At 70.1% G+C, this 57,671-nt stretch carries 33 protein-coding genes and 4 pseudogenes (1 of these 37 running past the window's edge); 9 read left to right on the top strand and 28 right to left on the bottom strand.

The window, feature by feature from the left end; all coding sequences use genetic code 11:
• Positions 1–269: 269 nt before the first annotated feature.
• Entirely contained in the window at positions 270–701 is a 432-nt protein-coding gene (locus D7V80_RS10300; protein ID WP_199738481.1) for a hypothetical protein, read from the top strand.
• 133 nt (positions 702–834) lie between these two features.
• On the opposite strand, the gene D7V80_RS10305 is transcribed toward D7V80_RS10300, so the two are convergent.
• Positions 835–2,739, bottom strand: coding sequence for a bifunctional UDP-sugar hydrolase/5'-nucleotidase (locus tag D7V80_RS10305; RefSeq protein ID WP_120587986.1), 1,905 nt, complete (start codon positions 2,737–2,739; stop codon positions 835–837).
• Between the two features lie 556 nt (positions 2,740–3,295).
• Between D7V80_RS10305 and D7V80_RS10310 the strand changes: the two genes are divergently transcribed.
• Complete coding sequence (locus D7V80_RS10310) at positions 3,296–6,211, top strand: cell wall anchor protein (RefSeq protein ID WP_120587987.1); 2,916 nt, start codon at positions 3,296–3,298, stop codon at positions 6,209–6,211.
• 804 nt (positions 6,212–7,015) lie between these two features.
• Here the strand turns inward: D7V80_RS10310 and D7V80_RS42660 are convergent.
• From D7V80_RS42660 to D7V80_RS10330, 3 genes and pseudogenes are all read right to left on the bottom strand, one after another.
• A pseudogene (locus tag D7V80_RS42660) lies at positions 7,016–7,126 on the bottom strand (IS5/IS1182 family transposase); the annotation flags it as partial.
• Between the two features lie 76 nt (positions 7,127–7,202).
• Positions 7,203–7,994 (bottom strand): SDR family oxidoreductase, encoded by a 792-nt coding sequence (locus D7V80_RS10325; RefSeq protein WP_233585247.1) that lies wholly within the window; start codon positions 7,992–7,994, stop codon positions 7,203–7,205.
• The gene (locus tag D7V80_RS10330; protein ID WP_199738483.1) at positions 7,991–8,296 is read right to left on the bottom strand and encodes a nuclear transport factor 2 family protein; all 306 of its coding nucleotides are present in this window, start codon (positions 8,294–8,296) and stop codon (positions 7,991–7,993) included. The genes D7V80_RS10325 and D7V80_RS10330 overlap by 4 nt, the downstream gene beginning before the upstream one ends.
• A gap of 86 nt (positions 8,297–8,382) precedes the next feature.
• Between D7V80_RS10330 and D7V80_RS10335 the strand changes: the two genes are divergently transcribed.
• Positions 8,383–9,285: a LysR family transcriptional regulator gene (locus D7V80_RS10335; protein ID WP_120587989.1), complete on the top strand. Its 903-nt coding sequence runs from the start codon at positions 8,383–8,385 to the stop codon at positions 9,283–9,285.
• A gap of 583 nt (positions 9,286–9,868) precedes the next feature.
• Here the strand turns inward: D7V80_RS10335 and D7V80_RS10340 are convergent.
• A complete protein-coding gene (locus D7V80_RS10340; protein WP_120587990.1) occupies positions 9,869–10,630 on the bottom strand; it encodes a hypothetical protein in 762 nt (253 codons plus the stop codon).
• A 289-nt stretch (positions 10,631–10,919) separates the two neighbouring features.
• Positions 10,920–11,780: pseudogene (locus D7V80_RS10345) on the bottom strand (hypothetical protein); the annotation flags it as partial.
• Between D7V80_RS10345 and D7V80_RS10350 the strand changes: the two are divergent.
• From D7V80_RS10350 to D7V80_RS10360, 3 genes and pseudogenes are all read left to right on the top strand, one after another.
• Positions 11,780–12,589, top strand: a pseudogene (locus tag D7V80_RS10350) (LysR substrate-binding domain-containing protein); the annotation flags it as partial. The pseudogenes D7V80_RS10345 and D7V80_RS10350 sit on opposite strands and share 1 nt — an antisense overlap.
• Before the next feature lie 48 nt (positions 12,590–12,637).
• Positions 12,638–13,636, top strand: a complete 999-nt coding sequence (locus D7V80_RS10355; RefSeq protein ID WP_120587992.1) for a hypothetical protein — start codon at positions 12,638–12,640, stop codon at positions 13,634–13,636.
• Positions 13,637–13,839: 203 nt separating this feature from the next.
• The gene (locus tag D7V80_RS10360; RefSeq protein ID WP_120587993.1) at positions 13,840–14,868 is read left to right on the top strand and encodes a toprim domain-containing protein; all 1,029 of its coding nucleotides are present in this window, start codon (positions 13,840–13,842) and stop codon (positions 14,866–14,868) included.
• Between the two features lie 9 nt (positions 14,869–14,877).
• Here D7V80_RS10360 and D7V80_RS10365 read toward each other — a convergent pair whose 3' ends face one another.
• The 22 genes from D7V80_RS10365 to D7V80_RS10465 form a co-directional block, all read right to left on the bottom strand.
• Complete coding sequence (locus tag D7V80_RS10365) at positions 14,878–16,740, bottom strand: DUF6519 domain-containing protein (protein ID WP_120587994.1); 1,863 nt, start codon at positions 16,738–16,740, stop codon at positions 14,878–14,880.
• 32 nt (positions 16,741–16,772) lie between these two features.
• A complete protein-coding gene (locus D7V80_RS10370) occupies positions 16,773–18,401 on the bottom strand; it encodes a phage tail protein (RefSeq protein ID WP_120587995.1) in 1,629 nt (542 codons plus the stop codon).
• Positions 18,398–21,292, bottom strand: coding sequence for a baseplate J/gp47 family protein (locus D7V80_RS10375; RefSeq protein WP_120587996.1), 2,895 nt, complete (start codon positions 21,290–21,292; stop codon positions 18,398–18,400). Before D7V80_RS10375 ends, D7V80_RS10370 begins: the two co-directional genes overlap by 4 nt.
• Positions 21,289–22,482 carry a hypothetical protein gene (locus D7V80_RS10380; RefSeq protein WP_120587997.1) on the bottom strand — a complete coding sequence of 398 codons (1,194 nt, stop codon included), beginning with the start codon at positions 22,480–22,482 and terminating at the stop codon, positions 21,289–21,291. Before D7V80_RS10380 ends, D7V80_RS10375 begins: the two co-directional genes overlap by 4 nt.
• The gene (locus D7V80_RS10385) at positions 22,475–22,885 is read right to left on the bottom strand and encodes a GPW/gp25 family protein (RefSeq protein ID WP_014394733.1); all 411 of its coding nucleotides are present in this window, start codon (positions 22,883–22,885) and stop codon (positions 22,475–22,477) included. Before D7V80_RS10385 ends, D7V80_RS10380 begins: the two co-directional genes overlap by 8 nt.
• 16 nt (positions 22,886–22,901) lie before the next feature.
• Positions 22,902–23,723, bottom strand: coding sequence for a phage baseplate assembly protein V (locus D7V80_RS10390; protein ID WP_120587998.1), 822 nt, complete (start codon positions 23,721–23,723; stop codon positions 22,902–22,904).
• Positions 23,720–24,850, bottom strand: a complete 1,131-nt coding sequence (locus D7V80_RS10395; RefSeq protein ID WP_120587999.1) for a phage late control D family protein — start codon at positions 24,848–24,850, stop codon at positions 23,720–23,722. The genes D7V80_RS10390 and D7V80_RS10395 overlap by 4 nt, the downstream gene beginning before the upstream one ends.
• A gap of 4 nt (positions 24,851–24,854) precedes the next feature.
• On the bottom strand, positions 24,855–25,145 hold the full coding sequence (locus D7V80_RS10400; RefSeq protein WP_014394730.1) for a LysM peptidoglycan-binding domain-containing protein: 291 nt from the start codon (positions 25,143–25,145) through the stop codon (positions 24,855–24,857).
• On the bottom strand, positions 25,145–25,792 hold the full coding sequence (locus D7V80_RS10405; RefSeq protein ID WP_014394729.1) for a hypothetical protein: 648 nt from the start codon (positions 25,790–25,792) through the stop codon (positions 25,145–25,147). The genes D7V80_RS10400 and D7V80_RS10405 overlap by 1 nt, the downstream gene beginning before the upstream one ends.
• The gene (locus tag D7V80_RS10410; protein ID WP_120588000.1) at positions 25,786–26,058 is read right to left on the bottom strand and encodes a hypothetical protein; all 273 of its coding nucleotides are present in this window, start codon (positions 26,056–26,058) and stop codon (positions 25,786–25,788) included. Before D7V80_RS10410 ends, D7V80_RS10405 begins: the two co-directional genes overlap by 7 nt.
• Positions 26,052–27,374 (bottom strand): ATP-binding protein, encoded by a 1,323-nt coding sequence (locus D7V80_RS10415; RefSeq protein ID WP_120588001.1) that lies wholly within the window; start codon positions 27,372–27,374, stop codon positions 26,052–26,054. Before D7V80_RS10415 ends, D7V80_RS10410 begins: the two co-directional genes overlap by 7 nt.
• Positions 27,371–28,405, bottom strand: coding sequence for a DUF4255 domain-containing protein (locus tag D7V80_RS43620; RefSeq protein WP_120588002.1), 1,035 nt, complete (start codon positions 28,403–28,405; stop codon positions 27,371–27,373). The genes D7V80_RS10415 and D7V80_RS43620 overlap by 4 nt, the downstream gene beginning before the upstream one ends.
• Position 28,406: 1 nt before the next feature.
• Positions 28,407–28,892 (bottom strand): hypothetical protein, encoded by a 486-nt coding sequence (locus tag D7V80_RS41330; RefSeq protein ID WP_147447034.1) that lies wholly within the window; start codon positions 28,890–28,892, stop codon positions 28,407–28,409.
• A gap of 595 nt (positions 28,893–29,487) precedes the next feature.
• Positions 29,488–30,288, bottom strand: coding sequence for a hypothetical protein (locus D7V80_RS10425; protein ID WP_120588003.1), 801 nt, complete (start codon positions 30,286–30,288; stop codon positions 29,488–29,490).
• Positions 30,288–30,797, bottom strand: coding sequence for a phage tail protein (locus D7V80_RS10430; protein WP_120588004.1), 510 nt, complete (start codon positions 30,795–30,797; stop codon positions 30,288–30,290). The genes D7V80_RS10425 and D7V80_RS10430 overlap by 1 nt, the downstream gene beginning before the upstream one ends.
• 24 nt (positions 30,798–30,821) lie before the next feature.
• A complete protein-coding gene (locus D7V80_RS10435) occupies positions 30,822–32,789 on the bottom strand; it encodes a phage tail sheath C-terminal domain-containing protein (RefSeq protein ID WP_120588005.1) in 1,968 nt (655 codons plus the stop codon).
• 311 nt (positions 32,790–33,100) lie between these two features.
• Positions 33,101–34,063 (bottom strand): hypothetical protein, encoded by a 963-nt coding sequence (locus D7V80_RS10440; protein WP_120588006.1) that lies wholly within the window; start codon positions 34,061–34,063, stop codon positions 33,101–33,103.
• 8 nt (positions 34,064–34,071) lie between these two features.
• Positions 34,072–39,159 carry a DUF4157 domain-containing protein gene (locus D7V80_RS10445; protein ID WP_158616588.1) on the bottom strand — a complete coding sequence of 1,696 codons (5,088 nt, stop codon included), beginning with the start codon at positions 39,157–39,159 and terminating at the stop codon, positions 34,072–34,074.
• 762 nt (positions 39,160–39,921) lie between these two features.
• A complete protein-coding gene (locus tag D7V80_RS10450; protein WP_120588008.1) occupies positions 39,922–41,529 on the bottom strand; it encodes a GMC oxidoreductase in 1,608 nt (535 codons plus the stop codon).
• Positions 41,530–41,557: 28 nt separating this feature from the next.
• Positions 41,558–44,707 (bottom strand): type I polyketide synthase, encoded by a 3,150-nt coding sequence (locus tag D7V80_RS10455; RefSeq protein WP_120588009.1) that lies wholly within the window; start codon positions 44,705–44,707, stop codon positions 41,558–41,560.
• Positions 44,708–44,737: 30 nt separating this feature from the next.
• Positions 44,738–49,249, bottom strand: a complete 4,512-nt coding sequence (locus tag D7V80_RS10460) for a type I polyketide synthase (protein WP_120588010.1) — start codon at positions 49,247–49,249, stop codon at positions 44,738–44,740.
• A gap of 12 nt (positions 49,250–49,261) precedes the next feature.
• Positions 49,262–55,720, bottom strand: a complete 6,459-nt coding sequence (locus tag D7V80_RS10465; protein WP_120588011.1) for a MupA/Atu3671 family FMN-dependent luciferase-like monooxygenase — start codon at positions 55,718–55,720, stop codon at positions 49,262–49,264.
• A 325-nt stretch (positions 55,721–56,045) separates the two neighbouring features.
• Here D7V80_RS10465 and D7V80_RS42675 point away from each other — a divergent pair.
• The 3 genes and pseudogenes from D7V80_RS42675 to D7V80_RS10475 form a co-directional block, all read left to right on the top strand.
• A pseudogene (locus D7V80_RS42675) lies at positions 56,046–56,180 on the top strand (glycosyltransferase); the annotation flags it as partial.
• Positions 56,181–56,670: 490 nt separating this feature from the next.
• A complete protein-coding gene (locus tag D7V80_RS42680) occupies positions 56,671–57,354 on the top strand; it encodes a glycosyltransferase (protein ID WP_233585248.1) in 684 nt (227 codons plus the stop codon).
• A gap of 27 nt (positions 57,355–57,381) precedes the next feature.
• On the top strand, positions 57,382–57,671 hold the beginning of the coding sequence (locus D7V80_RS10475) for a type I polyketide synthase (protein ID WP_120588012.1). The gene runs 4,330 nt beyond the window's last position; the window shows 290 of its 4,620 coding nt (coding positions 1–290); the start codon lies at positions 57,382–57,384; its stop codon lies beyond the right edge, outside the window.

The raw sequence follows: 57,671 nt of genomic DNA on the forward strand, positions 1-57,671 counted from the left end.
CCACGCCATGGCCTTGCCGATGGCCGCCACCGACAGGCTCGCCGCCTGCACCGCCCCCAGCGTCGCGTGCGACAGGGAGAGGATTCGTTTGACGTGCAGGTCCTCCTCGAACACTTCCGTCAGGAACGCCCGCACCTGCTCTTCGTCGATGGCCACCTTGCGCGTCATGGTGGCTGCCTCTTTGCGCGGATACCAGCGCCTTCGCACGCAGCCGCCGAGCGAGCGTGTGCTGTTCAACTCGCTAGATGAGGGGATCCTTCAGGGCGCGCATGCGTCTCAACCGGCACCTGGGCCTGTCGCGGTGGCTGCTGTTTCGCAAAAGCCTCGTGGACGGCAAGGTGGCCTTCTACGTCGCGCATGCCCGGCGCAATGCCTCGCTGGAGTCGATGGTGCACGCGGCGGGCAGTCGGTGGGCCGTGGAGGAGGACTTCGAATCCTCCAAGAACGAGGTGGGCCTCGCCGACTATGAGGTGCGCACCTGGACGGCCTGGCATCGACATATGACATTGTGCCAGGTGGCCCACGTCTTTCTCGCCGCCGCGCGTGCCGTGGCCAATCATCAACTCCAGGAGGGACTGCCCCCAAAAGCGCTCGGCCTGCCGAAGCGCAGAAACCCCATGCGCGCGTTTCTCGCCCGGCGCGGCCTTCACTGCCGGCCTTCGTCCGCTACTCCGTCCAGGAAGTGCGGGCGCTCCTGGTAGCGCTTCTGCGGCGCGTGGTGGCTCCGCTTGCGCATGTCCTGGCGTGGAGCCGCTGGCGACGCCACCACCAAGCCGTCGCCATGCAATGCCACTACCGGGCTCGAAAGGCCCGGTTCACACTGCAGCTGTAGGATTAGGGCAGCATGGTGATGCGATTGAGCGCGGGGGTGGGCAAGGGGCTCGCCTGGCTGCTGTGTGCCTTCAGGTATGCCTCCAGCGCGTCGCTGTCCACGGCACCACCCAGCCGGTTCGTCCCCTCGGCGAACACCGGGAAGCCATCACTCCCACTCGCGAGGTAGTTGTTCGCGGTGACGCGGTAGTTCGCCGCCGGGTCCACCGTCACGCCGTTGATCCGGATGGACGCCGGGTCGACGCGGCTTCCGACGGGCGCCGACGCGCTGAACGCATAGGTGAAGCCCGCCGACGGAAGCAGCATGAGGGTGGCTCCCGACGGCCGCCACTGCCGCTCCAGCAGTTGCTCGATTTGCGCGCCCGTCAGCGTCAGGGTGACCAGGCTGTTGCCGAACGGCTGCGTGGTGAAGGCCTCGCCGTAGGTGACCTCGCCCTGGGCGATGCCCGCGCGCATGCCGCCCGGGTTCATGAAGGCCACCTGCGCCCCACCCAGGTTCGCGGGCTTCGTCGCCTCCAGATGCGAGTCCGCGATGACGAAGCCCAGGGTGGACTGGCCCGCGGAGTCCGTCTGTGTCCTGAGCGTCTGCGACACCCATCCGATGACCCGGTTGGCCCTCGGCGTGACGAGCTCCTGGTACTTCGTCACCAGCTCCTTCACCGCGCCGACCTCCTGCACGTCGCGAGTGACGATGACGTTGTTCGCTCGCGCCTCCACGACGTCGCCCGTCGCCTTGCTCAACGTCAGGTCGATGTCCGTGACGAGCTGCCCCATCGACGAGGCGCTCGTGACGACCTTGCCATCGATGACGCAGTTGTAGGCCTGATGCGTGTGGCCGCTGACGATGACATCCACCGCGTCGTTGAGGCCCTTGGCCATGCCCACGATGGCACCTGAGATGAGGCCGTCCGCACCCGCGCCCTTGCATTCGTTCACCAGCGAGCCCGAGGTCGGAATTCCGCCCTGGTGCACCACCACGATGATGGCTTCGACGCCCTGCCGCCGCAGCTCCGGCACCAGCGCGTTCACCGTCTGCACTTCGTCCTTGAAGGTGAGCCCCGCCACGCCCGTGGGTATGACGCTTTCCGGCGTGTCCTCCAACGTCATGCCGATGAAGGCCACCTTCACGCCTTCGAACTCGCGCACGTCGTAGCGGGGGAACAGCGTGCGGTCCACGCCCGTGGCCACGTTGGCCGCCAGGAACTTGAACTTCGCGCCCGGGAAGCCATCCCCGTCCAGGCAGCCATCCACCGGGTGGCAGCCGCCCGACTGCATGCGCAACAGCTCCGTGCTGCCCTCGTCGAACTCGTGGTTGCCCACCGCGACTAGGTCCAGGCCAATCAGGTTCATCGCCTCGACGGTGGGCTCGTCGTGGAAGAGTCCCGACAGCAGCGGGGAGGCGCCGATGAGGTCTCCCGCCGCTACCACCACCGTGTTCGGATTGGTGGCCCGCAGGGCCGCGATGTGCCGGGCGAAGTACGTCACGCCGCCCGCGTTCACCCGCACTGGTCCACCGTCGGGGGCCACGCCCGTCAGAATCTGGCCCGCGGGCTCCTCGAGCTGCCCGTGGAAGTCATTGAACGCGAGCACCTGCACGCTCACCGTGGTGGGACCCGAGTCGGGAGTCCCCGCGTCGGGTCTCCCCGCGTCGGGCGTCCCCGCGTCCGTGCCGGAATCCGGGGGCGGCACCTGGACGGAATGCTGCTCACAGCGCTTGTCCTCGCAGACCCACTCCGTGTTCGAAGCCGGCGGTCCCTTGTCTTCACGGCAGTCGGCGGCGTCCTGGCACTCGTCACCTCCGCAGGCGCCAAGGGCGAAGAGGAACATGCCGGTGACGAACGCTCCGGCGAGCAGGAAGACGCTGGGACGCGCGTCCAGAAGTGACGAGCGCGGTGTGGCTTGTGGCATCGACGGAACTCCACCGAACAGGGAGGGAGAACCTACTTTGGTTCGTGGACGATGGCGCGACTTCATGGCGGCACGGTGAAGCTCGCGCCCCGACTTCGTCTCGACACGGGTCTGCGGCTGCCGCCCGTACTCATGGCGCGGATGGCGGCGCTTCGTTGCCACACAGCAGCAACTCCCTCGTGCCCCACGAGGCTCGACGAAGCCCACAGTTCCAGGCACGCCCCAGATCACAGGATGTCAGCACCGTTCTGCCGACGTCACGAGCCGGTCACAGCCACGGTCACGAGGCTTGCCTGGAGGCCCACCCCTCGGGGTGCCGGCCACCCATCGGCCCTTGCACCGTGCGCAGATATCCTTGGGCTTCGCGTTCTCCAAGGACTCCGCGTGACCGCATGGACAGGACTGCCACCTTCTTTCGATGACACCCGACAATCCCGACCATTTCACGGCAGCTTTCCCGTGTCATGACAGTCGATTGCGCTTCGCACTTCGGGGTTCTTCACATGGCCGATTCCCGGACCTCCAGTCCGGTGAGTCGACACCCGATCGAAACCCCATGACCCCATTCCGAAGTCTGTGGCTCGCGGCCGCCCTACTGATGGCCGCCTGTGGAACGACTGAGCTCGCGCAGCCCGACGACGTACAGGATGCGACGGCGGCCCAGGGCCTCTCCACGCTCTCCGTGCGAGGAACCACCAGCGCGAGCGGCCTGGCCACCACCACCCTCTCCATCCCCACCCCCGTCGGTACGGCCGCCGGAGATGTGCTGGTGATGCAGCTGAGCAATCGCGAGGCCGTCACCGCCGTCGCCACCCCACCCGCTGGCTGGACGCTGCTGCGCTCCGAGCAGAGCGCCTCGGCCATCAAGTCCTGGCTCTTCCTCCGCGTGGCCAGCGCGGCCGAGCCGAGCAGTCACACCTTCACCCTCGACCTCGCCAGCTCCATGGCGGCCACCCTGGTCGCTGTGTCAGGCGCGGATCCGCTCCAGCCGGTCGACGTGCACGTGGGCCAGAAGAATGGCAACAGCGCGAGCCTCGCGCTGCCCGTCGCCACCACGTCATCCGCGAACGGCCTTGCAGTGTGGTTCTCGGCCCAGGTCTGGGGAGGCGCCGCGTGCCCCGCGGTCCACACCCCTCCGGCGGGCTTCACCGAGCAGCTCGACACCTGCCTCGTCTCGTCGTCGCTCGGCGTGCTGCACAGCGCCGCCACCTCGGAGCTCGGGGCCGCGGGTGCCCAGCCCGCCTTCACCGGCAGCTCCACGCTCCCCAACACCAACATCACGCACGCGGTGGTGCTGCGTCCCCTCCAGCCGCCGGCCACCGGGGAGATCACCCTCGTCGGCACCACGCACGCGAGCGGCAAGACGGTCACCAGCCTGACCCTCTCGACCCCTACGGGCGTCGCCGCCGGTAACGTGCTGCTGGCGCACCTTGCGAACCGGAACCAGATCGGCGCCGAGCTCACCCCGCCTGCGGGTTGGACGCTGGTGCGCACCGACATGAGCACCTGGAGCATCCGCGGCTGGGTCTTCGTCCGCGTCGCCACCGCCAGCGAGCCCGCGAGCCACACGTTCCAGAGTTCCATCGCGAGCAACCTCGTCGGCAACCTCGTGGCGTATGCCGGCGTCAATCCGGCCAACCCGATCGACACGCACGCCGGCAAGAGCAACAGCGGCTCGACGGCCTTCACGACGCCGCAGCTGAGCACCACGACCGCGGGCGGGGCTGCCGTCTGGTTCGGCGCGCAGGCGTGGACCGGCGCCGCGTGTCCGACCCCGGCGATCGAGCCTCCCGTGGGCTTCGCCGAGACCTACGACACCTGCTTGGTGTCCTCGTCCCAGGGCCTCGTCTTCAACGCCGCCTTCATGCCCCTCGCCGGTGCCGGCATCCAGGGACCGTTCAACGGGAGCTCGACGTTCGCCGAGACCAACGTCGCGCAGGTCGTCGCCCTTCGCCGCGCCGAGGTCGCACCGTCCTCGGGGGTCGCGTTGCGTGGGAGCTCGCGCCACAGCGGCCTGTCGATCGCTTCGCTGTCGATCCCCAAGCCGTCGGGGACCGCGGCCAACGACGCGCTCATCGCGCGGGTGACCGTGCGCAACAACATCTCCGCGACCGTCACGCCGCCCGCCGGCTGGACGTTCCTGCGCTCGGAGCAGAGCGCCTGGGCCATCCGCACCTGGATCTTCTACCGCGTCGCGGGCGCCTCCGAGCCCGCGAGCTACGCGTTCGGACTGGACGCGACCACCCACATGGTGGGGAGCGTGGAGGCCTTCAGTGGCGTCGATCCGATCCAGCCAATCGACGTGCACGCAGGCCAGAAGAACGGCGACTCCGCGTCGTTCACCGTGCCCGACGTGGTGACCGGCAGCGTGGGTGGCCTCGCCGTCTGGTACGGCTCACAGGTCTGGCCGGACGCCACCTGCCCTGCCACCGGCATCGAGCCGCCGCTCGGCTTCACCGAGGCCTTCGACGCGTGCCTGGGTCACACCAATGGACTGCTCTTCAATGCGGCCTACCGGTCGCTCACCGCGCCGGGCCTCCAGACGGGCCTCTCCGGCAGCTCCGCGTTCGTGCAGACCAACACCGCGCACGTGATCGTCCTGCGCGCCGCCAACGCCCCCAGTTGCATGGTCGGCGACACGTACGCGAGCACCTTCACGCTCCAGGGCACCGTGACCGCGCCGGAAATCGTGGAGCCCTCGGGCCTGGCCGCGAGCCGCGTGGTCGGCAACGCGCTCTACGTGCACAACGAGGACACCACCGCGATCGTCGCGATCAACACCCTCAACGCGAGCACGATCGGCACGTTCAACGTGACCAACGTGACGCCGGCCGACTGGGAGGACCTCGCAACCGGGCCCTGCCCGAGCGGCTCCTGCATCTTCATCGGTGACATTGGGAAGTGGAGCGCCAACTTCCCTTCGGGTGGCAGCCCCACGTCATTCACGATCTACCGCGTGCCCGAGCCGGATCTCGCCAACGGCCAGACCTCGGGAGGGCTCGTCGCCGAGGCCTTCCCGTTCGTCTATCCGGACGGCGCGAAGGACGCGGAGTCGCTGATGGTGCACCCCACCACCGGGGACATCTACGTCGTCACCAAGAACGGGGGCACGGGACAGAGCGGCGTGTACAAGTTCCCCCAGCCGCTGACGCCGGGCGTGCAGGCCACGCTGATCCACGTCCACACGATCCAGCTGCCGCTGAACGGAGACGCCAACTTCTCGGCCGCGACCGCGGCGGCGATCCACCCATGCGCGGATCGCTTCCTCCTTCGCACCTACCGCACTGTCTACGAGTTCCGTGCGACGCCGGGACTTGGCTTCGAGTCGGCCGTCTTCGCGACGCCCGTCACGCTGACCGACACCTCCGAGGGCCAGGGTGAGGCGATCGAGTACGAGGCCAACGGCGCGAGCTACTTCACGATGAGCGAGAGCCCCTCGCCCTTCAGGCTCAAGCGCGTGCCCCTGCGGTAGGACCGCGTCGACACGCCGAGGAGCAAGGCCGGTCGTGGGGCACGTCCCCATGGCCGGCCTTGCTGTTCCGAGCTGGGAGCTCGCGCTCCGCGCCGCCGTTCACGAGGTCGTACACACGGCGTCCCGCCTGATGCCTCTCCTCGGAAGCGACGTGCGGCACGGAGGTCTCCGCGTCAGACTCCTTGCGAACCTGCGGGGCAGCTGCGCCCGCTGCGAGGGAGTCCACGCGGACGAGAGCGGCTTCGGAGAGGACGGCGGGTACGCGTCCGATTGGGTCGGCGCGCGCTCCGAGACCATGCGCCCCTCACCCACTTCCACGCTTGCAAGGGGGGCTGACAGCGGCCGTTCGCGATGACATCCGGGCACCCACCCAATGAAGTTCGCGGAGATTCAATCGGCCCCGATTGATGGGCGCCAGCCGTCCCCTCCTTGAAACCACTGAATATTACTCGCCTCTCCACCCATCAAAGAGTTTGTGCACCCTGAGAGAAGAGCCGAGAACGGGTTCGCGCAGGGCTTCATTCGGGGAGCAAAAAAGAAGGCCCTGCCCCAACCCGGCAGGGCCTTTTTGCTTTTCCACGGGCTTCGCGCTGAACACCGCGAGGCCTTCGTGCTCAAGCCGCTGAATCCCCAGGGATTTTCCTCGCGGTGCTGAAGAGCGCGCGCTGGCATGGCGCAGCCCATATGGCGGGGGCCCGGCCGTCGATTCGGCTGGCCCGGCGCACGTCCCGCGTTTGGGCCACGTGCGGAGGCATCCGTCGCTCCCGTACAGCTTCCACGAAGCACTGCACGTCGTACCCGGCATCCTCTGCGCGCCAGCCTCGACTCCGGGTCGGTCGTTGACGCGTGCGCGGCGCTGCTTCTCTTCTCGCCGTGGAGGTCGACGGTGGGGCTGCCCTTGTCGTCCGGAGGCTCCTGGCTCACCAGGTCATGAGGAGCCCCTGCTCCGGTGCGGGAGGTCGTCCCCGCACCGGAGTTTTTCAGCAGCCTGCTAGCTCACGGGCACCGTCCCGCCGTCGATCACGTACTCCGCCCCGGTGATCGCGCTCGCTCGGTCCGAGACGAGAAACCCGATCAACTCGGCGACCTCGGCCGGACGCGCGGGGCGCCCGAGAGGAATTCCGCCGAGCGCGCGCATCACGAGCTCCTTCGCGCCCGCCTCGTCGGTGCCGTTCTTCGCCGCGATCTCGCTCATGAATCCGACGGAGGCCTCGGTTTCGACCCAGCCCGGTGACACGCGATTCACGCGCACGCCCTGCGGCGCGACCTCCTTCGAGAGGGCCTTGCTGTAGTTCGAGAGTGCTGCCTTGGCCGAGGCGTACGCGGTCGTCGCCTCATGAAGCGGCATCTGCCGCTGGATCGACGTCACGTGCACTACCGCGCCGGTCCGGCGCTCGCGCATTCCGGGGACCAGTGCCCGGTCGAGACGCACCGCCGCCATCAGGTTCAGGTCGATCGTCTTCTGCCACGCGTCGTCGTCGAGGACGGAGAAGCCGCCCGCCGGCGCCGACGTTCCCCCCACGACGTGGACCAGGATGTCCACTGCTCCGGCGGCCTTCACGACGCGCGCGCAGCCCTCGGCCGTGGCGACATCGGCGGCGATGAAGCCCACGCCCGTTCCCTCCCGCGCGGTCGTCAGCACCGTCGCGCCGGCCGCGCGCAGCCATGCGACCACCGCCTTGCCGATGCCCTTCGTTCCGCCCGTCACGAGCGCGCGCCTACCCTCTAGCTCTCTCATCACGTCATCTCCTTCCGCAGGGTTGAAATAGGCATCGCGATTCACGCGCCGATGCTCAAAGCCGCGATCCGGTCGCCCTTCATCCGGAACGCAAACGTGAGCGTGATGGGACTGCCGGGAAACTGGCCCGTCACTTTCGCGCGAACCTCGCAGGCATCGTCCTTCGCGTTCACCTCGATCGGCTGCGCGACGGCCTGATACTTCACCTGGGAGTCACGCCACCATTCGTCGATGGCCGCATGCCCGACATGCCGATGTCCCTCATCCTCGACAACGGCATCGGGCGCGAAGGCGTGGAGCGGCGTGGCACTGTCCGCGTCGAAATAGGCTCGAACTGATGGGTGCATTGTCATGACCCAAGACGTAAGCCCGCGCGATTGCCCGCTCAACAGGGACAAAGTAGGATGTGACATCCCGACATACAGGACTATCGATGTATCAACCCGGACTGAATGATCTCGATGCCGTCCTCGCCGTCGCGCGCAGGAGTTCGTTTCGCGGCGCTGCCCTCGAGCTCGGGATGTCGACGACGGCGATGAGCAGCACGGTCGCGAAGCTCGAAGCACATCTTGGTGTCCGCCTCTTCAACCGCACGACGCGCAGCGTCTCGCTGACCGACGCCGGCAGAGCGTTCGTCGAACAGGTGGCTCCGGGACTCGAGGACATCCGCGGCGCGATGGACGCGGCTCGCGCCCAGCAGGCAAAGCCGTCCGGTATGCTGCGCATCAACACATTTGCGACAGCGGCGCGCGAGATCCTCGCGCCACTGGTGCTGGAGTACCTCCGCCGCCATCCGGACGTGCATGTCGACGTCGTGACCGAAGGCCGGCTGGTCGACGTCGTCGCCGAGGGGTTCGACTTCGGCGTGCGGATGGCGAACCTCGTGCCCACCGACATGATTGCAATTCCGCTGGGAGAGCCCCAACGCCATGCCATCGTCGCTTCGCCGGCGTACCTGAAGAAGCACGGTCGGCCGCGCGTCCCATCGGACCTCTTCCGTCATCGGTGTATCCGGGTGCGCCTGCCGAACGGCAGCCTCTTCCGGTGGGAGTTCCGTAAGCGGGGGCAGACGGCCCTGATCGATGTGACGGGGCCCATCACGCTGGACGAGGCCAGCCTCTCGCGGATCGCAGTCCTGGAGGGCATCGGACTCGGCTTCTTCATGGAGCCGGACGTGCGAGGCGACATCGAAGCGGGACGCCTCGTTCGCGTGCTCGAGGACTGGACACCGGAGCTCGCTCGGCTCTGCCTCTACTACCCTGGCCGGCGCAATTCCTCGGCCGCTCACACGGCGTTCGTCGCACTGGCCCGCGAAGTCGCGGTAGCTCGCCAATGAGGCTCGCAGAATGAAAAGTCATGAGCATCCTGCGGGAAATCCCGCTTTGCGACGAAGTGGGATTCTACGAAGAGCGCTCTCAGCGCACAGCAGCCCGAGCCATCCAGAGCAAACCCGAGAACGAGTTCGCACAAGGCTTCATTCGGGGAGCAAAAATGAAGGCCCCGCCCCAACCCGGCAGGGCCTTTTTGCTTTTGGGCCTCCGCGCTTGAGCCCCTGAATCCCAAGGGATTCTGGCTCGCGGTGCTGAAAAGGGCCCTCTCGGCTCTCAACCCCGCAGAGCGAGATGCCCCTTCTCCTCCGACGCCCCACCTGTTAACCGCAAGAGCGAAACGCGGCTGGCAGTTACTGGGTACTCGCGATTTCGTCGCGCGGCCCAGACTCTCCCAGACGGCCCCCAGACTGTCTCGACCGGCGTAGAGCCCTCTGCCCCCGCCTCACTCCTCTTCTCCACGAGGGCGCGTACGCCCGAACGAGGCTTCTGGGCCAGAACGACAGCCCAGAGCCCGCCCGCACGCGCCCCCTCCCAACGTAGTCATCCAGGGGGCTTGCGACGTGCCGGACCGAGCCTGAGCCCTCGATGTCAACGGGACGGAGAAACGAGCGTCCCCTCCTCCGCGGAGGCATACAGCGCTTCCACATCGAGCACCTCGTCCAGAGGAATGCTCACATCATCGTCCTCCTCCTCCAGGTCGATGTCATGGAATACCGCTGCCGGGAGCAACGCCCTCAACCTCAAGACCTGTGACGGCGTGACTTCATCCTCCACCACGAGTCCGTCCGTGACCTTCACGTCGAGAGAGCGCCCGAGCTGAAGGAGCGTCAACGGCGCCCGCAGACCTTCTCTCGCCACGAGGGGCTCAGGGTCATTGTTCGCGAAGACAAGCTGGGCCGCATCGAGCACTCCGCCCACGCGGAGCACGCCCTGGACATTGGCGAGCCGGCAACGGAGCGACCCGGCGACGACCGCCGCACTGCCAACGTCGCCGTCACCAAACTCGCCCCCTACCTCCACGTCCCCCGCCACGACGAGGATGCCGCGGTTCAACACGCCGTTCGCTACCTGGAGCCCGCTCGGAATCAGGCGCACTTCGCCCTCCGCCACGTCGAGCGCGTCGACCCGCGCCACTGAGACAGGCGCGCGGAGCGTCCTCGCCCACAGCCACGCCAGCGCCTCCAGCAACGTGCCCTCGGTTCGGTTCGCGCGAGAGAAGAGCGACTCCAGTGAAGCCCCCTCTGATTCAGCGAGGAGGTCTTGGAGGTGCGGCGCCATGTCCGCGAGGAACATCGGCATGGCGTTGATATCGCGGCGAAAGGCGGACCACAGTTCGTCCAGAGTCGACATGGCGGCGGGCAGCCTACCACCCTCGTCCCGCCTGGGGCCGCATGCGCGAATACGGCTGTGCCCACCCAAAATTCGGTCGTTGCGCCATGGGTGCGCAGTAGCCCCCGCGGCATTGCGTCAATGCGAGTGAGCGAGGCGCTGGTGCGAGCATCACTACCCGCCTGCGGGGCAAGACTCGGGACGCAGACTGGCCGAATCAGTGATGAGAGGCGCTTCCCGGCGCTTTTGTCTCACTACGCGCTGCGCGCCAGCCGACACCGCCTGGCGCGCAACTGGCGGCAGCTCCAGGTCAGGACTGCTGCCGCTCCGCCTCCTTGAAGAACTGGGTGAGCGAGTAATCCAACAGCGACTCGCGCGACTGCATGTACCGGCGCGCACGGAGGAAGGGCAGCCAGACGCGCTTCCCAAGGCGCACCTGGGAATCTTCCATCTTCGCGCGCAGCATCCGCATCCCTCCTAACCGCCGCACAAGCACGTCCCCCAGATATGCGCCTAACGCCGGTATCGTGTGTCCGTCGAGGACGTCGCGCGTGTAGCGCTCGGGAAAGTGTGTCTTCCAGAAGTGGAAGTCGAGGTCCGTCAAAGACTCAGGCGTCTCCTTCATGATCGAGGGCACATCCGTGTGAAGCACAGCCACGAGACCTTCGGACAAGTCTCCGTAGGATTCGAGGACGCGCTCCGGATTCGCCACGTCCGAGGGATGGGCGACAGGAAGCCACTCTTCCGGCACAGGAGGCCGGAAGGCGTTGAGCTCGGCAATCTTCCGTTGCCGCTCGCTGATTGCGAACTCGTCCGGCAGCCGCGAGAGGAACGGCGCCACACCATGGGCGCGGGCCTGCGCCACGCGTGCCTCATCGCTGGCGAACTCGGCTGCCGTGGGCCATAGCACCAGAAGGACAGAGCCGTTGGGAAGCTCCTCCACGAGGTGCGCTGGCGTCGAGAGCATCCGTTCTCTTCCCACCGATTCGACCAGCTTGGGGCTGAAGACGTTGAGCCAGAACAACTCATAGACCTTGTCGAACCCGTCCCGCTTCCATGTCGCATCGTCGCGACCGAAGGCGGGAGAATCCGCAAGTTCCAGGTCGGCCAGGCTGTGCGCTGCGGCGTACTCCGAGGGGTACCGGGAAGCCCAAGCACGGGCCGCTGCCACTGCGGGTGGTACTCGTTCAGCGCACGACGCGGAGTGTCTCTCTTACGGACGCTGGACGCCGCCTCGTCGACCGTGTCGGCCCCGTTTTCGCCCAGACCGCCGCCGCGCTCGCGGAGGTCTCCGCGAAGCCCGGTGAGGTCGTCGGGCGACTCCGGCTCTCCGTGCCGCATGCGGCGGTGTCGCTCATCCTTGAACCCGTGCTGCCAACGTTTCGCAAGAGAAACCCTCGTGTCGAGATCGAGCTCGTTCTCGACGAGCGCTTCGTGGACATCGTCGCAGGCGGCTACGACGCCGGCGTTCGCCTCAGCGAGAGCATTGAGCGTGACATGGTGCAAGTGCGCCTCACGGAGCCTTTCCGCTTCGTCGTGGTCGGCACACCCGACTACCTGGCCAGGCACGGCCGTCCGCAGCGCCCCGAGGACCTGCTCGAGCACGAGTGCATCACGTTCCGGTCGCCGACAAATGGCGCTCTGTACGCGTGGGAGCTGGAGCGGGGTCGCAAGTCCTGGCGCGTTCCGGTGCGCGGCGGCATTGTCACCAACGACGGACTCCTGTGCTCGACGCTTGCGAAGCGAGGGCTCGGCCTCGCGTACTCGCCGGAAGCCTGGATTCGCGATGAGTTGCGTCGGGGAGAGCTCGAGGTCGTGCTCGAGGCGTATGCCCCTGTTGTGCCGGGGTACTTTCTCTACTTCCCAAGCCGCAACCAGCAATCGGCGCCCCTGCGCCTCTTCGTGGAAACCGCGAAGGCACTCTCGAATGTGCGTGGGAGCACGGGTTGCCCGAGGTGTGAACCAGTGCCGCCAGATTGAATGGCAACTCCGTGTCAGTTCCAATAGCGCCCCAGCGAGAGGCGGACCATGACGAAAATCATAAGCAAGGACATCCACTGTGCGCTCTGCGGGGCGCCGCACGCGCAGCGCCTGATTGCCAGCACCTCCACGTTCGGCAATCCGGACCTGGACGGCAGGCCAGCTGGGATGGCGCGCTCGACCCTGTCGCACTGGGTGCAAGAGTGTCCGAACTGCGGCTACTGCGCCGCCGAGCTCTCTAAAGCCCACCCATCCGCGCGCGCCCTGGTGCAGTCCGATTCGTATCGCGCCCTTTGTTCGGACAGGTCCGCGCCCGCTCTCGCCACCCGCTTTCTACGCGCCGCCCTGGTGAGGGAAGCCGCGGGGGACCTGTCGGGAGCGGGCCATGCGCGTCTGCACGCCGCGTGGGCCGCGGACGATGCCGGCGCTGAGCAGCTCGCGAGTCAGTGGAGATCCGATGCGGCGGACGCCCTGTTGGCCTCGCCCGGGTCCACGCGGGAGGCCGGCGATTGGAGAGGCTGGCAGGCTGCGTGCGTGGTCGACATTCTGCGCCGCGCCGGGCGGGCCGTGCAGGCCCGCCAGCACGCGGAGCGCATCCTCGACGGCGGGGCATCCCCCCTTGTCACGCAGGTGCTGCGCTTCCAACTTGCCGCGCTGGCAAGCGGCGACATGTTGCGCCACACCGTGGACCAGGCGTTGGGACGACCCGAACCAGCGCCCGGTAGGCGGACGCTGGGTGACCCGCTCCTGGAGTACCTCCAGCAGAACCATGGACAGCTGTTGACGCAAGCCGAGCGCAAGGCAATGTGGATGGATACCGTGCAGACGCAGGAGGGGCCACGATGGCTGACGGACGACCCTGCTGTACTTTCGCTCCTCACTGAAGGCAAAGCGGGCTTGGGCCGAGCGATTGAACAGCGGCTGCGCGCGGAACTCGCTGGCGAGCTGGTCATCAACCGATGTCCCAAGTGCGGTGCGCTGGCGCGAACGTCGAAGGCGCGCCAGTGTCGCCAATGCCCACACACCTGGCGTGACTCACCAGTTTGAGGGGCACCGGTAAGCTGCGTCCGAGCATTCTGGGCATAGCGGCCGGGGAAAACCGCCAGGCTTTGGAGTCCCATCCGCAGTACCGTGCATGCAATAGCGCGTTCGCTGACGCAGCACTGGGCGCGGATTTCCGGCTGCGTCAGTCCCACGCATTCGCGCGAGTCACAGAGCGTGAGCGCCATTCCCGCGCTATCCTGTCATTCATGAGCAAGACCGAGGCGCGCGGAGAGGAGAACGCTTTCCAGCAGGCAGCCCGACTGGAACGCGAGGAACTCCATCGGTGTATCACCCTCGCTGCAACCCACTTCCAATCGCGTCTCTGGGACGATGAGGAGGGACAGGCCGCGAGGGATTACATCGCCTCGCGCGGAGTCACGCGGGAGAGTGCCCGGGCCTTCGGTCTCGGCTACGCCTCTGCCTCGGGGACGGCGCTGGCGGAGGCGCTCGCACGCGAGGAACTCCTCGACGCGGGTGACCGTGTGGGCGTGTTGCGCCGTCCGAGGGCGGGCGACCGCTACATCGACTACTTCCAGCAGCGCGTCATGCTCCCGTTCTGCTCCCCGGAAGGACAACCCCTCTCATTCATCGGACGGGACCTCCCTCCCCATCAACGACTCAAGTACCTGGAGGCCCGGAACACCTCCATCTTCATCCGCGACACGACGCTCTTCGGGCTGACCCACGCCCGCGACGCCATCCGCGGCGAGGGCTCCGCCATCATCGTCGAGGGAGGCTTCGACTGCATGATGCTGCACCAGGCCGGCTTCCCCCACAGCGTCAGCCTCATCTCCACCACCCTGAGCACGCCCCGGATCGACCTGCTGCTCGCCGCGGGGGCCCGCGAGCTGGTGGTCATGTTGGATCCAGACCTCGGAGGCTGGCGAGGCATCCAGCAGGCCAGCGACCTGTTGTTGCTCTACGTCCCGAGGACCCGCGTGGTGCAGCTCCCCGACAAGGAGGACCCGGACGAGTTCATCCTCCGCGCCGGAGCCGGGGCCATGCGCCGCCTGATCGCCGAGGCGCGCCCCCTCACCGACCATCTCCTCACCACCGCCCTGCCCCAGGGGCGCGGCGCCTCCGCCTCCGAGCGGAAGAAGGCCGTCGACGAGCTCTCCCCCATCTTCCTCCGCCTGCAGGAGGGCCCGGTGCGCACGGCCCTCCTGGAGGCGATGGCTTCGCACTCCGGGCTCTCATGCCCGGAGCTGGAGTCGTTGCTGCGCGCCCAGGGATGACCCCGGGGCCTACCGCACGTCGAACAGGCGAAGCTGCACGTCAACGTATTCGTCGGAGGTGTTCCTCACGATGAGCTGCTGGGAGCTGCTCGTCGCGAAATAGAGCTCCACCTTGATTTGCGAGTGGACCGGCCCGTTGAAGACGAAGAAGTGGTCATCCTCGTCTCCCTGAGGGACCACAACCCTCAGTCCCAACGCGACGAGCGGCGGCTGGGTGAAGAGGGGCAACACCATCGTCCATGTCCCGCCGCTGTCCAGGCTGAACGCCCACTGGTAGAGAATCGAGGGGTACCGCGCATCGTGGTGGTGGCTCGCGGAAGCGAATGCCGTGTTCGCTTCCGTTCGCGGGTAGTAGCGCGTGTCGTGGTCCGTGGAGTTCGACGCCACGTGGGTGTTGAGGTGGGTGACGAGCTGGGTGAGCTGGCCCCGGACCGTGCCCGCCGGCAGGCTCTTCGGCGTGCCGGTGATGGCCGCGCTGCCAATCAGGTTCGAACCGTTCGTCGCGGAGTTCGCCTTGTTCAACACGGGGAGGAGCGCGCTGAGCTGTGACTGCACCGTGGTGCCCGTCACGTCCGCGTGCGCCTCCGTTCCGACGTAGTTCGCCCCCGAGTCCCCCACGGACGGCGACATCAGCCGAGTCAACGAGGGGAACCCCAGCGTCCGCTCCGACGTGAAGACACCCGGCCCGACGACGCCCAGCTTCACGTAGCGATGGAGGAGCCCCACGGGCTGCGCGCCGCTCAGGATCTGGTCCCCCGCGGCATCCTGTTCGCGCACGGGCGCCAGCCAGTAATCCCCGGCGACGAAGGTGCGGCTGGTGGTGCCCCCTCCCGTCAGGGTGAGCGCGAGCGCCAGGTCCTGGAGCTCCAGGTGCAGCACGCCGTTATCGATGCGCACATGGCCATGCACGCCCTGCGCATTGGCCGTGGACAGCGGCGCGCCGCGATCCCTCCCGCCGCTGACGAAGGTCCAGACTCCCGTCGTGGTGTTGCGGGTCAGCGTGCACCAGCCGTCCCACCTGCGGACGAACGGGTACATGGCCGCGTCGGGCACGGAGACCGGGTAGCCCTCCCTCAACAGACCGCGCGAGGGGAACCCCGCCGGCGGCGTGCCGAGGTGCACGCCCAGGTGGCGCTCCGTCGCGGCGTTGTAGAACTCGTAGAGCCAGTCGTTGCCCTGGTAGTCCTGGGGCACGCCAGGCCCGTTCGCGTAGGCCTCGGCCGCGTTCTCGCTCGACCACTTCAGCGTGAGTTCGCTGGGGGCCGTGGGCGAGCCCTTCACGTCGTGCACCTCCAGCCGGAAGAGGTAGTTGCCCGTGAACTGGGCGGCGGGCCCCGTTCCCCCCACGCGCTGGGACAAGGTGAGCGGCGCGTTGCCCCGCCCCGGGTTGACGAGCGGATCCGTGGGTTGCTGGCCTGCGGGGCAGCGCTTGATCTGCAGCATCACCTGCGTGCGGGTGCACGTGTCCGCGCCGTGCAGCCCGGGGTCCTGGAGGTTCGGGTCCTCCAGGAACAGCACCGGCCGCTCCCAGACGTCCGCGTAGAAGCTCTCGCCCACCGCGGGTGCCCCCGGAGCCAACGGGAAGTCCGGCTGGGTGGCGTAGGTGAAGGGCGTCGTGCCGGGCAGCGTGGCCATCAGCCCGTCCGCGTAGACGCTGCCGGGCGTCATCTGCAGCGTGTTGGAGATGAGCAGCTTGCCGGTGGCAGGGCCGCCGCTGCCCACCACGTCCCGCAGCGCGCTGGTGACGCGGTCGTTGATGATGGACACCAACTCGTTCCAGTCCGCGTCGGTGAGCATCCGTCCCTGCTGCTGGTAGACGCCGGAGTAGCGCTTGGAGGAGTCGTGGGAGTCGCGTGAAATCTGGGTCTTCATGATGAGGAACTCCGCTGGAGTCGAAGCCGGAATCAGGTGGAAGGAGGCGTGACGACGGGCAGGGCCAGGCCGAGCCGCTCGTCGGGAACCAGGATGGCGCTCATGCCCGCGGGCAGGGATTCACGGAGCCGGGCGAGCACCGCCTCGTCGCGCAACGCATAGCGACGGTGGCGGTAGGCCCCCAGCTCCCCTCCATCCTCCGCGCCATCAAGCAGCCTCGCGCCGCTGTCGCTCGCGAGCACGCCAGTGCCGGGTACGCCGAAGAAAGGGGCGAGGAAAGGGGCGCGGAAACGGGGCACCTCGCTCGTACACGCGTACGCCTCCGCGGGCTGCCCCGCCACGGTGTACGCCGCCAGCGCGGCCTCTGGCAGCCGGCAGTAGCGGAAGCAGTTGCCCTCCCCAGGGCGGGGAATGACGGAGCCCGCGAAGATCGAGTCGTTGGCGAAGCACCGCTCCACGTTCATCGTTTCGAGCACCGTCACGCTCAGCAACGTGACCAACGCCGTGCTCACGAGTGAACCCAGGAGGCTGTCCTCCACCGTCGCGCCGACCACGTCCAACGTGCCCGCCTCCAGCAGGAGGTCGCCGATGGCGGAGCGGCGGACAACGAGCTCGTTCCCCAGGTTCTTCGTCACCATCCCCGTGACGATGGAGTCCTCGATGACGTGCGCGGTATCGGAAGCGTCGATGTACACGTTGCCCTGGACGACGCAGTTGCGCATCACCAGCGGCCGATTGCCGACGATGACGTCCACACCCTCTGGAAGGACGAGGTTCTCGAGGACGTAGTCGCCCGACTCCGGCTCGGGCGTCAGGGGCCCCTGACGGCGCCGGGGCAGCACGCGCGACGGCTCCGGGGGCACGGGCAGCGGACGCGTGTCTCCGAACTCCCAGCCCGGAGGGAAGAACCCCACCCTGGGCAGCGTGAAGACCGCGACGCGCTTGGGGTGGACCTGTCCCTGCCGCGCGGAGGGCCGGCGCAGGTCCGGCGTCCGCCGGGAGACGTCGTCGAAGTGGCCGGGCGCCGCGGGGATGCCGTGCACGTTCTCCTGCAACGGCGGCCGAGACGAACCATCCCCCCGCGGCGGCAGCGCCACCTTGCGCGACAGGTACCGCAGGTCCACCGTCGCCGCGGGCAGCGCCGGGTGCCGTCGCGCTGGCGCCCCCGCCGGAAGTGGCAGGGCCCCGAGCGACTCCGGCGGCAGCAACGGCTGTCCCACGCGCGGCGTCACCGCCACCCGCCTCCAACCCTCCTGGAGGTAGACAGGCTCGGAGGGCTCGTTGCGCGGGTCCTCCGTGTCCCACGCATACTGGCCGACGTCCTGGGCGACCTCGGCCACCGACCCGGGCGTGCCCTTGCGCTGGCGCAGCGACACGGCCTGGGACAGCTCACGCCGCTGCTCCGGCTCCGCGGGCGACAGCAGCTTCACGTCCAGGAGCTCCGCCAGGTACGGCAGCGTCCAGCCCTGGGCGTCCGGATGGTCCGGGAACGCATCCGCCAACCGCTGGGCCATCACCCCGCGGACCAGGTCCAGCACCTCGCCACAAGACCCCAGGTAGTCGCGCAAATCGCCGTTGTCGCGCGTGCGGTACACCTCCGGCAGCAGCCCGTAGAGCTGCGCGCCGAGCCCGCTCCCCGTCCCCTCGCTTCCCGAGCTCACAGTGAGTACTCCTTGAAGCGCACGGACAGGTCCTGCCCCTCCGGCGCCAGGTAGACGACGTGCGCGCCGGACGGCGCGTCCTTGCGCTGCAGTCCCGGCACACCGGCCATCACACAGATGGAACTCTCCACACCCGTCACGGCCTCCACCACCTTGTAGACGTCACTGAGGTACAGCGCCTGTCCCAGCCCCCGGTGCCGCAGCGACAGCGCGTCCAGCAGCGCCGCCCGCACCGCCTGCACCACCGCGTCCGGGTTGAAGGCCCGCGTGTCCACCTCCACCTCCACGTCGAGCGTCACCGGCTCGCTGAGGTAGCGGGAGAGCGACACCTCCACGCCCGGCAGCGCGTGGGCGCGCAGGAAGTCCGCCAGGGACTGCTTCAGGGGCCCCAGCTCTCCGCCGTCCGCGGGCACCACCACCACCTCCACCAGCTCCATGCGGGAGCCAGGATTGCGCTTGAGCAGCGCGCGCGCCTGCCAGACGCTGCTGTGCCCCATGGCGAGGCTGGCGAAGTCCTCCGTCGACACGGCGCGCTCCAGCGTCAGCACCGTGGCGGGCGCGGTGCGGCGCAGCGCCTCCACGTCCTCCATGTCGTTGCCCCCCGAAGCGGGCAGCGGCTGCTCCACCGCCTCCACCAGCGCATGAGGCCGGCTCGGCTTCGCGAGGCTGCCCGCGGGCAGGTTGCCTCGCAGCCCCGAGCCCGCGCGGAAGCCCACCCGCACGTTGTTCGCGCCCGTCGGCAGCCGCCGGCCGTTGCGCCCATCACCGAAGACGACCGCCAGCTCCCCGTCGCGCACCAGACGCACGGTGTAGTGCGGGTCCGTGGGGCCCGACTCGCGCAGGCTCTCCACCGCCTGCCAGCGGCGGCCCGCCACCTTCACCTCCAGGTCCGCGCGCACGCCCGACGCGCGCGTGGAGTCCGCGACGAACGAGAGGCCGCGCTCTTTCAGCACGAACGCCTGCCCGGTCTGGGTGGCGTCTCCGCTGCCCAGCACCTCCTCGGGCTTGCGCTCTCCGTGCCCCACCAGGACGACGTTCGCGTGGAGGACCAGGTTGTCCACCGTGCTGCCGGAAGGCAGCGGGTCCACCAGCGCGACGAAGCCCTCGCCGGTGCCCTGCACGCGCGTGAGCAGCGGCGGCGCCGTGCCGCCCTCCTGCCGCACCACCACGGCGCGTCCGAACGTCAGGCCCCGTGGCACCGTGTCCAGCGGCACCTGCGTGCCGGACAGCGGCGTGACGTTCTCGTCCCACCCCACCAGCCGCGCCACCTCCTGGAAGCGGCCGTACACGCGCGTCTCCGCCCGGGGAAACTCTCCCCCGCCCCGGCCCTGCCAGCCGTCCACGGGGACGAGCTCCGTGCGCCCCAGCTCGGCGTTGTTCGCCACCGAGGCCAGCCGCCCCCACGAGGCCTGCACGCCCGTCACCACCACCGCGAAGTCCCCCGCCGAAAGCCCCTTGGGCTTGTCCGCCCACAGGGTCCGCGGCAGCAACGACGCCGAGTCGTCCGCCATCAGGAAGGTGTCCACCTCCCAGCCCCCCGCGGACGCGGGCGGCGGCGCCAGGAAGGACTGCGGGTTGAGCAGCGACTCCTCCTCCGTCTCTCCCGCACCGCGCCGCTGGGTGAGCTTGAGCAGGGTGTAGCCTCGATTCGCCTCCTCGGAGGTCTCCACCGGGACCTCGGCGGCGGACACCACGTGTACCTCGTACTCCCGCACCGGGTCCTCGAAGGCGCGCGGGTCCCCCAGCGTCTCCCCGTTCAAGCGCTGCCAGGCACCGGGGACCTGGACGAAATACGCCACCGAGGGCGGCTCGCTCGAGGTGAGGATCCGCTTCCCCATCTGCCGCGCCACCGGCACCACCACCGGCCGGGCCAGCACCGCCTGCGACAGGGCCAGCTCGCCGACGCCCCGGTCCAACCCCACCTTCTTCCCGTCCACGGCGGTGACGCGCCGGTAGTAGCGCCGCTGCCCGTCCGACACGGTGACGATGTCCCCCGCGAGCAGGCCCCGCGGCTCCACCGCCAGCCGCAGCGTCAACCCCACCGCGCCTCCCGTCCGCAGCGGCCCCTGGACCGGCAACCGCTCCTTGGGGCGGACGTGCACGCGCGTGCGCCCGAGCGTGAAGACGTTGCTCGGGAGCGTGGGGGTCACCCGCAGGGTCGTGGTCCCCGCCTCCTGGAGGACGCTGTCCACCACGAAGGCCACGCACCGCCCATCCACCTCGCTCTCGAGGACGACGGGCTCCCCCGTGTTGATGCCGGAGAGGCTCCCCTCCAACACCAGCTTCTTCGTGGAGTGTCCCAGCGCGTCCGGATTCACCCCATGCCCCGCGGGCCGGAGCAGGTTGAGCTCCGCGTCCACGTCCAGGTCGTCGAGCGACTCGAACGTGACGGGCGCGCCCCCGTCCGGCGGCGAGTGCCGCACCGCGAAGCCGCGCCCCAGCCGTCCCCGCGTCCCCGCCTTCGCGTGCACCACCAGCGGCGTGAAGGCCGACGCGGGAGGCGACGGGTGGTAGTCGATCATCTCCACCAGCCGGCGCAGGCTCTCCCACTGGGTCGCCGTCCCCAGGTAGCCCTCGTTGGCATAGGCATCCACGTGCTCGGTGAGGACGTGCGTCGCACGCGCCAGGGCGCGGGCAATCTCCCAACCCCAATCCGGCACGGAGGCACGCGGGGCCTCGTACTGGGCCACGAGCCGCGCCTGCCGCTCGGACTCGCTCTCCGAAACCGGAGCCTGCATCCCGGGCCAGCGGACGGACGCCTCCGGCCGGTTGAAGCGCTCGTCCAATCGCGCACGGAGCTCCTCGAGCAGCGTGGCCGCGTTGGCGTCCACGTAGCGGATGCGCCGCAACCCCGCCCGGTTCCACCGGGTGATGTCCGATGACTTGCTCACCCTCGCCTCCCGCCCTGCAGGTTCAACGTGTACGAGCCCCGCTCCGGATGGGCCGGGTCGTTGTCACACGTGGCCAGCTCGATGCCCTTGAGCAGGATGCGGCCGGTGGCGACCTGGTCCAGGTAGCGCGCGCCGAAACGCTTGAGCTGATCCAACTGCACCGTCTCCACGCCCTCCAGCGCGGTGAGCGTCTGGATGAGGTCGCTGGCGTTGACGTCCTCGCCGAAGCGCAGCCGGCCCGGCTCGAAGAACCCTCCCGGGCCGCGCCCGAGGGCCTGCTCCACCGCGGAGCGGACCTCGGACTGGAAGTAGTCCGGCCCCACCTGGACGGTGAACGCCAGCTGGATGCCCACCGGCACCGCGTCCTGGAGCTGCACCTCCTGGCCAATCATCCGGTACGTCTCCACGTAGCCGCCCAGCAACGTGCGCAGGGTGGTGTCCGGCCAGTGCGGCGCATCCAGCCCCCGCTCGATGTGGAAGCGCTCCACGCGCTTGCGCAGGTCTGCGGGCGTGGTGGCCGCGGCGCTCGTGCCCTCCACGGCATCCAGCACCCGGTCATTCCCCCCGATGATGGCCACCCGCACGACGGTCCACGAGCCGCCCCACTCCAGCGAGGCCTGCGCGTGGCGGACCAGCGGGTGCTCCTCCAGCATCCCGCCGTAGTCCTCCACCGTCACCATGCGCCGCTGGACGTGCAGCTCGCGAGGCCCCGCGCGCCGCGCCGCCTCCATCAGGAAGGGGTTCGCCGCCCAGGCCTGCTCCAGCTCCGTCCTCGCCCCCGCCCCATCCGCCGCCGGGTTGGTGCGGATGTCTCCCGCGGCGAAGGCCATGCGCTCCGCGTCGTAGCCGATGAGCCGCAACAGCCGCCGCACGGACTCCGGCCGGCGCGCGGTCTCCAGGAAGGACTCGGCGGCGACCCGGTCCGCCATGTCCGACAGCTGGTCGAGCACCGCCGACAGCACCTCCACCAGGACGACCTCGATGTCCGCCGCCGTCCAGCGCTGGCGCTCCGGGAAGCGCGCCGCCAGCTCCTCCATCATGAAGCGGCGGAAGCCGTCGAAGTCGCGCACCTGCCAGTCGAAGTCGTTGCCCACGTCGGGGAGCGGCCGGGGCAGTCCCCGCACCACGCGGCGGCCACACCCCGGCAGCCCGGGCTCGAAGATGATTTCAGGGACGGGCGTGTCAGCCACCGACGCCTCCCACCGCGAAGAGCTGCTGCTGGGGAACCCCCAGCGTGGTGAGCCGGTAGCGCACGACGAGCTGGAGCTTCTCGTCCTCGCCCGTCACCTCCAGCTCCAGGCTGCCCGGGTCCACCTCTCCGCGCAGCGCGTCCGCCAGCGCCGCCTGCATGCGCCGCCGCGTCACGTCCCACAGCGGCGTGCCGTTGGGCTCGAACACCAGCATCTTCGCCCCACCTCCGAAGTCCGGGCGGAACACCCGCTCCCCGGGCGTGGTGAAGAGGACCTGCTCGATCTGCTCCCGCACGTGCTGGCCGCGCCGGCTGATGGCCGGCCCCTGCGCCTCCACGCGGAACGGGAAGGCGAGGCACGGTGGGTCCCCCAGGCGCTGACGCTGATCGAATGGCTCGCTCATCCCTCGTCCCTTTCCCTCACTTCGTCATCACCGACGTCGACAGCGTGCTCATCTCGCCCTGGGGGATGGGCGGCGACGTGGGGCCCCCCGGCGCCGACGAGGTGTGCACGTGCGTGGCGAACAGGGTGAGGAAGCTCTGACCCTTGATGACGGGCTCCCCGCCACTGCCGCCCAGCAGCACCTGCGTCCCCTCCACCACCACCTGCTGCCCCTTCACCTTCACCCCCGAGGACGCGGTCTCGATGGTGTTGCCGTGCGAGTCCTCCACCCGCACGCCGCTGGAGGACAGGACGAGCGAGTTGCCGTGGCTGTCCTCGACGCGCAGCTCCTCGCCCTCCGCGTCCAGCACCACCGTGGCGCCCTTGGCGTCCGTCAGCGCCACCGTCCCCTTCGGGTCGATGCTCAGCTGCGCCCCCTTCGGGTGGAGGAGCAGCACCGCCTCCTCGTCCTTCGCGTCGTCGAACCGCAACACGTGGCCCGCGGGCGTGCGGAGCAGGCGCGTGGTGGGAGGCGTCTTCGCCGCGTCCTCCGGCACGTCCTCCTTCTTCTGCCAGAACGTCCCCGTCCAGATGGGCCTGCGCAGGTCTCCCTCCTCGAACTCCACCCACACCTGGGCATCCACCTCCGGAATGGCGAACCAGCCATGTCCCGCGGCGCCACCGAAGGGCACGCAGGGCAGCGCCCAGGGCGAGGGCTCGGAGCCCAGCACCGACGGCACCCGCAGCTTGAGGCGCCCCAATCCCTCCGGGTCCTGGTTGTCCACGACGAAGCCCCGGTACTTGCCGAAGTACTTGTCGCGCGCATGCCGGACGAGCTCCGTGAGCAGCTCTGACGTCACAGGAGACCTCCCAGCACGTTGAGCGCCCCGCCCCCGAGGTTGTCCCCATAGGCATTGCGCAAGAGGCGCAGCCCCTGCCGGTAACCCTCGTGAGAGAAGACATGCGTGACGGCGTCCACGTAGTAGATGCCGCCCAGCCACTCACCGACGCCGTCCACGCCCACGGGCTGGCCCACCTTGAGGACATGACCGTAGGCCGTGCCGTCCAGCTCCCCTTCCGCGCGCACGCGCAGGGAGAAGTCGTTCACCTTGCGCCGGGCCCGGGCGAGCAGCTCCTCCTCGTCCACGGCCCCCTCGCGGGTGAGCAGCCACGTGAAGTCGCGCCCCTCATGTCCACCGTGCGCCTGTCGGGTCCCGAGCGGCGGGAGGTCCGGCGTCACCTCCTGCCGGCGTGGCTCCGCGCCCGACAAGGGGGCCAGGTCCACCGCCACCGTGTTCGGGCGATGCCCGTCCGTGGTGATGCTCAACGCGCGGCAGTGCGTGTCCAGGCCCGCGTAGACGCGGATGGTCGGTTGGGGCTCGGCGTCCAGCCGCATGGGGCCGAAGTAGATGACGCCCCCCCGGACCAGCAGCTCGTACCCGTTGGCCTCGGCCCGGGCGCGCAGGAACCGGATGTCGGTGGAGTCCTGCGGCACCACCAAGCCGCTCAGGCCGGCGCCGCTGGTGGGGTCCACCGCCAGCCCGTGGCGCGCGGCGATCTCCGCCAGCAGCACGCCGTCCGACGTCGGGACCTCCGCGCCCCACACGCGCCGCACGTGCTCGCGGTCCATCGACAGCGATTCGTCCTGGCAGGACACCGTGACGCGGGCGGTGCCCATGTCCTCGGGGTAGTCCGCGCGCACCTCGCGCACGAAGCCCCGCAGCACCTCCTCGGTGCGCTGACCGAAGCGGGCCTCGATGAGGATGGGCTCCCAGGGGGCCAGGACCTCCGCGTCCTGCACCGTCCAGCGCCCGCTCTCGTCGCGGCGCGTGTCGAAGACGAGCGTCGCCACGCCGACCCGGTCGCGGCTCACCTCCACGCGGGCTTCGCGCAGGAACGGATAGAGCGAGGTGATGGGACGGCCTCGCACCTCGATGGCGCACTCCACGGGTGCCCGGAAGCGCTCGCTGAACAGGTCGGCCAGCATGGCGCTATTCCGTGGCCCGGGGGATGAGGATGACCTGGCCCACGAAGCCGTCGAGCGTCAGGTCGCCGCCGAAGAGGAAGCCCGGGTTGGCGTCCAGGATGCGCCACCACAGCCTCGCGTCGTTGTAGTAGTGGCGCGCCAGCAGATCCAGGCGCTCACCGGAGCGGACCACGTGCTCCAACACGCCGGTGGCCGGGCCGATGGCGCGAGGCCTCACGCCGCGGAACACCTCCCCCAACACCGGGTCCTCGTCGAAGGCACGGGCCTTCGCATACCGCGAGTCACGCGGGAACATCACAGCACCCCCTTGAGCAGGTCCGCGGTGAGCCGGCCGCTGTTGACCGCCGCGCCCACGAGCTGACGGGCCTTCTCCCGCAGGTAGAACGGGTTGTTGCCCTCGATGACCTGCAACGTGAGCGACACCGTCGCCCGGTAGGCCACCAGCGAGGGCAGGAAGTTCGTCTCCTCCACCCGGACGGACGTCAGGAACACGGGCAGCACCTGTCCACCCCAGACGAACAGCAGCACCGACGCGAACTGCTCGCGCTGGAAGGCCCGCTCCGACCCGAGCCCCAGGCTGGCCAGCAGCTGGAGCCCTCCCGGCCCCTGCGACTTCGGCTCGACCAGCGTGCGCAGCGTGTCCAGCTCCGGCTGGATGCCCAGCGTGGCGGCCACCGCGTCGCCTTCGTGCATGCGGTCGGTGGCGTCCAGGAGGATCTCCAGCGTGAACGACTCCGGCTCGACCGACACGCCCTGTGCCACGCGGGGCGTCTCCGTGGGCAGCGCGAAGTCGTAGGCCCCGCGCAGCCCTGGCGTCCCCGGCGTGCGCAAGGTGAGCGTGCGCGTGCGCGAAAGCGTGCGCGGATTGAAGTCGAACACCAGCGCCAGGGGAGGCACGGACAGGCCGTACTCCACCAGCGCGCCCCTGCTCACCCTCACCATCCGCGGCCTCCTTCCTCTTCGGCCCGGCCAGTCTCCACCGCGCCCCTGACATGGGTGACGAGCGCGTGGGCGATGCGCGAGGCCACCTCCCCATCCGGCAGCGACAGGTCCACGTGCAGCGACAGGTGCGCGGAAGGCACGTGGTGCGTCCCCTCATCCACCACGTGCACGCGGGACAGCTCGCGCGCGACGAGCCGGACGAGCGTGTCCGCGCGGCGCTCGAAGCCCGCTGGCAGCCGCAGGTGCAACGCGTCGATGGTCAGCATGGCCCGAGCTCCTTTGGCAGGTGCTTGCGCAAGGGCCCCAGCTCCGAGGCGGACACGTCGCGCCCCTCCTTGCCCAGCTCGCGCCACACCGCGAGCGCGAGCTCCCGCATGCCGATGGGGGTCCCCGCGCCCGCGGCGAGATAGGCCGCGTGCAGCGCGGCGTTGCGGATGCCGCCACCGGACAGGCTCACCGCCGAACCCAGCACCTCCGGGTCCACCTCCGGCGACAGCGGCGCGCGCGGCGGCAAGAGCCCCCGCCACAACCGCGCCTGCGCGCGGGCGTCCGGCCGGGGGAACTCCACCACCACCTGGAAGCGGCGGGCGAACGCCGGGTCCAGGTTGCCCTTGAGGTTGGTGGTGAGGATGCACGGCCCCGTGTGTTGCTCGATTCGCGCCAGCAGGTGGCTCACCTCCTGGTTGGCGTACCGGTCGCGGGCCTCGCGCACCTCGCCACGGCGGCCGAAGAGGCTGTCCGCCTCGTCGAAGAGGAGGATGACGTCGCGCCCGTGGGCCGCGTCGAAGAGCTTGCTGACGTTCTTCTCCGTCTCGCCGATGTACTTGCTGACGAGCGCGCCCAGGTCCACGCGGTGCAGCTCCCAGCCCATCGTCGTGGCGAGCACCGAGGCGGCGAACGTCTTCCCCGTCCCGGACGGGCCGGAGAACAGCGCCACGGGACCCCCCATCGCGCGGCCGCCCCACTGCTCCACCACCGTCTCGCGGTGCTGGAGCCACAGCAGGAACTCCCGCAGGAGCGCCAGCTTCGCCTCCGGCAGCACCAGCTCCTCCCAGCGCGCCGTGCCCGGCACCCGCAACGCGCCCGGGAGCGACAGGGGCGGCTCCGGGGCTCCGAGCAGGCGCGGCGTGAGCCCCCGGCTCGGCCGGATGGGCGAGTACGGGCCTCCCTCGTCGCGCTCCAGCAACCCCAGGCGCCGCAGGGGCGCGTCCTCGGACAACACCGACGACAACCTCGCGCCGTCCGCGGGCTGCAATGCGAGCAGCTCCTGGATGAGCGCCGCCGTGGGGTACACCGGCTGCGCCGCGCCGGGCTGGAGCTGCTGGAAGAGCCAGCCGACGCGAGGCTCCATCTCGGGCGCCACCGCGCAGGCCAGCACGTCGTACTCGACGGGAGCGAGCGGGCTCGCGCGGAGCCGGCGCCACGCCGAGCCATCCTCCCGGGCCCCCCGCACCCGCGCCTGGGCCTCGCGCAGCCGCTCCAGCACCGCGTCCTCCAACGACGCGCCCTGCCGCAGCCGCGACAGGCACTGCCCCAGCAACTCCACCCGCTCCACCTCCGCCCGCAGGGGGTCCGTGCTCATGCGCCACCTCCATGCAGGGTGACGAAGACGGGGTTGCCCCGCGCCTCGAGCTCCACGCCCTCCGGCCCGTCCGCGGCGCGCCGGTAGCGGCGCACGGCGTAGAGCACGGCCTGTCCCGCATGGTCCGAGAAGGGCAGCGGCACCGGCACACGCGACGTGGCGGGCGGCTGCTCCGGGTCCACCTCCAGCACGGCCGGCGTCATGTCGACCGCCGTGTCCACCGTGCGCCACCCCAGGGCCTGGTCCCAGACGTCCCACCGGAAGTGCACGCTCGCCCCGGCCGCTCCGGCCACCACGACCTCTGGCGTGAAGCCCGCCAGCTCCGGGCTGCCCACCTCGAACACGAGGCTCTGCGTGCAGGTCCCCGCGCGCACGAAGCCAACCTGCGGCGCCCAGTCCTCCAACCGGGGGTCCACCTTCAGCCGCGCCAGGGGCGGCGTCCAGGCCGGCACCGCCGGCACCGGCCCGCGTTGGGTCCCCGGCTGCACGTGTGACCCCACGGACACCACGCGAGGCGCCTCGCGCGTGCGCGTGCGCGGCACCACCGGCACGAGCGCCACCTCGTAGGCCACGGACGGCCGGTAGACGACGTCCTTCTGCGTGGACCAGAGGCGGTTGATGTCATCCAGGCTCAGCGGCTGGAAGATGAGCTGCAGGCGGACCAACTCGCCGGAGGCGTCCAGCGCGTCCATGACGGGCTTCTCGTGGAAGAAGCGGATGACCTCGCCCAGCAGGCGCAGGTCGTTCTCCCCCGCGCTCACCGTGTCCTCCGCGGCGGCGAACGCCGTCACCAGGCAGTGCACGCGCAGGAACCAGGACTGACCGGGCAGCACGTCCGCGCCCATGGGCGGTGGCTCGAAGCGGTGGAAGAACAGGTTGACCCGGTGGTCCGTGTCACCTGTGGCGGGCGCGGCGGCGGCGGGCGTGCCAATGGGCACGCGGACCGTCTGCCCCTGCAGGCGGAAGCTCTCTCGAACGAAGTCCGCCAGCGAGCGGCAGGCCACGGAGACCGAGGATTCAGGCAGGGCCATCTCAGGCGTTCCGGAGGTAGTGACGGTTGAGCAAGTCCGAGCCCTGGCCCGGAATCGCGGAGGAAGACGCGGGCGCGGGCGCCGGCGCGGTGATGACCACGTGCACCTCGCCGATGTGCACACGGGGCTCCTGGAGCTCGCGCCGCGGCGGCAACGTTGGAGCGGCCCCTCGCGCGGACTCCCCTGGCGGCAACGTTGGAGCGGCCCCTCGCGCGGACTCCCCTGGCGGCGGAGCCTGTCGCGCGACGTCCCGGGGAATCGCCCGCGCCTCCCGCTCGGCGGCGGGCGCGCCCGGCACCGGGTGCTGGGCACGAGAGGGAGTCTCGGACGCGGCGGACTCGGACGCGGCGGACTCGGACGCGGCGGACTCGGACGAAGCGGACCCGGGCACGGCCCGCCCCTTCGGCGCTGGCGCTTCTTGAACGGAGGCCCCCGGTGCCTCCGGCCCCGAGGACCGGCTGGACGCGGCCTCCTGGGACGCGGGCATCAATGGCCTCCGAGCCTCCGAAATACGCGGAGGCACGGACGGCGCGAAGGCGGGAGGGGTGGCGGACCCCTGTGGCTTTCTCCTGAGCAGACCCGTTGCAGCCAGAGGCGGAACGGAGGAGCGCTCGGTGTCCTGGGACCTGCCTTCTTCCAACTTCGCTCCACGGGGAAGCGACGTCAGTCCGGGCACGCCTTCGGACACCTCGAACCCACCCGCCCCACGTGACTTCACGAAGGTCGGTTCGGGTAGAGAATCAAGGCTGTCGGGGTCCTCGCCGGTCTCCCGGTCCGGTTCCCCACCAGCCTCCACTGGAACTCGGACGGCACCTGCCAGGATGCCGCCCTGCCCCTGAGGGACCACTGCGCTAGCCACCTTTTCCAGACCTCGACTTCCGTTTCCGGAGTCAGGCCTGGCCTCCCAGTCATGGTCCGCGGACCGGGGGGCGGGCTCGCCGCCCCGCGCCGGTGGTGCTTCCCCGACGACCTCGGACACAGGTGTGTCCTCCCGCTCTTCCAGCGGTGCCTCGGGCACCCGGTGCGGGAGCGCATCGGCAAGGATGTCAGCCAGAAACCCCATCGCGGACTCCAAAGTCGTTTCACGTCGTCACACCCGCGCCCCGTTCCACGAGACGCAGGTACCGCCGCCGCCGGTGCCTCGGGAGCGCGAGGATGTCCCGCTCGCTCCAGTGGTACGTCGACGCCAGCGTGTGGACCTCCTCCAGCAACGCCTCCGGGTCCATGGACAGGCACCCATACGGGTCCACCTCCACCTCCCGCACGTCCCCGCATGCAGCACAGGGCGCCTGGACCCGCGTCACCACCGCTGGAGACACCGCCTCCAATGCCTCGTCGATGCGCTGCACGTCCGCGGCATCCAGCCGCGTCACGTCCCACGTGGAGGCGTCCAACGGCTCCGCGCAGCGCGCCAGCAGCGCGTGCGCGTCCATCCGCCCTTCCTCCACGACGGCCTCCTGGTCCGCGCCCGCGGGCACGCGGACCCGGACCCGCCCCTGCCCCGTCTCCACCTGCGCGAAGGGGAAGCCCTCCCCCGCCTGCTTCACCGGCAGGCGCGACACCGGCAGCTCGAAGTCGAACCGCTCGCCGCACGCGCCGCACACCACCGTGTGCCACGACCGCTCCAGGCCGAGCAGCCGCTCCAGTCCCCGCATCAGGAACTGTCGATCCGCGACACACAGCTCGCCCGCGAGCACCCCGTCCACCGGAGCACCGCCCACGTGCTCCAGCGCCGCCGCCAACACCCGAGAAACCTTGCGCGGCAGCGACCCGCGCCCCCGCGCCAGCTCCGCGAGCTCCAGTTCGAGGACTCCGTCCGGTTCGCGGAAGGAGAACTGTCGCCGGAGCGCGCCGGCGCGGAGGAGTCCACCTGGCAGCAGCATCAGGTCTCCGCGGGCTCGGGCACGCTCGTGTCACGCTGCCAGCCCTCGTGCTGGAGCGTGAGCGTCTGGATGCCCACCGTGTTCATCGCCTGCGAGTCCAGGTCCGGCAGCGCCTGGTACTCCGACACCCAGGCCCGGAGGATCTTGTAGGAGATGGCCACCTGCCCCTGCAGGTTGAGGACGTTGATCACCAGGTCCTTGCGGAAGTTCTTCAAGGACATCGCCGCGTCACCCTCGACGTTGTTCACCAGGGCGGCCCAGGCCTCGAACACGGGGTCATGCGTCAGCCCCTGCTCCAGGGTGATGGGGTCGTAGCTGGTGCCTCCCGGCAGGATGCGCTCGTGCGACGGGTCTCCCCCCGTGCGCCACTTGATGGCCTCCGTCTTCTTCTTCAGGGCGCCCATCTTCTTGAGCCCGGCCACCGGACGGCCGTCGATGAGCAGTTGGAACTTGAAGGTCCGGTACGGATCGTGTCGGTGCGTGTTCACCGTGAACATCGGTGCGGCCATGTCTCATCACCTCGGTCGGTGGACCTACTGCTGGAGCTTCTGCTGGATGCGGACGATGACGAACTCAGCGGCCTTGAGCGGCGCGAACCCGACGACGACGATGACCTGCCCCCGGTCGATGTCCCCCTGGGTCATGGTGTCGCCCAGACCGCAGCGGACGAAGTACGCGTCGGAGGCCTTCTCACCCTGGAAGGCACCGGCCCGGAACAGGCCGTCCATGAACGAGCCGATGTTGGTGCGCAGCGCCGCGTGCAACCGGTGGTCATTGGGCTCGAACACCGCCCACTGGATGCCGTTGTAGACGCTCTGCTCGATGAGGATGGCCGTGCGGCGCACGGACACGTAGCGCCACTCCGGGTCCGCCTTGGTGGCCAGCGTGCGCGCTCCCCAGATGACCGAGCCGAAGTTCGGCAGCGCGCGCAGCGCGTTGACGCCCAGCGGGTTGAGCTGATCCTGCACGCCGTCATCCACCCCGAACTCCAGGCCCGCCACGCCCGTCAGCCCCGTCTCCACGCCCGCGGGCGCCTTCCACACGCCCCGGCGCGCGTCGACGCGCGACCACATGCCCGCCGCGAACGCCGAGGGCGCCACCTTCACCGTGGGGCTCTTCGTGCCCGGCGCCTCCGCCTTGTAGAAGGGGTTGGCCACCTTCACCCAGGGGTAGTAGGCGACGGCATAGGTGGACGTCGGCAGCTTGAGCTGGTCCACGCGCGAGGCCGACGTCAGCTCGAAGCCAGGCTCCGGGTCGACGATGAGCACCCGGTTGCGCATCTCCTCGCAGTGCGCGAGCGCCGCGGCGACGGCGCCGTTGCCCGCGCCAGTGCTCGGCAGCGCGTTGCCCGGCAGCACCACCGTGGTGATGTCGCGGATCTTCCTCAGCGCGCCACCGAAGACGGCCTGGAAGTCCTCCGGGCGGGGCGCGTTGGCCGCCCCGCCAGTGAGCTTCGCCGTCGAGCTGGCCTCCACCGACGCGGGCGTCAGCATCACCGCGCCGTGTGCCGCGGTGGGGTTGGAGGCCGGGTCCAGCCTCATCACCTTCGCGAGCGTGGGGCCCGAGCCCGTGTCGTAGACCTCCACGGAGGCATACGACGACTTCGGCGACGAGAGCACGAACTGGCGCGTGGCCGTTTCGTAGGTGCAGGTGAAGTCCTTGAAGGGCGCGTCCGTGCCGGAGATGCCCCGCACCGCCAGCTGGATGGCGGCGGCCACCTTCGCCGCGTCCGCGTCCGCGTCCGTCCCCCCGAGCGCCAGGGGCGTCTTGAGGACGGTGAAGTTGCGCGTGCCCAGCGCGTCCAGGTTGATGCTGAACGACAGCTCCTCCGGGAGGCCGAAGGTGGTGAAGTAGTTGGCGGGAACCGCCGTCGCGTGGAGCGCCGCGCCCGTCAGCTTGCCGAAGTCGGCCAGGTCCTTCACGGAGGCGTTGGCGAACTCGAGCCGCACCGGCGAGGAGTCGCCGTTGACCACCGACAGCGCGTAGCTCGGTGAGCGCTCGTTCATGGACAGGTTCGGGAAGGACAGGTCCGCCTTGAAGCGTTGCAGCCCGTCCACCAGCTCCATGTGGCCCACTTCGAGCGTGAAGGTCGGCGCCGCAGTGGAGGCCGAGCGCACCACGCGATGGTGGAGGCCGTTGCCCCAGGCTCCGGGGCTGGTGGCGCTCAACTTGAGCACCGGGTCCGGCGACACATCCGCGTTGTTCAGCGTCGCGGTGGCCGCCACGGCCCCCGTGGGGTCCGCCACGCGGGCGATATACGCGTCCTTGCCGCCATTCTGGTAGTAGGCCAGCACCGCGAAACCCATCACATCCTGCTCACTGCTGATGGCCCCGAAGGTGCGCTCGTACTCCTCCAGACTGTGCACCAGCACCGGAGTGCCCAGAGGCCCCCGCGTCGCCGCGCCCACGAAGGCAGCCAGCGACGTGGCGACTCCTTCAATAGGCTTTGCACCGCTCGGAATCTCCTCCAGGTAGACACCTGGATGCAGATAGGTCGCCATGCCACCTCTCCTTGAAATGAATATCAGACGCCCGACCCATCAGGTCATGACGCAATCCAAGCCATACAGCCACCGGCCATCATCAAGACAATTCTGTCCCACGATCAGACACGGCGGCGCGACTGGCGCCGGGTCCGTGTCCCTGTGTCGATGAGGCTTATATCCAGGGGGTCTGACATCTATTTATCATTTCCCCCGCCAATCCATCAACTATACGCGCCAGCCTTTATGCCTTGGTTTTATCGCGGCGTTTTTTCAAGCCTCATCGGGTCTGTCTTTCGACCTGGCCCATGGCTTGAATCAAGCCGGGGTCATCTGGGGATTTCGTGCCACCCGCCTGAGCCACGACCGAACACCAGCCCGGGCCCCTCCCCCAGGAAGAAGACGGCGCGGCCGAGCGCGTTGAAGAAATCCATGCCGGTCGCGCCCACGCCCGAGGACTCCAGGTCCCCCTGGTTCGCCTCGACCCACCGGAAGGGCGAGCCGCCCGACACCAACTCAATGGCCGAGACGGGACATGCGAGGGCCTTGGAGATGGCGACGACGCGTGCTTCGTCGAAAACGCCCGGGTGGCGCAGCTCGACGAAGGAATTCTTCGTGTTCGGTGTCCGTCTCGCGCGCCACCGTCCACCCGGAGCGAGCCGTCCGGCCACGGCGCTCCAGTCCGACGCCTCGACCTTCGACAACACCAGGAGGCTCTCGGTTGGCAGGGTCTCCAGCACATAGTCCGTGACGGGAGGCGCCACCTCCCAGTGTCCCTCTTCGAGGACTTCTCCCCAGCGTAAGTGGGAGGACACGGAGTTGCAGAAGTTACCGAAGCGCTCCTCGTACACGCTTTCCAGGGAGGCGCCACCGAGGAGCAGGTGGGGCGGAGGAGCGCCCAGCGCGATGCGCGGGATGCCGACGTCCTCAAGGGACACCTCCATCGTGCGCCCGGAGAAGAAGCTGGCGAGCCCCCGGCGAGACAGGGAGTCATACAGGTCCATGCCCACCACCACGCCATCCACCACCGAGGACAGCGCCCGGAAGAAGTCGAGGTCCCAGCTCTCGGCGGGTCCGTCCTGGAGGGTCAACGCCGTGCCGCCTACCGCGGTGGCGCGGATCACCCGCCAGGAAAACCGCCAGGGGCCGCTCGAGGGGGAAGGCCCGGTCCCGTGGCGCCACTGCCGTGAGTGGATGGCCCTGCCAGTCTTCGCCAGGGCCTCCGCGAGCCGGTCCGCGGCCTCGGCGGTCCCCACGCCCGGCGCAAAAGCTTTGATGAAGAGTCCCGCCATCACTTCTCCTAGAAGGTGTGCGTAATCTTGAAGACGTACGTTCCGTTCACGTACTCGACCCGCATCACCCCATTGGAACATTGGATTTCGATGAGCTTGATGATCTGATTCTCGAAGACGTCCCCCACCTGCCGGGGCGGCCCACCACCATCCGAGCTCAAGGGGCCGCCCCAGCCGGCCTGAACGGCCTCCATGCTCTTGCCATCCGGCTTGATGTAGACCTCCACATCGTTGAATCCGGCATTGCGCGCCTTTTCCAGGGCGGCCATGGCCGCGCTTCGCGCGGAGGCATCGGGGGCGTCGGGGGCAGCGGAGGTCGGTTTGATATACTTGAGCTGTATGGCGCGTGGCGGTGAGCCGATGGTGCCGTCGATGCCCGGATATGACACCCCTGCGGCGTTGTTGTCGAAGAGGACGACCGTCTCCTTGGAGCGATTCTGGATTTCGGAGGCTTGCTGGATCTCGTGCTCTCCCATCCTGGCCTCCGCAGTCCCCGAAATAATTCGGACGCCCTTATCAGTAGTGCGTACATGCGGCAGGTCGGGACGGAGAGGATCTCCCAACAAGTTGGCGACATGGCGGTGGGCCTGATCCCACTCGGCCACCCTGTTCGCTGCGGGAGCGATGGCGGCCCTCACGTCGGGTTCCTTCATTCCCTTCCCTCTACTGGTGTCCAGGGCCTTCTCGAGATCGATGCCGCGGCTCACCTGAATATCCGCCCAGAGGTCGAACGCCGCCACGCTGTCTCCCGAGAACCACTCACGCGCGGCCTTCTCGCGGTCCCCAATCTGCCTGCGGGCCTTTCCGCCGCCAGCCGTCACGGCGGTCGTGAACGGTGCCGTGCTCCCCGAGGCCGGCGGAACCAGGGTCACGAGATCCGCGGGCGACAACGACGCCTTTCTCACGGCCTCGGAGAGTTCGCCCAGGCGCTGCTTCAGCAACTGGGGCGTCGTGCCAGGTGTCGCGGACTCCTGGACCCAGGCCTCGATCCCCGTCATCCGGCCCTGGTGCTGGAGGAGCGCCGCCTGGTCGATGAGCTTCGTGGCGATCGTCAGATCCTGCTCAATGAGCACGGTCCGGAAGGTCGCCAGCTCCGCCTTCACCGTGGAGAGCGCGATCTCGGTCGCCGGATGGTAATTCGCGGCCACATAGCCACGCCCGGCCTCCAGTGAGTCGACGAGTCGCTCGTAGTGTTCGAGCTGGATCTCCAGCTCCGCGATGTCCCGCTGGACGGACTCCTTCTCACGGGCCAGCGCCGAGCCCTCCTTGTCTCCGACCTTCTGGATGCGTTCGTCGATGCCCGCGTGGAGGGACTCCAGCTCGCTGATGATGCGGTTCAGCTTGCGCACCTCCAGCCGGGACTCGAAGCCGAGCGTGCCGTAGGCGGGGATGACGTCGCCGGCGATGCGCGTGACGGCCTGGACGAGCCGGCTCAGCAGCCGACGGATGTGGCCGATGGGCCCCTCGTAGCGGCGCAGGAGCCGCGCCGTCTCCACGTGCGTGCGGATCTGGTGAGGCCCCGCCTCGGGTCCCACTTCGATCTGGACCCGGCCCTTCCGGTAGCGCACCCGCGTGGAGCGCCCCTTCAACTCCGGGGGCCCCACCTCCACCACGGCCACCTTGCCCTGGAGGTCGCCCAGCTCGAGCTCCAGCGCCGTGACGCGTTCGCTCTTCGCGGGCGGACGCGCCGTCGGCCCCGCGGCATCCACGGGCAGCGGCCCCTCGTCGCCGGGCACACGGGCCTCAGGTGCCTCACGTGAGACCGGCTCCAGGACCTCGTCCGGCGTGGAGACCCGAGGCTCCCCCTCCGCAGGTCGCGTGGAGAGGCCGTCCTCGGAGTCCGCGGCATGAGGCGAGCCGCCCGCGTCGGGCGGGTGGAGCATCTGCACCGCCGAGCCCGCCGTCATCAACCCCGAACGGACCGCGCCGAGGATGGCCTCCGCCCGCCGCGCCGCCAGCTGGCCCGGACTGAGCTGCCCCTTCAACTTCTCCAGCTCCGCCAACTCCATCTCGAGTTGGTACGGAATGACGATGACCGTCGAGCCGAGCTGGGTGACGCCGTAGATGTGGAGGATTCCCTGCAGCCGCTCCACGCGCTTCGCCCAGCGGGGCGCGTTGCGCAGTGCCGACAGCGCGGGAGCCGCCACCGCCGCCACGCCGCCGACGATGGCCGAGACGTCCATGATGGTCTGGAAGTCCCACTGGAGCGCGCCCGCCGAGTGCCGCCGGGACAGGCTGTCCACCGCGACGACGGCCCCCGCCAGGCCACCGGCCAGTCCGACCGCCAGGCCCGCGGGGCCGGTGAGGAACAGGCCCGCGATCTCCGCCACGGTGGCCAGGTCCGTCAGGCGCTGCATCACCCGGCCGCGCGTGCCCGGGGCGCTGCGCATGCGAGGCTCCAGCCCCAAGGGGCCGCCCGCCGCGTCCTCCAGCGCCTCCGGCAACCGGAGGGCCAGCGTGCCGCGCCCGTAGCCGTTGTTCTCCCGGAAGTCGACGAACGCCTTGCGCACCGCCTCCGCATGGCCCTTGGTCCCCGCCTGACCGCTGCGCCCCTCGAAGAGGTAGCGGTCCTTCGGAGAGGGCGCCGTGACGTCCGCCAGCAGGTAGTGACGCGCGCCCTCGCGCGAGCCCTCCGCCTCGCCCAGCATCATGACGAGCTCGTGGACCTGACCGTTCTCCTCGGAGACCAGCGTCACGGCCGGCCGGAAGTTGGCCCCCGGGATGCGCGCGCCCACCTTGCCGATGAGCTGGAGCCGCTGGCCCAGCTGCTCCTTCTGCTGGGCGAGCTGCTGCTGGTACTCCTCCAGCGGGATGCCCTGCAGCTCCAGCTGCGCGTCCAGCAGTCGCGACGCCGGTGTCCGCGAGTCCCTGGCGACGCTCCCCTTGCGATCCGCGGCGAGCTGGTTCGCCACCGCGATGCGCTCCTCGACCGCCGTGCGCGCATCGCCGCCCAGCTCCGCCACGCTGGCGGTCTCCACCCGTCGCAGGGCCGCGATCTGGGCGTCGAGCCCGTCGCGCTCCTCCCCCGTGGCCTGGTCGCGCAGCGCCTCCAGTCGCCGGAGCTTCGCGAGGTTCTGGTCGTTCACCTGCGTCGCGCGCCGGTTCACGTCCATCACCTTGACGACGACCGCGTCCACGCTGGAGGCGCGACGGACGGGCGAGTCGTCGTCGAACTGGGGCGAAGCGACGCAGCGGACGAGGAACTCGCCCTCGTGGTCCCACCCCACGCCCTGCTCGCTCCGAGGCGTGGTCACCAGGTCGATGTAGCTGCTGATGCTCGCCTTCCCGAAGCGCACCACGTTGCTCAGCCCCACCACCCCCAACCACGCGGAGCGCGCGGGCCAGGTGGCCACCACGGACAGCGCCGAACCGGACGTGGCGTCGTCCACGTCCGCCGCCGTGTCCTCCGCGATGTCCTCCATCTTCCGCTCGAAGTCGCGAGCGATGCCATCCCTGCGCGAGAGCTGGTTGTCGGAGCTCAGGGCCGCGTTGCGCATGTCGCCCCGGCTCTCGGGCTGCATGTCCGTGACGTCGAAGATGTCCCAGAAGTACGTGATGGGCTGCATCCGCGCGCCCACCTGGTCCAGGGTCGTCGAGCCCGCGGACGTGTAATCCAGCATCATCTCGAAGCGGCTGCTCGAGCCGGTGACGGTGATCTCCGGGCCGTGATTGGCGATCTTCGCGGGGTACGGCAGCGTGTTGGCGACATTCCGGGCGTCCGCCAGCCGAGGCACGTCCGCGGGCAATGCGCCCCCCACGAACTGGCCGTCCTTGCCCGTGAATCCCGTCTGCTTCGCCCCCTTCGCGACCTTCGTGCTGTTGGCCGCGTCGCGGGACTCGCGCAGCTCCTCGGTGGCCTCTTCCACGCGCGACTGGAGCGCCTCCTCCGTCTCGCCGTCCGACAGGGGCAGGACCTTGCAGACCCCGTCCGCCCAGACGTTGACGAAGGGGCCACGCTCGTCGGACCACACCACCAGCCGATCCGGAACGCCCTTCCCCTCTCCGCCAGGAGTGGAAGTCCCCCCGTCCCCCTCCTTCGCGGCGACGCTCCGGGCGATGCGCTCACGAACCTTCGCGACGAGCCGCTCGGCGTTCGCGGCATCCCCCGCGCTGGAGTCGTCCTCGGGCTTCGTCTCGGGAATGCCCACCAGCGCCACCAACGACCCCACCGAGGCGACCTCCGCCTGGAAGCGCTTCGCCTCCGCCGGTTGGAGCCAGTTGAGCAGGAGGCCCGTCTTGGCATTCTCGAAGGACCATGGCGCCCACCAACGCTCGTGCTTCTGCTCGACCAGGCGCACCAGCTCCGACTCCATGGCCAGGTAGTACCCCGTCGCCCAGATGACCGCGTCCGGTCGCATGGCGAACGTGCCCTTGCGCTTCCCGTTCGCATCGAACCAGAGGACGTTCTGTCCGGAGACAATGAGGTGCGTCAGGTCCGCCACGAGATGGCGCTGCATCGGGTCCAGCGCATTGGCGACGGCCTCCCGCCCCTCCAGCACCATCTGCCGGTTCGTGCGCGCCGTGGGCCGCACGGGCACGACGTCCGCTTCCGGCCCGGCGTCCAGGTTCATGCTCACGTCGCGCATCACCGCGCCGGCGCTGGGCGTGAGCCGGGGAACCGGCAGGCCGTTCACCGCGAGCGAGGCAGCCCGCTCCGCCTCCACCTCGGCTGGGTGCGAGGGCGTGGACACGGACTCTGGAAAAGCCGCCAGCCCGCTCACGCCCGCCGAGCGCTGTTGCACCACATGCGCCAATTCATGCGCGATGAGGCGCTCTCCCGAGGGGACACCGGGGCGGTAGTTCCCCTCGCCGAAGACGATGTCCGTCCCCACCGTGAAGGCCCGTGCCTGGAGCGCCCGCGCCGCGGCCCCCGCCTCGGGCGAGGTGTGCACGCGCACGTCGCCAAAGCCCGTGCCGAAGGCGGACTCCATCGAGTGGCGCGTGGCGGGCGCCAGGGTCTGCCCGGGGGCGAGGATGTCCCGCACCTTCGCCCGCTCGGCCTCCAGGTCCTGCCGCGCATCGAAGCGAGGGCCCGCGGACGACGGGGACCGGGCATGCACCGCTTCTCGAGTGGTCTGCGCCTTCACGCCTGACATGAAGCAACATCCCCCTGACATTCGCGTGCTTCACTCGAGTCAATGTCTCCACGGTGCTGCTTCCCGGCGGAAACGCAACCACTGTACCGCACCGGACTGTCGAGACTCCAGGTTGGCCGCAATCAGACAACCGGCTGCGACTGTATGGGTAGGCGCACACCGGGATGACGCCCTCCCGGAAAGAACCGACACGTCAAAGCGAATGCAGGGAGTCAATCCCTCACCCGGGAATCCAACCGGGTGGGTGATATGCAAAGGCGAAACCCGGACGCGAGCCCAGGCCCTGCAAGCCAATGGGACTCAGGGCGCTTCGCTGTCCGGCGGCACCTGGAGCGCCAGTGCCTGGCAGTTCGCGGGCATCAAGCCCTTCGCCATGACACTCTGGCGATACTGGCTGCGCAGCTTCAAGCTTCGACTTTCCGAATCCCCCGGCTCCTGCCTGGGCTCATCAGCCGCCTGTTCGACAGTGCGTGGCTCCGTGCCGGACTGACATTGAAACTGGCTTTCAAAAACAGTCTTTGTGACAGGGACCATGTGATTTCGCATCTCGGTACGCCCCGGCGTACCTTGAAGCGTTCGGCACAATCTCCATCCGGCACTCCACCGGCGTCCCATTCTGGGATGACAAGACTTTTGCCATTCCCGCCCAATGCACGTCGTCATCCACCTGCCGAGCTTCTTCTACGCCACGCTGGCATCCACGGTCGTCGAGCTGCCCTCCCTGGCCAACACCGTGGACAACGGACCGCGGGTCACGCCCGGCTACAGGCGGGCGTGGAGGATGTCCGCGACGCGCAGCGCGTTCGCCGCGATGGTGAGTGACGGATTGATGCCGCCGCTCGACGGGAAGAACGACGCGTCCACGACGTAGAGGTTGTCCACATCGTGGGCGCGGTTGCTCGCGTCGACGACGCTGGACTCCGGCGAGCTCCCCGCGCGGCACGTCCCGCACACGTGGCCCAGGTTGAGGACCACGTCTCGCGGGTTGGAGATGAGCTTCACCTTGAACTTCGGCTTCAGGGCACCGAGGAACTTCTTCCGGGAGCGCTGCACGCGGCGCCGGAGCTCGTCGCGAACACGGTAGTGGTACTGGACGACCCCGTCCGGCGCGCTGCCGGTGACGCGGTTGTCCGCGTACGGCAGGTCCTCCAACACCGAGGCGAAGACGACGCGCGAGCTGTAGAGCCTCGCGCCGATGCCCGCCACCAGGGGAAACAGCGGGCTCATCATGCGCAGCCAGATGGGCAGCGCCTGCTTCTTCCCACTGAGGAAGCTCAGCACCTTCTCCCGGTCGATGGTGAAGGGGTGCGCGTGGAAGTTGCCCAGCTTCTCGCCATCCCGCTGGTAGAAGTCGTTGAGCGACACCCCGTGCGCCATCTCCATCGAGGCCGGTGCCTTGCGGGCCGTCACCAGGTAGTGGTCCGAGCAGTGGAGCATCAGGTGGCGTCCCACCTGGTCGTGGTTGTTCGCCAGCCCCCGCGGATACCGCGAGGAGACGGAGCGCTGGAGGATGACGGGCGTCATGAAGGCGCCAGCGGCCATCACGAAGATGCGCCCTGAGACCTTGAAGGGTTCGCCACCCGGCCCCTGCCGGCACACGGCGGCCCGCACCACGCCGCCCTCCTCTTCCAGCGACAGGACCTCACAGTGGTCCAGGACTCGCGCCTGGAAGTCGCGCAGCGCCGGGCGCAGGCAGATGCGGCCCGCGTCGTTTCGGCACTCCTTCGGGCAGAGCGCGCCCACGCAGGTGTCACAGCCCTGGACCTGCTCGCAGGCGTAGTGGATGCGGTACGGGTTGAGCCCCAGCGACTGGAACCCCTCCAGCAGCGCCTGCTCCTTGCCCACGACGGGGGGAGGTTCGAGCAACCGGAAGGCCACCTGGGGACGCATCGGGTCGCCCGAGCCACGAATGCGGAACAGCGCCTCAGCGCGCTCGTAGTACGGCGCCAGGGTCTCGTAGGCGAACGGCCACGCTTCAGGAAGGCTGGAGTCGGTGGCCTCCGGGTGGCCCCGGCGAGGCGTGAAGTCCTCCGGGAAGAACCGGTCCATCACCATGCCGAAGCGCGAGGAGGAGCCTCCCCCGCCACACCCCAGGGGATGGAGGAAGTCCTTCGGCGCCTGGTCGTCCAGGGCCTGCCGGAGCGGATGGGGCCACTGGCCGAAGAGCATCCGCCGGTCCTCCACGGACATCAGGGCCGCGTCGGTGCCGGGCCCCGGTGAGGGTGCCCGCATCGGGGCCCGGGCAGGCCCTCGCTCCAGGAAGAGGACGGAGCGGCCCTGCCGGGCCAGCGCATGGCCCAACGTCGCGCCCCCCATCCCCGTGCCGACAATCACCACGTCCCAGCCATCACGCGCCACGTCTCTGTCCATCTTCCGGGTCCTCTCGCGCTGGCGCGGCCTACAGGTCCGAATCGTCCGTCGCGCGGCGGCGCGAGCGTTGTTGCTCCAACGTCTGCTTCCTGCGGGACTGGAGGGACTCCGCGTCCGGGTCGGGCGTGGCGGCCTTCGGGGCGGCCTCTGGCGGCTGAAGCAGCGCGGCGAGTGCCCGCACCGTCACCCCTTCGTACAGACTGGTGGCCGGCACCTCCATGCCCAGGCGTGTCTTGAGCCTGTCGCCCATCTGCACCGCGATGAGCGAGTCCCCGCCCAGCTCGAAGAAGTTGTCCTGGACACCGATGGGAGACACTCCCAGCGACTCCTGCCACAGCGTCACCAGCGCGCGCTCCAGGGCCGTCCCGGCCGCAACATACGGCGTGCGCAGCTCCGGACGCGGATGGTACGTGCGCGGCGCTTCCGGCTCGGGGGCGCGTGCCTGGGCCGCGGACGGAGCCTCGGCCTGACTCGCGGCGGGCGGCGTGGGCCGCACTCCCTCCAGGGCCGGCTCCACCCAGAAACGCCGCCGCTCGAACGGATGGGTGGGCAGGGGAACGCGGCGCCGCGCCTCGCCATGGAATCCCTTCCAGTCCACGGAGACACCCGCCCGCCACAACGCGCCCAACGTCTCATAGGCCCGGGGTGCCTGCCCTTCCGCCGCCTGCGCCTCCCTGGGCGAGGGCAGCGAAGCCAGCACCCACCGCGACGGAGCACAGGACGGGTGGCGCTTCGCGAGACCGCCCAGCACCCGCCCCGGTCCCACCTCCAGCAACACGCGCTTGTCGTCCGCGAGCAGCGTCTGGACGCCCTCGGAGAAACGGACGGTGCCGCGCAGATGCTCGGCCCAATAGCGAGGGCTCGTCGCATGCTCGGGGGTAATCCACGTCCCGGTGACGTTGGACACAAAAGGCAGCTTCGGCGCGCGCAGGGGCGCGGTGGCCACCCGGGCGGCGAAGGCGTCGAGGATGGGCGCCATCATCGGTGAGTGGAACGCGTGCGACGTGTCCAGCAGCGTGCCCTTCACCCCCGCGTCCGCCAAGGACCGCTGCACCCGCGCCACGGCCTCCGGGGTTCCGGACAGCACGCACTGCGAGGGCGCGTTGAGGGCCGCCAGCGTCAGCTCTGGCCCCAGGTAGGGCTGCACCTCGTCCTCGGAGAGCGGCACCGCCAGCATCGCGCCCGCGGGCAGGCCCTGCATCAGCTTCCCACGCGCCGCCACGACCTGGAGCGCGTGCTCCAAGGTGAAGACGTCCGCGAGGCACGCGGCCACCAGCTCACCAATGCTGTGTCCCAGCATCGCCTCCGGCCTCACGCCCCAGGACATCCACAGGCGCGCGAGCGCGTACTCGATGACGAAGAGGGCGGGCTGCGTGAGCTCTGTCCGCGCGAGCTGCCGCGCCGCACCCTCCGCCTCGCCGGGACGCGAATACAGGACCGGACGCAGGTCCATCCCCAAGGCGGGCTTCAGCAGCTCGGCGCAGCGGTCCACCTCCGCGCGGAAGACAGGCTCCGCGTCGTACAGGTCACGCGCCATGTCGGCGTGCTGCGTGCCCTGGCCCGGAAACAGGAACGCCACCGGGCGGTCCACGGCATCCTCGGCGCCCGGCGCGTCGCCGCCTCTCGCCAGCGCGGCCCTCGCCTCCTCCATATCGCGGGCCAGGACGACACGCCGATGCGCGAAGCGCTGGCGCCCCGTTTGAAGCGTCCACGCCACGTCGGCCAGCGGCTGCTCCCCGGACAGGGACTCCAGGTGTCCCATGAGCCTGAGCGAAGCCTGCTCCAGCGCTCCCGGCGTCCTGGCCGACAAGGTCAACAGCTGCCACGGCCTGCGAGGCCTGGCGCTGGACGGCAGCCGGGGTGCCTCTTCGAGGACGACATGGGCATTGGTGCCGCCCACGCCGAACGAGCTGACCCCCGCGCGCCTCGGCTCGCCATTCGACGGCCAGGGCCGCAGGGCGGCGTTGACGTAGAAGGGACTGCTGTCGAAGTCGATGGCGGGGTTGGGGCTCTCGAAGTGGAGCGTCGGCGGGAGCTGGCCGTGGCGGAGCGCCTGCACCGTCTTGAGCAGGCCGGTGATGCCCGCCGCCGCGTCGAGGTGGCCCACGTTGCCCTTCACCGAACCCAGCGCGCAGAAGCGGCGGCGCTCGCTGGTCGCGCGAAACGCCTGGGTCAGCGCCTGGACCTCGATGGGGTCTCCCAGCGGCGTCGCGGTGCCATGGGCCTCCACGTACGAGATGTCATCCGCGGCGAGGCCGGAGGCGGCCAGGGCCTCGGCGACCACCTGCGACTGTCCCTCGACGCTGGGCGCGGTGTAGCCCGCCTTCAGCGCGCCGTCGTTGTTGATGGCGGAGCCCTTGATGACCGCGTGGATGGTGTCGCCATCCCGAACCGCGTTGCGCAGCTTCTTGAGCACCACCACGCCCGCGCCGCTGCCAAACAGCGTGCCCTGGGCCCGCGCGTCGAAGGGCCGGCAGTGCCCGTCGGGCGAGGCCATTCCCCCTTCCACGTACCGGTAGCCCTGGAACATCCCCACGTTGACGGAGACGCCGCCGGCCACCGCCGCGTCACACTCGCCGTTGAGCAGGCTCTGGCAGGCCTGGTGGACCGCCACCAGAGAGGTGGAGCAGGCACTCTGGACGGTGTGGCTGGCGCCCTTGAGGTTGAGCTTGTACGACACCCGCGTGGTGAGGAAGTCCCCGCCGTTGCCGATGTTCACCTGCACCGGCTCGACGGACTCCATGACACGCGGATTCCGGGCCAGGTTCATCAGCAGGTACGTGTTCAACGTCGCGCCGCCGTAGACGGAGACCGCGCCAGGGTACTCGCGCGCCGCATACCCCGCGTGCTCCAACGCTTCCCAGCAGACCTCCAGGAAGACCCGGTGCTGCGGGTCGGTGAGCTCCGCCTCGCGCGGCGGCATGTCGAAGAAGGCCGCGTCGAACTGCTCCGGCTCGGAGAGGATGGCCGCCGCCCGCACGTAGGCCGGGTCCTTCAGGCGGGCCTCGGGGACTCCCGCGGCGCGGCACTCCTCCTCGGTGAGGAAGCGGATGGACTCCACGCCATCCCGCACGTTCTCCCAGAAGCGCTCCACGTCGGGTGCGCCTGGAAAACGCCCCGCCATTCCGATGATGGCGATGTCGGCGTCGTCCAGCTCCAGCGGCGTCTGCGTCTCCACGGCACAACTCCTCGTCTGGATGTCGTCGTCTCAGTCCCGCCGGCTGCGGCGTTCCCGGCGCTGGGCGCCGCGGCTCTGGCTCGCATCCAGGACAGGTGCCTCCGCCGCCGCGCTCCCCAGCCTCTTCGCCAGCAGGGCCACGGTGGGCGCCTCGAACACGGAGGTCAGCGGCACGTCACGGCCCAGCTCCCGCTTCAGCCGTCCCACGATCTTCAGCCACAGGAGCGAGTTGCCCCCAAGGTCGAAGAAGTTGTCGTGCACACCAAGCTGCTCCAGGCCCAGCATCTCCTGCCACACCTGGGTGAGCGTGCGCTCCGCGTCGTTGGCGGGGGGAACGTAGTCGGTGCCCAGCGCGGGCCGCGCATGGAGCGCCCCGCCTCCCGCCGCCGTCTCCACCACCCGCCCGCGGCGCAGCCACTGCGCCAGCCGCGCGTCCAGCCCGCCGGTGGACACCACCACCTGTCCGCTCAGCGGCGCCTCCACCACCCGGCGGAAGGCCTCCACGGCTTCTTCCGGGCTCATGGCGAACTGGTCGATGCTCGTGTGAACCGTCCGCGCGCCCTCCTCCGCCACGGGCCACCCGTCCCAGTTGGTGCTCAGCCAGCGCGCCCCGTCCCGCGCGCGGGAAGCCGCGAAGGCATCCAGGTACGCGTTGGCCGCGCCGTACGCCGCCAGTCCCAGGCCGCCCAGCACCGCGGCGTTGGACGACACCAGCATCACGAAGTCCAGCGTGCGGCCCGCGAGCACCCGGTCCAGCACGCGCGTGCCCTGCGCCTTCGCCCGGAAGTGCGCCGCACAGGACGCCGCGTCCAACCCCGAGAGCAGTCCCACGGCCCGGTCTCCCGCGAGCCCCGCGGCGTGGATGACGCCCGTCAACGGTCCGAAGCGCGCCTCCGCCTCCGCCACGACCTCGCGCATCCGCGACTCGTCCGCGACGTCGGCGCTCATCACCAGGACCTGCCCGCCCGCCGCCTCCAGCGCCTGGACCGCGCGCTGACGGCGCCCCGTGTCCCCCGTCAGGCCCGTGCGTCCCACCAGCACCAGCTTCGCCTGGCAGCGCCGCGCCAGGGACTCCGCGAGCAACAGGCCCACGCCGCCCAGGCCACCCGTGATGAGGTACACGCCGCCTGGCTTCAGCGGCGTCCCCGTCGGGGTGTCCGCCTCCAGGCGCAAGGGCGCGTGCTGCTGGACGTGCCGGTGCCGGCCGCGCCACGCCACCACCGGGTCCGTTGCCCCCGAGGTCACCTCGCGCAGCAGCGCCTCCACGGCTCCCGGACCGCGCGCATCGACATAGCGGCACGTCAAGGACGGCTGCTCCTGGGGGATGACCTTGCACAGCGCCGGGAGGGTGGCGCGCTCCGGCGCCACCGTGTCCGCGCTCTCCACCTCCAGCGCCTCACGTCCCACGACGGTCAGGTCCACCTCGGCGTCCGGAGAGACCTCCGTGAGCGCCTGGACACAGCGCAGGACGCTGAAGAAGCCCTGCTCCTGCGCTTCATCGAAGCCAGGGGGCGCGTCCAGGCTCCACAGGTGCACCACCTGCGCCAGCGGCTGGGGCGCTTCCTTCAGCGCTCGCAACACCGCGACGAGGTCCTCGCGCACGCGCGGGTCCACCGCATAGCGATGCGTGTCCAGCCGCGAGAAGCCCGGGCCCACCTCCACGGTGGAGACCTCATGCCCCTGCCGCCGCAGCTGCCCGGCCAGGGCCTGCCCCACACCGCCGCTGTCGACAAAGAGCAGCCAGCCCTTGGGCGTCACGGGCTCGGCCCGGGACAACGGCAGCGGCGCGGCCTGCCAGGCAGGCAGGTAGTACCACCCGGCGAGGTCCGCGCTCTTGCGGGCCACGCCCCGCTGACGCACGGACGCGGCCTCGGGCGCGAGCCAGTAGTCCTGGCCCTCGAAGGGATAGGTGGGCAGCGGCACGCGCAGCCGCCGTGCCCCGTGGTGCACCGCCGCCCAGTCCACCTCGACGCCCGCCGTCCACAACCGCCCCAGCGACAGGGCCAGGAAGGCATCGTCGGTCATCGGGTCCTGGGGATGGCGCAGCGAGGACAACACCACCGCGGGCGTGGCCCCCGCGGCGCGCAGCCGGACCAGCGTGCTCAGCGTCCGGCCCGGTCCTGCTTCCAGGAACACGCGGCCCGGCTGCTCGCGCAGCACGTCCACGCCCTCGCTGAAGCGCACCGTCTGCCGCAGGTGCCGGGTCCAGTACACCGGGTCCACCGCCTCTTCGGGTGTGATCCAGGTCCCGGTGACGTTGGAGACGAAGGGCAGGGAGGGAGCGTTGCGCGTGAGCCCCGCGACGAAGGCCTGGAAGCGCCCCAGCAGCGGCTCCACCAGGTGCGAGTGCGCCGCCACGTCGATCTGGATGTGACGAAACTCCACCTCGCGGCGCGTGAGCTCCGCGGCGAGCGCCTCGATGGCGGCCACCGTCCCCGCCACCGCGCACTGCGCGGGGCCATTCACCGCGGCGATGGAGAGCTGGTCCCCCAGCAGCGGCAGGACGTCGGACTCGGGCAGCGGGACGCTCAGCATGCCGCCCCCGGGCAGCTCCTCGAACAGCTGGCCGCGCTTCACCACCAGCGCCAGCGCGTCCTCCAGCGAGAAGACGCCCGCGAGGCACGCGGCGGCGTACTCGCCCAGGCTGTGTCCGATGAGGGCCTCCGGCTTCACGCCCCAGGACTCCCAGAGGCGCGCGGTGGCGTACTCCACCGTGAACAGCGCGGGCAGCGCCACCGACGTCCGCTTGATGCGCTGCTGGGCCGCGGCCAGCTCCGCCGCGCCAGGGTGGATGACGGTGCGCAGGTCGAAGCCCAACCTGGGCCGGAGCAGCTCGCAGCAGCGGTCCACCGCCTCGCGATACACGGGCTCGGACGCGTACAGGCCACGCCCCATGTCGGCGTACTGCGCGCCGCCGCCGGGGAACATGAACACCACCGAGGGCCGCGTGGCGCCCGGTGACAGCGAGAAGGTGCGCTGCGGGTCACGAGACTCCAGCACCTGGAGCGCATCCTCCCGGTCCTGGCACACCAGGACGCGCCGGTGCTCCAGGGGCTTGCGCCCCACCTGGAGCGTCCAGGCCACGTCCGCCAGCGCCTGCTCGGGGTGGGACTGGAGGTGGGCCAGCAGCGAGGCCGTCCTCGCCTCCAGCGCGGAGGGCGTCTTCGCGGACAACGGCAGCACCAGCCAGGGCCGCGCCTCGTCCCCCGGAGCGGTGGCCGGAGCCTCCTCCAGGATGACATGCGCGTTGGTGCCGCCGATGCCGAACGAGCTCACGCCGGCCCGCCGTGGCGTGGCGCTGGAGGTCCACGGCTTCAGCGCTGCATTGACGTAGAAGGGGCTGTTCGCGAAGTCGATGCGCGGATTGGGCGACTCGAAGTGCAGGCTGGGCGGCAGCTCCTGGTGCTCCAGCGCCAGCGTGGTCTTGATGAGCCCCGTCACGCCCGCCGCCGCGTCGAGGTGGCCCACGTTCGTCTTCACCGACCCCAGGCCACAGAAGCCCTTCGCGTCCGTGCCCGCGCGGAAGGCCCGGGTCAGCGCCTCCACTTCCACCGGGTCGCCCAACTGCGTGGCGGTGCCATGCGTCTCCACGTAGGAGATGGACTCCGGTGACACCTCGGCAATGGCCTGGGCACGGGTGATGACCTCCGTCTGCCCTTCCACGCCGGGCGCGGTGAAGCCCACCTTCGTGGAGCCATCGTTGTTGATGGCCGAACCCCGGATGACGGCGTGGAGGGTGTCGCCATCCGCCAGCGCGTCCTCCAGCCGCTTGAGCACCACCACGCCCGCGCCACTGCCGAACAGCGTGCCCTGCCCCTTCGCGTCGAACGCGCGGCAGTGCCCATCCGGCGAGGTGATGCCACCCTCCTGGTGCACATAGCCCGCGCGCTGCGGCATGTGCACGGACACACCGCCCGCCAGCGCCACGTCGCACTGGTAGCCGAGCAGCGCCTGGCAGGCCAGGTGGGTGGCCACGAGCGACGTGGAGCATCCCGTCTGCACCGTGAGGGCGGGCCCCTTCAGGTCCAGGTGGTATGCCACCCGGGTGGCCAGGAAGTCCTTGTCGTTGGCCACCATGGCCGGGAACGTGTCCTCGGCCTGCTGGAACTCGGCGCGCGACAGCAGGTTGAACAGCAGGTAGCTGCTCAGGCTGGAGCCCGCGTACACGGCCGTCGCGCCAGGAATGCGGCCCGGGGCGTAGCCCGCGTGCTCCAACGCCGTCAGGGCACACTCCAGGAAGACGCGGTGCTGGGGGTCCAGCACCTCGGCCTCCCTGGGCGCGTACCCGAAGAAGGCCGCGTCGAAGCGGCCCGGCCGCGCCAGCACGGGGGCGGAGCGGACGAACTGGGGATGCGCCAGCGTCTCCGGCGGGACACCGAGCGCCCGCAGCTCGGCCTCCGAGAAGTGGCTGATGGACTCGATGCCCGCGCGCAGGTTGCGCCAGAAGGTCTCGATGTCCTCCGCGCCCGGCACGCGCACGGCCATGCCCACGATGGCGACGGCGAGGCTCGCATCTCCCTGGTACTCGGTGCTCTGGCTCATGATGTCCCCGCCCTACTTCCTGGCCCGCTGACGCTGCCGCTTGAGGCTCTCCAACTGACGCCGGGCGCGGTCCTGCGCCGCCTCGACCTGGGACTGCGACGACGCGGGCTCCTGCCTCGCGAAGCGCGCCAGCGCGCTGATGGTCGGGTGCTCCAGCAGCTTCAGCAGCGGCAGGTCCTGTCCCAGCACGGGCTTGAGCTGCGTGTGCACCTGCACCATCAGCAGCGAGTGCCCGCCCAGGTCGAAGAAGTTGTCATGCACGCCCACCTGCTCCACCCGCAGGACGGAGCGCCACACCTGGGCAATCTGCTCCTCGAGCTGTCCCTGCGGCGCCACGAAAGCGGCCTTCGCGGAGCGCACCACGCCAGGCGCGGGCAACGCCTTGCGGTCCACCTTGCCATTGGGTGTCAGCGGCAGCGCCGGCAGGTCCACCACCACGGACGGCACCATGTGCTCCGGCAGCCGCTGCGCCAGGGCATCCCGGAGCGCGGCCACATCGACCGCCGCGCCAGGCCGGGGCACCACGTAGGCCACGAGCCGCACGTCACCGGGCACGTCCTCGCGCGCGACCACCACCGCTTCACGCACGGACGGCTGCGCCGCGAGCGCCGCCTCGATTTCGCCCGCCTCGATGCGGAAGCCCCGCACCTTGAGCTGGTGGTCGACCCGGCCCAGGAACTCCAGGGTGCCGTCCGCCCGCCACCGCGCGCGGTCTCCCGTGCGGTACAGGCGAGCCCCGGGCTCGCTCGACCAGGCGTCCGGGACGAAGCGCTCCGCCGTCAGCTCCGGCCGCCCCAGGTAGCCGCGCACCACGCCCGCGCCGCCGATGTAGAGCTCACCGGGCACCCCCACCGGCGCCGGCCGCAGCCGCGCGTCGAGCACGTAGAGCTGGGTGCGCAAGAGCGGCGTGCCGATGGACACCACCGCCCCGGCCTCTCCAGCCTCCACGCGCGCGGTGGACGACCAGATGGTCGTCTCCGTGGGGCCGTACATGTTGAGCAGCTGCGCGGTGTCCGGCAGCGCCTGCTTCAGCGCCACCGCGAGCGAGCCCGGCAACGCCTCACCCCCGACCATCCACCGGCGAAGGCCGCCCAGCGCGGCCACGGACTCCGGCTCGGCCAGCAGCGCGCGCGCCAGGGACGGCGTGCACTGCAGGTGGGACACGCCGTGCTCCCGCAGCTGCTCCGGGATGGACTTCGACGCGCCGGAGCGGCGGCTGTCACGGACGCAGCGCTGCCGGACCTCGTCGAGGAGCGGCAGGCTGGCGAGCACGGTGTCCGTGGGGATGCCGAAGTCGATGAGACACCCCACCTCGTCCACGCCGAGGGCCTGGAGCTGGTCCACCCGCTCGCGTACGGAGCGCGGCGTGCCGAACAGGCCGCTCGTCTCGAAGTAGCGCTCGAACGCGTGGCCCGCGAGCCGGTCCAGGTCCGCCCCGGTGGCCGCGTCCATGTCGATGCCGAGCGTGCGGCCCAGTCCCCGCATCAGGTCCGCGGAGCTCTTCAGGTAGTTGCGGAAGGGCTGCTCCACCACGGCGCGGACGTGCGCCGCGTCCTCGCCGATGAAGGTGTGCAGCATGAGGGTGACGTGTCCCTCACCCGCGTGCCCCGCCTCGCGCCAGGCCTGACGGTAGAGCGCGACCTTGCGCTCCAGGTCCTCCCACGTCTGTCCCAGCAGGTGCGTGAGGACGTTGCACCCCAGCCGGCCCGCGGTGCTGAACGTCTCTGGGTTGCCCGCGGCCGTGAGCCACACGGGCAGCTCCGCCTGCACCGGCCGGGGACGCAGACGCACGTCCACCTGCGCACCCCCGCCGCCCGGGAAGCGCACCGTCTGGCCGCGCCACAGCTGGCGCACGGTGTCGATGCCCTCCATCATCAGCTCGCGGCGCTTCTCGTACTTCTCGGGCGCGAAGACGAAGTCGTTCGCATGCCAGCCTGACGCCACGGAGATGCCCACGCGGCCACCGGACAGGTTGTCCACCAGGGCCCACTCCTCCGCCACGCGCACCGGGTGATGCAGGGGCAGCACCACACTGCCCGCCCGGATGGCCACGCGCCGGGTGACAGCGGCCACGGCCGCGCCCGCCACGGAGGGATTCGGGTACAGACCGCCGAAGGCGTGGAAGTGCCGCTCCGGCGTCCACACCGCCGCGAAGCCGTGGGTGTCCGCGAACTTCGCGCCCTCCAGGAGCAGCCGGTAGCGGCTCTCCCCGTGGGACGCCTCCGCGTCATCGGCGAAGTAGAAGAGGCTGAAGTCCATGGGGCGCTTCCGGCCCCCGGCGGCACGCGCTGGCGCCTTCAGCGACGCGCCCTCGCCCTGCACCACCACCTTGAAGCCGCGCGTGAGCGTCCACAGCAACTCCAGGACGGAGATGTCGAAGGAGATGCTGGTGACGGCCAGCCACGTGCCCGCGGGCTCATGGCCCACGCGCGCATCCATGGCCGCGAAGAAGTTGGCCACGCCGCCATGGGGGACGACGACGCCCTTGGGGCGCCCCGTGGAGCCCGAGGTGTAGATGACGTAGGCGGGACTGCCGGGCATCGCGCCGGAGTCGCCTGGGTGTCCGGCCCCGGCCGCATCCGCCGTGGCGTCATCCAGCAACACGGTGCGCAGGCCCGCGGAGGGCAGCGAGCCCGCGAGGTGCGCCTGCGTCAGCAGCACGCGCGCGCCCGAGTCCTCCAGCATGTACGTGAGCCGCTCCCGGGGGTAGTCCGGGTCCAGGGGCACATACGCGCCGCCGGCCTCGAGGATGCCGAGCATCCCCACCACCATCTCCGCCGAGCGCTCGGCGCACAGGCCCACGCGCGTCTCCGGCCCCACCCCGAGCCCCCGCAGGCGCAGGGCCAGGGCGGACGCACGGCTCGCGAGCTCCGCGTAGGTGAGCGAGCCGTCGTCCGCGACCACCGCCACCGCGTCCGGCGTCAGCGCGGCCCGGGCGCGGAACTGCGCGTGGATGCAGAGCGACGGGTCCTGCGCCATGGGCGCGGTGATGTCGTTCCAGTCCACCAGCAGCGCGCGGCGCTCCGCCTCGTCGAGCAGCGGCAGGTCCTCCACGCGCGCGTCCGGCGTGGCGACGATGCCTCGCAGCAGCGCCTCCAGGTGCCCCGTCAGCCGCGCCGCAGTCTCGGGCGTGAAGAGGTCGGAGCGGTACTCCAGCGCGCCCTCCAGGCCGAGCGGCGTCTCCACCACCGCGAGCTGCAGGTCGAACTTCGCCGTCCCCTCCACCGCGCCGTCGGGCACGGGCAGCACCGGGCGCCACTGCATGCCGGGCACGTCGAGCTCCACGGGCGGCAGGCTCTCCAGTACCAGGTTCGCCTGGAAGAGCGGATTGTCGCCCCCGCGCGCCGCGCGTGCGGCTCCCACGACCTCCTCGAAGGGGAGGTCCGCGTTCGCCAGGGCCTCGTGGAAGGTGCTCCGCATGCGGGCGAGCAGCTCACGGAACCGCGGGCTCCCCGACACGTCGGCCCGCAGGACGAGCGTGCTGGCGAAGAAGCCCACCACGTCCCGAAGCTCGGCCCGGTCGCGCTGGGCGAAGATGGTCCCCAGCCCGAAGTCGTCCTGCCCGCTGTAGCGATGCAGCAACGCCGCCCAGGCCGCCGCCAGCGTGACGAAGAAGGTGCAGCCCTCGCTCCGGCCCACGGCCTTGAGCGACTCCACCGACGAGGCCGGCAAGGTGAAGCGGTGAAGCGCACCCCGGAAGCCCGGCTCGCGGGGCCGGGGAAAGTCCGTGGGCAGCTCCAGCCGCGGCAGGTTCTCGAGCTTGCGGGCCCAGTACGCACGCTGCCCGTCGAGCGTGCCTCCCAACCCGTGCCGCCACCGCGCGTAGTCCACGTACTGGAACGCGGGCGGCGCCAGCGCCGGGGCGGCGCCGGACACCTCCGCGCGGTACAGCGCGGCCAGCTCCCGGGCCAGCACGCCAATGGACCAGCCATCCGTGACGATGTGGTGCTGGGTCATCAGGAGCACGTGCTCCTGGTCCTCCAGGGCCACCAGGGCGGCGCGAACCAGCGGTCCGTCCGCGAGCTGGAAGGGCGCCTCGCCCTGGGCTCGCGACAGCCGGCCCAGCTCCGCCTCACGCTCCGCCGCGGGCAGCGCGCGCAGGTCCTCGCGAGCCAACGTCAGGGGGCGCGCGGCGGGCAGCACCTGGCGCGGTTGGCCCTCCACTTCCGGGAAGGAAGCACGCAGCACCGCGTGGCGCGACATGAGCGCATCCAGCGCCCGGCCCAGCGCGGGCGCGTCCAGGGGCCCGGCGAGGCGCAGCTGGAAGTGGACGTTGTACAGCGCGCTGTCCGGCACCAGCCGGTCCAGGAACCACAGGCGCTGCTGGCCGGGGGACAGCGGCACGTCGCCGTCCAGGGGGCCCGCCGTCAGGGCCGGCCCCACGGGCGCGGTGGCGCCGCCATTCCAGGTCTCCAGCAGGTGCGCGGCGGCCGCGCTCAGCGTCGGGTGCTGCCAGAGGAACGCCACGGGCAGCGGGATGCCCAGCGACTCCTCCAGGCGCCCGTGCAGCTCCAGCGCCATCAGCGAGTCCAGCCCCAGGCTGGCCAATGCCGTGTCCGGCCCCAGGGACGTGGGTGCCGCGCGCAGCACACGCGCCGCCTCGTGCCGCAGGAAGTCCTCCATCAGCCCCAGCCGCTGCGCGGGAGGTGCCGCGGCCAGCCGCTCCTTCACGGGCGCCGCGGGCGTGGCCCCTGGCGCTTCGGGCGTCTCTTCGCCCGAGGCCACGAGCACCTCCAGCGTGCCGGAGAGGAACCCGTCACGGCAGGCGCGGCGCTGGATCTTCCCACTGGAGGTCTTCGGAATGCTCCGGGCCTGGAGCAACACCACCGAGTGCGCGTGCACCTGGTGCTCGTCGGCCAGCGCGCCGCGAAGCGCCGCCAGGACGGCCGTGTCGTCGAACCCGTCGCGAACGTCCACCTCGCAGACGAGCACCAATCGCTCCTCGCCGCCGACCTCCACGGCGAAGGCGGCGCTGCAACCGGGGCGCACCGCGGGATGCGCGCGCTCCGCGGTCAGCTCCAGGTCATGCGGATACAGGTTCCGTCCCCGGACGATGAGCAGGTCCTTGAGACGTCCGCTGATGAAGAGTTCTCCTCCGGGCGACAGGAACGCCAGGTCGCCCGTGCGCAGGAAGGGCCCCTCCCCCGTGGCGAGCCGCGCACTGAAGGCATGCTCCGTCTCTTCCGGGCGGTTCCAGTATCCCCCCGCCACGCTGGGACCCGACACCCAGACCTCGCCCACCTCATGGGCCGCGCGCGGCAGCCGCGTCCGCGGATCCACGATGAGCACCCGCTGGTCCGGTGCGCCCTGGCCGGAGGACACCAGGGTGCGCGCGGACGGCCCCTCCTCCGCGCCCGGCACCGGCTTCGCCTGGCCCAGCTCCATCGACGCCGCGTCGAATCGCGTCTGGACGTACGGCGTGCCCTTCGTGCCGCCGCTGACGATGAGCGTCGCCTCGGCGAGGCCATAACACGGGTAGAACGCCTCCCGCCGGAAGCCCGCGGGCGCGAACGTCTTCGCGAAGCGCTCCATCGTCTCGTGCCGGACCGGCTCCGCGCCATTGAAGGCCAGGTCCCAGTGGCTCAAGTCCAGCCGGGCCACATCGTCGGGACGGGCCTTCCTGGCGCAGAGGTCGAACGCGAAGTTGGGCCCGCCGCTGCAGGTCCCCTTGAAATGCGAAATCGCCTCCAGCCAGCGCAGGGGGCGCTGAAGGAACGCGATGGGTGACATCAGCACGCAAGGGAAGCCCAGGTAGAGCGGCTGCAGCACCTTTCCAATGAGCCCCATGTCATGGAACATGGGCAACCAGCCCACGCCCACGGAGCGCCCGGCGGCCAGTCCGAAGCCACGGGTAATCAATGACTCATTGTGGAGGATGTTGGCGTGGCTGACCTTGACGCCCTTGGGGTTGCCCGTGGACCCCGAGGTGTATTGCAGGAAGGCCAGTGAGTCGGCTGTCAGCTCCGGGCGCGTCCACGCCGCGGCCTCGGACTCCGGCACCGCATCGCTCGCGACCCACTGGAGCTCGCCCAGCTCGGGCGCCTGGGGCGTGAGGAACCCCGACATCTCCAGGATGGTGCTCGTCGTCAGCACATACCGCGCACCGCAATCCCTCGCGATGGCGCGCAGCCGGGGCAGCGTGCGCTCCAGACGCGTGGGGTCTGGCGGATAACAAGGCACCGCGACGACGCCGCCGTAGAGACAGCCCATGAAGCCCGCGACAAATTCCAGCCCTGGCGGGTAGAGCAACAACGCTCGCTCGCCTGCCGCGCCGAGTGCGCGCAGCCGCGCCGCCAACGAGCGCGCCCGGACGTCCAGCCGCTGGTAGCTCCATTCCTCGATGGGGCCGTCGACGTCGCCTGTCTCCAGGAAGCGATACAGCAGCGCATCCCCCTGAGACCCGGCCCTCTGGCACAAGACGTCCACGAGAGTGGGAAACCGGTGAGCCAACGTCTCGATGTGCTCGGACATGTCTTCTCCTGCAGTGCCAGGGATGTCACGCGGCCAAACACCAATACAGGGTACGGAGAACCCGGAAACAATCGCCGGTCAGTCCTCCCCGACCCCGCACGCCGCTCCATCAGGAGGAGGCAGCACGCTCGCCCACAACCCGAACGCACCACCGCAAATGCCGCGCTTGTGCCACCGGTTCCGCATGGTTGTCCAGATAAACAACAATGTCCGCGATTACAGTATCAGCGGTTCCTGATAAGAATATTCCGTCACTAGCAATCCGCATGGAGCGATGCCGCATTTCACTTTCAATTCGTATTTGAGCAGCCATATGGGAGCATCCATGCGCGCGGTGCTGACAAACTTTGGGAGCACGGGAGACATCCTGCCCTTCGTGGCCCTGGCCCAGGAGCTGCGGCGCCACGGGCATCAACCCGTGCTCGCGCTCCCGCCCTCGTTCGAGCCGCTCGCCCGCTCCCAGGGCGTGCCCTTCACGCCGGTGGGCCCGGACCTGAGCCACGCCCAGGACGACATCACCCGGCGGATGATGGTGAGCCCGGATCGCATTGGAGAGGGAGATCAGCTCCAGACCCTGTTCACGCCCCTGGCCACCGGGCTGCCGCGCATGCTCGAGGACCTGCGCACCGCCTGCGTTGGAGCGGATGTCCTCATCAGCGGGCGCGTCCAGCCCGCGGCGCGAATGGTCCACGACCTCACGGGGATCCCCTTCGTGTCCGTCTACGTGGAGCACTCCGGCAGCGGGGGTGGCCATCCCGCGTTTCTGGAGGCCGTGCGGCGTCTCATCAATCCCGTGAGGCAACAGGCCGGGCTTCCGCCCTTTCACAACCCGCTGGTGGACGGGGAGTCACCGCAGCTCGTCCTGTATGCGATGAGCCAGCACGTGCGCCCTCCTCCGCGCGACCTGCCCGGCCACCACCACATGGTGGGCTACTTCTTCCTGGAGGGTGATGCGCTGGCGTGGACCCCGCCCCCCCGAGCTGAAGGCCTTCCTGTCCGAAGGCGAGCCCCCGCTGTTCTTCACCTTCGGCAGCCTCCTGCACGAAGACCCGGAGGCCTTCACCCGCCTGCTGGTGGACGCCGCCCTCCGCTCTGGCCGCCGCGCCATCATCCAGCGCGGCTCCAGCCGGCTGGCGCAACAGTCGCTGCCGCCGGGCTTCCTGGTCGTGGATGGAATGCTGCCCTATTCGTGGCTCTTCCCACGGACCGCCTGCGTCGTGCACCACAGCGGCGCGGGGACCTGCTCGCTCGCCTTCCGGGCAGGCACGCCCCAGGTGCTGGTGCCGCATGCCTACGATCAGTTCCTCTGGGCGGACCTCGGCTTCGACCGCGGCTGCGCACCGGCCCCTGTGCCCGCGTCACAGCTCACGGCCGCGCGGTTGGGGGATGCGATTCATGAGGCGCTGACGTCCCCGCGCATCCGGCAAGCGGCCACCGCGGTGGGCGAGCACGTCCGGGGCGAGCAGGGGCTCAGGGTCGCGCGGCAGCACATCGAGCAGCTCCTGGCACGGCTGGGCGGCGCGCGGCCAGCGACGCCCGGGACGCGCGCGGACGATGAAGACGACGAGACGTCATCGGGCCCGCGCGGACGCTCCGCCCTGGAGCAGCAGCGCCTGCGCAGGCGGAGCCACTGATTTCTTCAACGAGAGGATTCAAGACCCATGGCGGCTGAAGACGCGTGGAACGGACTGGAGATCGCGGTCATCGGGATGGCGTGCCGCCTTCCCGGAGCCCCTGACGTCGAGACGTATTGGAAGAACCTCCGCGACGGCGTGGAGTCCATTGTTCCGCTCCAGGACTCGGAGCTGGAGCCGTCGCTCATGGAGGATGCCTCCCTGCGCAAGGACCCCAGCTACGTGCGCGCGGCGGCCATCGTCGAAGGCGCGGAGGACTTCGCCGCGTCCTTCTTCGGCATCCCGCCCAAGGAAGCGGAGCTGATGGACCCGCAGCA

Source organism: Corallococcus sp. CA054B, assembly GCF_003611625.1.
Classification (GTDB): Bacteria; Myxococcota; Myxococcia; order Myxococcales; family Myxococcaceae; genus Corallococcus; species Corallococcus coralloides.

Excerpts from the sequence above, each read along its gene's own strand:
- D7V80_RS41330 (WP_147447034.1), bottom strand. The coding sequence starts at position 28,892 with ATGCCCGCGTCCCAGGAGGCCGCGTCCAGCCGGTCCTCGGGGCCGGAG.
- D7V80_RS10330 (WP_199738483.1), bottom strand. The coding sequence starts at position 8,296 with ATGCACCCATCAGTTCGAGCCTATTTCGACGCGGACAGTGCCACGCCG.
- D7V80_RS10415 (WP_120588001.1), bottom strand. The coding sequence starts at position 27,374 with ATGAGCACGGACCCCCTGCGGGCGGAGGTGGAGCGGGTGGAGTTGCTG.
- D7V80_RS10405 (WP_014394729.1), bottom strand. The coding sequence starts at position 25,792 with ATGGTGAGGGTGAGCAGGGGCGCGCTGGTGGAGTACGGCCTGTCCGTG.
- D7V80_RS10430 (WP_120588004.1), bottom strand. The coding sequence starts at position 30,797 with ATGGCCGCACCGATGTTCACGGTGAACACGCACCGACACGATCCGTAC.
- D7V80_RS10440 (WP_120588006.1), bottom strand. The coding sequence starts at position 34,063 with ATGGCGGGACTCTTCATCAAAGCTTTTGCGCCGGGCGTGGGGACCGCC.
- D7V80_RS10365 (WP_120587994.1), bottom strand. The coding sequence starts at position 16,740 with ATGAAGACCCAGATTTCACGCGACTCCCACGACTCCTCCAAGCGCTAC.
- D7V80_RS10340 (WP_120587990.1), bottom strand. The coding sequence starts at position 10,630 with ATGTCGACTCTGGACGAACTGTGGTCCGCCTTTCGCCGCGATATCAAC.
- D7V80_RS43620 (WP_120588002.1), bottom strand. The coding sequence starts at position 28,405 with ATGGCCCTGCCTGAATCCTCGGTCTCCGTGGCCTGCCGCTCGCTGGCG.
- D7V80_RS10450 (WP_120588008.1), bottom strand. The coding sequence starts at position 41,529 with ATGGACAGAGACGTGGCGCGTGATGGCTGGGACGTGGTGATTGTCGGC.
- D7V80_RS10435 (WP_120588005.1), bottom strand. The coding sequence starts at position 32,789 with ATGGCGACCTATCTGCATCCAGGTGTCTACCTGGAGGAGATTCCGAGC.
- D7V80_RS10465 (WP_120588011.1), bottom strand. The coding sequence starts at position 55,720 with ATGTCCGAGCACATCGAGACGTTGGCTCACCGGTTTCCCACTCTCGTG.
- D7V80_RS42680 (WP_233585248.1), top strand. The coding sequence starts at position 56,671 with ATGCGCTGGCGTGGACCCCGCCCCCCCGAGCTGAAGGCCTTCCTGTCC.
- D7V80_RS10310 (WP_120587987.1), top strand. The coding sequence starts at position 3,296 with ATGACCCCATTCCGAAGTCTGTGGCTCGCGGCCGCCCTACTGATGGCC.
- D7V80_RS10305 (WP_120587986.1), bottom strand. The coding sequence starts at position 2,739 with ATGCCACAAGCCACACCGCGCTCGTCACTTCTGGACGCGCGTCCCAGC.
- D7V80_RS10335 (WP_120587989.1), top strand. The coding sequence starts at position 8,383 with ATGTATCAACCCGGACTGAATGATCTCGATGCCGTCCTCGCCGTCGCG.
- D7V80_RS10395 (WP_120587999.1), bottom strand. The coding sequence starts at position 24,850 with ATGCTGGCCGACCTGTTCAGCGAGCGCTTCCGGGCACCCGTGGAGTGC.
- D7V80_RS10360 (WP_120587993.1), top strand. The coding sequence starts at position 13,840 with ATGAGCAAGACCGAGGCGCGCGGAGAGGAGAACGCTTTCCAGCAGGCA.
- D7V80_RS10385 (WP_014394733.1), bottom strand. The coding sequence starts at position 22,885 with ATGAGCGAGCCATTCGATCAGCGTCAGCGCCTGGGGGACCCACCGTGC.
- D7V80_RS10425 (WP_120588003.1), bottom strand. The coding sequence starts at position 30,288 with ATGCTGCTGCCAGGTGGACTCCTCCGCGCCGGCGCGCTCCGGCGACAG.
- D7V80_RS10355 (WP_120587992.1), top strand. The coding sequence starts at position 12,638 with ATGACGAAAATCATAAGCAAGGACATCCACTGTGCGCTCTGCGGGGCG.
- D7V80_RS10300 (WP_199738481.1), top strand. The coding sequence starts at position 270 with ATGCGTCTCAACCGGCACCTGGGCCTGTCGCGGTGGCTGCTGTTTCGC.
- D7V80_RS10445 (WP_158616588.1), bottom strand. The coding sequence starts at position 39,159 with ATGTCAGGCGTGAAGGCGCAGACCACTCGAGAAGCGGTGCATGCCCGG.
- D7V80_RS10400 (WP_014394730.1), bottom strand. The coding sequence starts at position 25,145 with ATGTTCCCGCGTGACTCGCGGTATGCGAAGGCCCGTGCCTTCGACGAG.
- D7V80_RS10410 (WP_120588000.1), bottom strand. The coding sequence starts at position 26,058 with ATGCTGACCATCGACGCGTTGCACCTGCGGCTGCCAGCGGGCTTCGAG.
- D7V80_RS10460 (WP_120588010.1), bottom strand. The coding sequence starts at position 49,249 with ATGAGCCAGAGCACCGAGTACCAGGGAGATGCGAGCCTCGCCGTCGCC.